The sequence below is a fragment of the Anaerosacchariphilus polymeriproducens genome (assembly GCF_003363435.1).
Lineage (GTDB): Bacteria > Bacillota > Clostridia > Lachnospirales > Lachnospiraceae > Anaerosacchariphilus > Anaerosacchariphilus polymeriproducens.
The window spans coordinates 1-57671 of record NZ_QRCT01000028.1; the positions used below are offsets into that span (position 1 = coordinate 1).

Here is a 57671-nt window from a genome sequence, read left to right on the forward strand (position 1 = left end):
TTTAATAGTTAGTCTTTCTTTATATATTATAATATTTAGACATTTTTACTAGAAAAAAATAACATTTTATATTATAACAAATAAAATTAAAATATACTAGAAAGATAATAGTAGATTTGATAGAATAGATTGTGTAGAAATAGGAAGGAGCAAAAAATGAAAAGAGTTAGCGTAATCTTAGCAGATGGATTTGAAGAAGTTGAGGGTCTTACCGTTGTAGATCTTTTGAGAAGAGCGGACATCCAAACGGATATGGTATCTATTACAAAAGAAAAGCAGATAGAAGGAGCTCATGGTATTCAGATTACAGCGGATACTTTATTTGAAAACGTAGATTTTAATGAAGTGGATATGCTGGTATTACCAGGGGGTATGCCGGGGACATTAAATCTGGAAGCGCATAAAGAATTAAATGAATTACTTATAAAATTTGCAGAAGAGAAAAAGAAACTTGCGGCTATTTGTGCAGCGCCCAGAGTATTAGGAGATTTGGGACTGCTGAATGGAAAACATGCGGTCTGCTATCCCGGGAATGAAGAGAGACTGGAAGGAGCCGCTGTATCACAAGAAAAAGTGGAGGTAGATGGCAATATTATTACTAGCCGCGGAGTTGGAACAGCGATTGAATTTGCACTTACAATCATTGAAGTTCTTAAGAATAAAGAGGAAGCGGCAAGAATCAAAGAAGCGATTCTTTACTAATACATTAAGATGAGGAGGGCTCGTTATGTGGACGAGAGTACAGTTGAAAGCAGAAGCGAAGACAAGGTTAGTAAATTTTTATTGGCCTGCAGTATTAATTAGTTTTATTGTTACACTATTTGCAGGTGGTGGCGGTGGTGGAAGTAATATTTTTAATTATAGAGAAAATCATAAAAAAATTACACAACCAGGTGAATGGAACGGTTATCTTTCAAGCATTGATTATACAATAATAATGTTGGGATTAGGAATTGCTGTAATGGTTTTTATTTTAGCAGGGCTATATATGACGTTTGTTGGAAATATATTGCAGATGAATGAAAACAGATTTTATTTATGCAGCCGTGATTACAAAGCTAGTCTTGGTGAAATTGTATATGGATTTACAAATGGTCATTACTTAAATTGTGTCAAAATTATGTTTTTAAGAGATTTAAAGATTTTTTTGTGGTCTTTATTGTTTATAATACCAGGAATTATAAAGTCTTATGAGTATTATATGATACCATCGCTGCTTGCAGAAAATCCCCAATTAAGTACTGAAAGGGCATTTGAATTGAGCAGGGAAATGATGCGGGGACAAAAGTGGAATACCTTTGTTTTAGGTTTATCATTTATTTTGTGGAATATATTAGGTTTCATTACATGTATTGGACATTATTTTATTAGACCATATATAAAAGCCACAGAAATGGAACTGTATACATTTCTAAAGAATGATATCAAGCAAAGAGGAATAACGAACGATTTTGAATTAAGTGGTTTCTATAAAGAATAAATGAGTAGAAAGACCGGCCTGCGATTTTACGGCTGGTTTTTTGCCTGTTAGGAGAATTATTTGTTAAAAGTCAGGATTTATAAGAGAATTCAAGTATTTTCAAGAAAAATACTAGCATTTTTAATTTGGTTGTGATATAATTCCTAAATGATTGCGTATAGTGCGAGATAAAACTTTTCACATATATATTTTAAGGAGGATTTTAGGTAATATGAGTTTACAGGTAGAAAATCTAGAAAAGAACATGGCTAAGCTTACAATCACAGTTTCGGCTGAAGAGTTAGAAAAGGCGATTCAAGGCGCATATATGAAACAAAAAGGCAAAATCAGTGTTCCAGGATTTAGAAAAGGCAAAGTACCACGTAATATGATCGAAAAAATGTATGGAGCAGGTATTTTCTATGAAGATGCTGCAAATGCTTTAATTCCAAATGCTTATGAAAAAGCAGTTGAAGAGAGTGGATTAGATATTGTATCACAACCCGATATCAATGTAACACAAATTGAAAAAGGAAAAGAATTTATTTTTACTGCAGAAGTAGCTGTGAAGCCGGAAGTCACATTGGGTGAATACAAAGGTATCAAAGTAGAAGCTGTTAATGTAGAAGTGACTGACGAAGAAGTAGAAGAATCCATTGGTCAGGAAAGAGAAAAAAATGCAAGAACAGTTACCGTAGAAGGAAGACCAATTCAAGATGGTGATACAGCTGTAATTGATTATGAAGGATTTGCAGATGGAAATGCATTTGAAGGAGGAAAAGGAGAAAATCATCCTTTAGTAATTGGCTCCCATTCCTTTATTGATACATTTGAAGAACAGCTGATTGGAAAAAGTGTTGGTGAAGATGTAGAAGTAAATGTTACCTTCCCGAAAGAATACCATTCAAAAGATCTAGCTGGTAAAGAAGCAACATTCAATGTTAAAATTAAAGAAATAAAAACAAAAGAATTACCGGAATTGGATGATGATTTTGCACAAGATGTATCAGAATTTGATACATTAGATGAATACAAAGCTGATATTAAGGCTAAAATCATTGCAAGAAAAGAAAGTGAAGCACAAGGCAAAAAAGAAGATGAAATAATTGAAAAGATTATTGAAGGATCCACAATGGACATACCGGATCCAATGATTGAAACACAGGTAAGCAGAATGGTTGATGACTTTGCTATGAGAATTCAACAGCAAGGAATTCCTATGGAACAGTATTTACAACTTACCGGTATGACTACGGATGCATTAAAAGAACAGATGAGACCGGATGCCTTAAAACGTATTCAAAGCAGATTAGTTCTTGAAGCAATTGTAAAGGCAGAAAATATTGAGGTTTCTGAAGATGCAGTAGAGGAAGAAATTGAAAATATGGCCAAAATGTATCAAATGGAGGCCGATAAATTAAAAGAGTACATGGGTGAAGCTGAAAAAGAGCAAATGAAGATGGATTTAGCAATCCGTGAAGCAGTAACTTTTGTTCGTGAAGCTGCAAAAGAAACAAAAGCAACCAAAAAAACAACAGCTAAGAAAACAACGAAAAAAGCAGCTGATAAGGAAGATACACCCAAAAAAACTACCGCTAAAAGAACAACCAAGAAAAAAGATGCAGAAGCAGAATAAATGTTTTGATAATAGAAATTAGCTTAAAAAGTTGGGAGGGTGTCATATGAGTTTAGTACCTTATGTCATAGAGCAAACGAGCAGAGGAGAGAGATCCTATGATATTTATTCTAGACTTTTAAAGGATAGAATTATATTTTTAGGGGAAGAAGTAAACGAGACAACAGCGAGTTTAATTGTGGCTCAATTGTTATTTCTAGAATCAGAAGATCCGGGAAAAGATATCAATTTATATATTAATAGTCCAGGTGGAGTAGTAACAGCAGGAATGGCTATTTATGATACCATGCAGTATATTAAATGTGATGTATCTACAATATGTATAGGCCTGGCAGCCAGTATGGGATCATTCTTATTGGCTGGAGGAACAAAAGGAAAGAGATATGCACTTCCGAATGCAGAAGTTATGATACACCAACCTTCCGGTGGTGCGAAAGGGCAAGCAACTGATATTAAAATTGTTGCAGAAAGTATTTTAAAGACAAAAGAAAAATTAAATAAAATTCTTGCAGCAAATACCGGACAGACAATAGAAGTAATTGAGCGTGACACAGAAAGAGATTATTATATGTCAGCTGATGAGGCTGTGGCTTATGGAATCGTTGATAGTGTTATAACAAGTAGATAATTGTTGAAAGTTGATAGGGGACAGAACAAATAAGGGCTGTCCCCAATTTTAAATAAGGAATAGAGGTGTGAAAATGCCAGGAAAAAATATAGATGACAGAATTAGTTGTTCATTTTGTGGTAAAACGCAGAGTCAGGTACGCAAATTGATTGCCGGACCTAATGGGGCATATATTTGTGATGAGTGTATCGATATTTGTGCTGAAATAATTGAAGAAGAATTTGAAGACGATTCCATGATAGCGGATGATATAAATTTATTAAAACCTGAAGAAATCAAAAAGTTTCTAGATGAATATGTAATTGGTCAAGATGAAGCGAAAAAGGTTTTATCCGTTGCGGTTTATAATCATTATAAAAAAATAATGGCAGAAAAATCTTTAGATGTTGAACTTCAAAAAAGTAATATATTAATGCTCGGACCAACTGGTTCAGGAAAAACATTACTTGCACAGACATTAGCAAGGTTACTAAATGTACCATTTGCGATTGCAGATGCAACAGCGTTGACAGAAGCTGGATATGTAGGAGAAGATGTTGAGAATATTTTACTAAAAATTATCCAGGCAGCAGATTATGACATAGAAAAAGCGCAATATGGAATTATATATATAGACGAAATAGATAAAATCACCAGAAAATCAGAAAATGCATCGATTACCAGAGACGTTTCCGGTGAAGGGGTACAACAGGCACTTTTGAAAATACTGGAAGGAACGGTAGCATCGGTACCGCCTCAAGGAGGAAGAAAACATCCTCACCAGGAATTAATTCAAATAGATACCACGAATATTTTATTTATTTGTGGAGGTGCATTTGATGGTTTAGATAAAATCATTGAAACCAGATTAGATCAAAAATCAATAGGTTTTAATGCAGAGATTTCTGATAAAAAGGATATAAATATAGGAGAAGTATTTGAACAGGCACTTCCTCAAGATTTTGTTAAATTTGGTTTGATTCCGGAATTTATTGGACGTGTTCCGGTAACAGTAGCTTTAAAAGCATTGGATGAAGCGGCTCTAGTTGAAATTTTAGAAAAGCCAAAAAATTCATTAATAAAACAATACAAAAAATTGTTTGAATTAGATAATGTAAAACTTTCATTTGAAAAAGAAGCAGTAGAAGCGATTGCCAAAAAGGCCTTAAAGCAAAAGACAGGTGCAAGAGGATTACGTTCAATCATGGAAAATACTGTAATGGACTTAATGTACTTTGTACCATCAAATGAAAAAATTGCAAAGTGCATCATTACAAAAGAAACAGTGGAGGGGATTTCTGAAGCCGAAATTGTTTATCGTGAAGAAAAACCGGAATCCCGTAAAAAGCCCATAACTCATAAAATTTTAAAGAAATCATCGAATGAAAGTGCGTAGATGTGGAGGAAGCTTCACATCTTCCTCTTTGCTATTTATGCGTACAGTCTAAGGAAAAGGAGATGATAAAATGAGGGATCTTATTCAGGTATTACCGACTGTTGCACTCAGAGGAATGACAATTCTTCCTAAAATGGTTGTTCATTTTGATGTCAGCAGAGAAAAATCAATAAAAGCCGTTGAAAATGCAATGATGAATGGTCAGGAGATTTTTTTGGTTACGCAAAAAAATTTTGAGGTGGAAGATCCATCATTAGAGGATGTCTATAAAATAGGTGTTTTGGCTAAAATTAAACAAGTGATAAAATTACCTAAAAATATTGCAAGGGTTTTAGTGGAAGGCATTGAAAGAGCTGAATTATCTCGTTTTGAGGACGATCAGGAGTTTTTAATGTCTGAGATAGTTCTTTTTGACCAAGATGCAAATGAAGAAATTCCAACTCCTAAAAAGGAAGCTATGTGCAGGTCATTAAAGGAAATTTTTACAAAATATTGTTTGGCTAATCAACGGGTGGGTAAAGATTTGTTGAGGCAGTTAGAGGATTTGGATGATTTTGTAGAAGTTCTGGATGAAATCAGTAATAGTACACCACTTCATTATGAAGAGAAGCAACAATTATTAGAAACTATAAACGTAGAAGAAAGATATGAATTATTATGTGTTCTTTTGAGTAATGAAATTGAGATACTAAAAATTAAAAATGAATTTCAAACCAAGGTGAAAGAACGTGTAGATAGAAATCAAAAAGAATATATTTTGCGTGAGCAAATCAAATTGATTCAAGAAGAATTAGGTGAGTCCAATCCTAGTTTAGAAGCCGAACAATATGTTGAGGCGCTTGAAAAATTAAAGGCAAATAAAGAAGTAAAAGATAAAATTAAAAAGGAAATTGAACGTTTTAAAAGCACTTCTGCAAATTCTTCTGAACATGCTGTAATTCGTGGATATATAGAGACACTTTTAGAGTTACCATGGGATAAGCTGTCTAAAGAGAATAAAGATATAAAAAACGCTCAAAAAATTCTGGACGAAGATCATTATGGATTAGAGAAAGTGAAAGAAAGAGTACTGGAATTTCTGGCTGTCAGGAATCTTACCAAAGGAGGAAATAGTCCTATTATATGTTTAGTTGGACCTCCGGGAACCGGTAAAACTTCAATCGCTCGTTCTGTAGCTAGGGCTTTAGAAAAGAAGTATGTAAGAATTAGTCTGGGTGGTGTCAGAGATGAGGCAGAAATTCGTGGACATCGCAAGACTTATGTAGGAGCAATGCCGGGAAGGCTTGCAAATGGATTACGCACTGCGGGTGTAAAGAATCCTTTGATACTATTAGATGAAATTGATAAAGTGAGCAGTGATTATAAAGGAGATACTTCTTCAGCTTTGTTGGAAGTATTAGATTCTGAGCAGAATTCTAAGTTCAGAGATCATTATATTGAACTGCCTTTGGATTTATCTGAAGTTTTATTTATAGCGACAGCAAATGAAGCACAGAAGATTCCAAGACCTTTATATGACCGTATGGAAATTATAGAGGTAACCAGTTATACAGAGAATGAGAAAGTTCATATTGCGAAAGAACACTTGCTTGTGAAACAGATTGAAAAACATGGTTTAACAGAGAAACAATTGACGATTAGTAAACATGCATTAGATTTAATAATCCGTGGTTATACAAAAGAAGCAGGAGTCCGTAATCTTGAACGAAAAATTGGGGAAATATGCAGAAAGGCTGCAAGAGAAATTATTGAAGATAATAAAAAAACTATTAAAATTACAGAAAGTAATTTGGTAAAATATTTGGGGAAATCCCGATACACTTATGATATGGCGAATGAAACAGATGAAGTAGGTATTGTTCGCGGACTTGCATGGACTAGTGTTGGTGGAGATACGTTACAGATAGAAGTGAATATTATGCCCGGAAAAGGCGAAGTTCAATTAACAGGTCAACTTGGAGATGTTATGAAAGAATCCGCTAGGACAGGCATTAGTTTTATTCGTTCAAAGAGTGAAGAATATAAAATTTCAAAAGAGTTTTTCAAGGAACATGATATCCATATACATATTCCGGAAGGGGCGGTTCCAAAAGATGGACCATCTGCCGGAATAACTATGGCTACCGCAATGATTTCAGCGATTACAAACAAAAAAGTAAGGGCTGATGTTGCAATGACAGGTGAAATTACTCTTAGAGGAAGAGTCCTTCCAATTGGAGGACTGAAAGAAAAAATTCTAGCTGCTAAGAATGCTGGTATCAAAACGGTTATCGTACCGGAAAAAAACAGAAGAGATGTTGTTGAAATTTCTAATGAGATTAAAAAAGGAGTCGATATCATCTATGCAGCCAGGATGCAGGAAGTGCTGGATACAGCTTTAGTAGAAGAATAGAAAAGAGGAGAGAAAAATGGTTATAAAAAATGTCAGTCTGGATATTGTTTGTGGAATTACAAGTGTTCTTCCCGAAAATGAAAGACCCGAGCTTGCATTTGCAGGAAAATCAAATGTAGGAAAATCCTCTTTAATTAATGCATTGATGAATCGAAAAGGATTGGCAAGAACATCATCACAGCCAGGGAAAACTCAAACCATTAATTTTTATAATATTAATGATGCTTTGTATTTAGTAGACTTGCCAGGATATGGGTATGCAAAAGTGGCAAAGTCAGAAAAAGAAAAATGGGGAAAACTTATAGAGCGTTATCTTCATGGTTCTAAACAGTTGAAAGCAGTATTCCTTTTGATAGACATTCGCCATAATCCCTCTGAAAATGATAAAATAATGTATAATTGGATTGTTCATAATGGATATAATCCTATTATTATAGCGACCAAGTTGGATAAGATAAAGCGTAGTCAAGTTCAAAAACATATTAAAATGATAAAAGAAGGATTACAAGTACTGGATGAAACTTTAGTTCTGCCTTTTTCAGCTCAAACGAAGCAGGGAAGGGAAGAAATATGGAATTTGATGGAGCGTTTAATGGAAGAATAAAGAATGAAATGGAAGTTGTTTTGTAACATCTTCCATTTTTCTTATTTTTTAATAAAAATTAACTAGGAAGAGATAGGAAAAAGCGTTATAATAAAATATGAATTAGATATCGTAGAAAGGAACATGTTAAAACAAAGAAAAAGCCTATGAAATATTTGAAAATTTTAATCAATATCTTATTGCCGATTCTAGTGATATTGGTATGTATTCTTATTATTCCAAAGTTAATTACATTATTTATGCCTTTTGTTATTGGGTGGATTATTTCACTTATCGCCAATCCACTGGTACGGTGGCTGGAGAGTAAGGTTAAAATAGTACGGAAACATAGTTCTGTCATTATAATTGTTCTGGTAATTGGATTTATTGTTTTCCTTGGTTATGCTACTGTCAGCAAAGTTATGTATGAAGGAGAAAAACTAATAGGGAACGCACCTCAAATTTATAGTGAGTTAGAAAAGCAGTTTTATGATACGGCAGACAACTTTGAGGGAGTATATCAAAAGCTTCCGAAAAATATGCAAAAACAAATTTCTGACTCGGGTAGAGAACTGAGTAATGAACTGGGTGATTTTGTAAAATCCTTAGGGGCTCCAACTGTTGAGGCTGCAGGTGATTTTGCCAGAAATATACCATCTACTTTGATTGCAATTATTGTAACATTTTTATCTTCTTATTTTTTTATTGCACAAAGAGAACAAATTTTGGGATTTTGGAGAAAGCATATGCCAAAATCATTTCAGGAAAAAATGTCAATTATTAATAACAGTTTGAAAGAAGTAGTTGGCGGCTATTTTAAGGCACAGTTGAAAATTATGGTGGTAGTTGCAATTATTTTGCTGGTTGGCCTATTAATTTTGAATGTGAATTATGTAGTTATTTTAGCCCTTTTAATTGCGTTTTTAGATATGCTTCCTTTTTTTGGGACAGGAACAGTTTTAGTGCCATGGGCAGTACTGGAGTTATTATCTTCTGATTATAAAATGGCAGTCGGATTACTAATTCTATATGGCGTTACTCAATTAGTCAGACAGCTGATACAGCCTAAAGTGTTGGGAGACTCTATTGGACTTAATCCAATGTTGGCTTTGATTTTTATATATGGCGGTTATAAATTTAGCGGTGTACTAGGGATGTTGCTGGCTGTACCCGCAGCTATGATTGTGATTCGGCTTTATGAAGCAGGGTTGTTTGATTTTACAATTCGAAATATTAAGGAACTGATTAGCGACTTAAATAAATTTAGAAAAATATAAATGGTAAAGGTTTCATATGAAGAACTATAAATTAATTATACAATATGAAGGGACGAAATATAGTGGGTGGCAGTCCCAGGGTAACACAACGAATACAATACAGGCCAAATTGGAAGGCGTTTTGTGTAAAATGCTGGGTCAGCCTGTGGAAATTCACGGATCCGGAAGGACGGACGCAGGGGTACATGCCAAAGGCCAGACAGCGAATTTTAAGGCAGATACAAAAAAGACCAAAGAAGAAATTCTTGAGTATCTGAATACTTATTTGCCACAGGATATTGGAGTAGTGCATATAGAAGAAGTGCCGCTGAATTTTCACAGCCGGTTACATGCAAAGAAGAAGACATACATGTATCGGATTTGGAATTCTGAAATCCCGAATGTCTTAGACCGCAGATTTTTATATCATTGTCCCCAAAAACTGGATATAGAAAAAATGAAGGAAGCATCTGCTTATTTGATTGGACAACATGATTTTAAAAGTTTTTGTGCGAATAAGAGGATGAAAAAATCTACAGATAGAATTATTTATAAAATCGATATTTTGAAAATAGGAGATGAGATACAATTTATTTTTTGCGGAAACGGTTTTTTATATAATATGATTCGGATTATGGTGGGGACTCTAGTAGAAGTTGGAGAGGGAAAACGAAAACCAAAAGAAATGCCAACGATTATGGAAGCGAAAAATCGTGAATTGGCAGCCGGAACCATGCCTGCGCAAGGTTTAACACTATTAAATGTACAATATTAGACAGAAAACGGAGGTACTAGAATGAAAAAAATGCTAGAATTAAGAAATCACATGCAGATTCCAACAATTGGATTCGGAACGTACAAATCAACACAAGCTCGTGATATTAAAGAATTTGAAGATGCAATTCGAGCGGGCAATCGTTATTTTGACACTGCTTCTTTTTATGGAAATGAAGAAAAATTAGGAAGTGTATTAAATGCTAGTAATCTGCCGAGAGAAAGCTTTCAGATCGCTTCAAAAGTCTGGAAGGAAGAAATGGGTTATGAGAACACTTTAAATGCATGTAAAGCGTCGTTAAAGCGTTTACAAATGAATTATATTGATGTATATTTGGTACATTGGCCTAAGGCGGATATACAGGATGAAAATTGGAAAGTAAAATTATTGGATACATGGAAAGCTATGGAAGAATGTTATGAAGCTGGTTTGGTTAAAGCAATTGGCGTTAGTAATTTCCTGCCGCATCATCTTGATGTGATTATGGAAAAAGCAAAAGTGCAGCCTATGATAAACCAATTAGAATTTCATCCTGGATACATACAAGCAGAAGCTGTATTATATAGCCAGAAAAATGATATTGTAGTTCAGGCTTGGAGCCCTTTGGGAAGAACAAAATTATTTGAAGACCCATTATTAGTAGAATTAGCAGAAAAATACCAAGTAAGTGTGGCACAAATCTGCCTGCGATTTGCGATACAGCAACAGGTAATGCCCCTTCCTAAGTCGTCCAATTATGAAAGAATGTTAAATAATTTAGATGTATTTCATTTTGAAATACAAGAAGAAGATATGGAACGGATACAAAAAATGCCTCAGACAGGCTGGTCAGGGGAGCATCCGGATCGAGAAAGGGTTAAATTTCTATAAAGGAGCACAAACATGTATAAAGAAATATCAAAGTTAGTGATTTACAGGAATTTAGAGCCACAAGGAATTTTAACGAATCTGGCTAAGATTTGTGAAAAGTTCGATCGTAAAGATTTTAATAGAGATACCTTAATCAACGATATTTATAAAGAGATTAATAAGCTTTTGGAGATTGCTACACAATATGGATTTGACTATAATCTGTGGCATTGCTATTTAGCCTATATTTTAGCTACGAATGAAAATCCATTTAGTATTACATCAGAGAAAGCAGGAGCAAAAGACGGGACGGTTAATAAATTTGCTTTGAATGATTTTGAAATTTTCAAACACCTTTTTGATTATGATTTTTCAAGGCTGGAGATGGATTTAGGAATCGATTGTTTTCGTACTATTTTAGACTATCATTCTATAGAAAAACATGAACAGCGTTATAATAAAAGTGTAAGTGATAAGGTAAAAGTTTTGAGCAGGGAAATAAACCAATCGAAGAATACCGAAGAGGTATTTAAAATTGTAACTGGGTTCTATCAAACCTATGGAGTAGGTAAATTTGGTTTAAATAAAGCGTTTCGTGTTCATCATTCTGATATGGGAGTTGAACTTTGTCCAATTAAAAATATTGATGATGTTAGATTAAATGATTTAATTGGATATGAAATTCAAAAGAAGAAGTTAATTGAAAATACAGAGGCGTTTGTCGCCGGTAGGAAGGCAAATAACTGCTTATTGTTCGGAGACAGTGGAACAGGTAAATCGACCAGTATCAAAGCGATTTTAAATGAGTATTATGAACAGGGCCTTAGAATGATTGAAATATACAAACATCAGTTCCAGGATTTGACCTCTGTCATTGCTCAAATTAAGAATCGCAATTACAAATTTATCATTTTCATGGATGATTTATCGTTTGAAGAGTTTGAAATTGAATATAAGTATTTAAAAGCTGTTATTGAAGGTGGATTAGAGACAAAACCGGACAATGTTCTGATATACGCGACTTCGAATAGAAGACATTTGATTCGAGAGACATGGTCTGACCGCTCTGATATATCGAAAGATGAACTACATCGTTCCGATACTGTGCAGGAAAAGCTTTCCTTAGTTTCCAGATTTGGTGTTACGATAAATTATTCCAAGCCTTCTCAAAAAGAATTTTTTGAAATTGTGAAAGGTTTGGCTCAGAAGAATCCGGAAATCACTCTATCGGATGAAAAGTTGTGTGAGGAAGCGAATAAATGGGAACTTAGTCATGGAGGTATCTCAGGAAGAACGGCACAGCAGTTTATACTAAATATAGCAGGAAAAAACTTATAAAGAGGAGGGCTTTATGACAAATGTAAATCAAGTACCAATGACATCTATTATTTTTATGGTTGTTTCAGCAATATTATGTTTTTTAACTCCAATTGTTTTGATGATTGTAGTGAGAATAAAGACGAAAGCTAAATTAATGCCAACTTTAGTTGGAGCCGGTATTTTTATTGTATTTGCTCTAATACTAGAGCAGATATGTCATTCTATATTCCTTGTTATTGATTCGCCATTAAGTCGATTTGTTAATAATAATGTCTGGATATATGCTCTTTATGCAGGTTTAGCAGCAGGTATATTTGAAGAGACAGGAAGATACGTTGCTTTTAAATTTTTATTAAAAAAGCACGATAAGAAAATAAATGCTATAACATATGGAATTGGACATGGTGGAATTGAGATGATTATACTCGGAGGGCTCTCTATGTTAAATGCACTAGCCACTTCCATTATGATTAATTCTCAAGGGATTGAAGGAATCTTAGCGCTTGTACCGGAAAGTGCAAAGGAAACAACAAAAACGGGTCTTGAGTCATTGATTACGTCTCAAAGTTATCTCTATCTAATCACTTTTGAAGAAAGAGTAGCTGCAGTTATTTTACATGTCTCTCTTTCTGTTTTAGTATTTGTAGCTGTAAAAAATTCGAGAAATAAATTTTTGTTCCCACTTGCAATTATTTTGCATGCATTGATAGACATTATTGCAGTTTTTGCACAAAAAGGGATTATTTCAAGTATATTAGTTATGGAAGTTATAATTGCTGTATTTGTTATTGCAGTCGCAATTTATGCTTCTAAGGTTTATAAAAAGGAATAGATGTTGTTATTATTCAAGCCCTAATAATGTAACTTGATTTACTGAAAGACTGTTACACTAGTTATCTAGTGTAATGGTTTTTTAAATATTGGGAGGATCATTTTCATGATAGAAGAGATACAGGCCAAAACATTAGTTCAGAAAGTGAAGTATGATAATAACAAATGGTTTGGGATAGATTATAATATAAATTTGTATAAAGGTTGTTCTCACGGATGTATTTATTGTGACAGTCGAAGTAACTGCTATCAGATTGAGGATTTTGACAGAGTACGAGTAAAAGAAAATACTTCTGAAATATTGAGGAGAGAATTAAAGTCTAAAAAGATGAAAGGTGTAATTGGAATCGGTGCCATGTCTGATACTTACAACCCATACGAAGCTAAGTTGAAAGTAACAAGAAGAGCACTTGAATTAATTGATGAGTTTGGTTTCGGGATATCTATTGATACCAAAAGTGCACTAGTAACCAGAGATATCGATATCATTCAGAGAATAGTAAATAGACATTCGGGTATTGTTAAACTTACAATTACTACAGCAGATGATTTATTATCAAAAATAATAGAGCCAAATGTAAATGCAAGTTCAAAAAGATTTGAGACAATTAAGGAATTAAGCCGAGAAGGGATCTTTTGCGGTGTTTTATTGGCACCGCTATTGCCCTTTATTACGGATACAGAAGAAAATATTAAAGAAATTGTAAGGTTAGCTTATGAAAATGGTGCAAAATTTGTTTATGGTATGTATGGGGTTACGCTTAGAGAAAATCAAAGAGAATATTTTTATGAACAGCTAAATAATAAATTTGAAGGACTTACTTCTAAATACAGGGAACAATACAAGGATGCGTATTTTTGTAATAGTTTAAAAAGTAGACATTTGCAGAAAATATTAGAAGATGAGTGTAAGCAATATGGTCTTTTCTATAAAATGGAAGACATAATAGAAAATTACAAGAAGAAAAGGGACTATCAGCAGATTAGTTTGTTTTAGATTTTGTTAATTAATTAAAAAAGTATAAAGTACTTGCATTACTGTGTATTATTTGTTATATATATTATAGAACAGTCATATGTCTATTAGGTTAGGAGGTAAGATTATGAATATTAACAAATTTACGCAAAAATCCATTGAAGCAGTGAATGGATGTGAAAAACTTGCTTATGAATATGGGAATCAAGAAATAGAACAAGAACACTTATTAGTCAGCTTATTGACACAGGAAGACAGTCTTATTATAAAACTAATTGAAAAAATGGAAATAGATAAAGACCATTTCAGAAATAAGGCCATAGAATATCTTAGTAAACGTACCAAAGTATCAGGAGGTCAGATCTTTGTTGGTCAGAATTTAAATAAGGTTCTAATCCATGCTGAGGATGAAGCAGAACAAATGGGTGATGAATATGTATCTGTGGAACACTTGTTTTTAGCATTATTAAAGTATTCAAATTCTGCAATGAAAGAAATCTGGAAAGAGTATGGTATAACGAGAGATCGTTTTTTGCAGGCTTTAGCTACAGTTCGTGGAAATCAGAGAGTAACCACCGATAATCCGGAGGCTACTTATGATACACTGTCGAAATATGGTTTTGATATGGTAGAACGGGCGAAAGAACAAAAATTAGATCCTGTCATCGGAAGGGATGCGGAGATTCGTAATGTTATACGCATTCTCTCAAGGAAGACAAAGAACAACCCTGTTCTAATCGGAGAACCAGGGGTAGGAAAAACAGCAGTAGTAGAGGGGCTGGCACAAAGAATTGTTCGTGGTGATGTCCCGGAAGGCTTGAAGGATAAGAAACTTTTTGCTCTAGATATGGGAGCATTGGTTGCAGGCGCAAAATATCGTGGTGAATTTGAAGAACGTTTAAAAGCTGTACTTGAAGAGGTCAAAAAGAGTGAAGGAAGGATTATTCTGTTTATTGATGAGCTTCATACGATAGTAGGTGCAGGTAAGACAGATGGTGCGATGGATGCAGGGAATATGTTGAAACCTATGCTTGCAAGAGGTGAACTACATTGTATTGGAGCGACTACACTAGATGAATATCGTCAGTACATTGAGAAAGATGCTGCTTTAGAACGACGTTTCCAACCTGTCATGGTAGATGAACCGACAGTAGAAGATACGATTTCAATCTTAAGGGGATTAAAGGAACGTTATGAAGTTTTCCATGGAGTGAAAATTATGGATGCTGCTTTGGTATCGGCAGCAGTACTTTCACATCGGTATATAGCAGATCGGTTTTTACCAGATAAGGCCATTGATTTAGTAGATGAGGCATGTGCTTTGATAAAAACGGAGTTAGATTCCATGCCTACAGAGTTAGATGAATTACAAAGACGAATTATGCAAATGGAAATTGAAGAAGCGGCGTTGAAAAAAGAGACGGATCGTCTGAGTAAAGAACGTTTGCAAAATCTGCAGAGAGAAATGGCTGAACTAAGAGACCAATTTATTGCTAGTAAGACACAATGGGATAATGAGAAGAAATCTGTTGAAAAACTCCAGAAATTAAGAGAGGAAATAGAATCTCTGAATAATGAAATCCAAAAGGCAAAGATGAATTATGATTTAGAGAAGGCAGCAGAATTACAATACGGTACGTTGCCAAAACTTGAAGAGGAGTTGCAAATTGAAGAAAGTAAAATTAAAAAACAGGATTTAAGTTTGGTTCATGAAAGTGTAACGGATGAAGAGATTGCAAAAATTATTTCCAGATGGACGGGAATTCCGGTTTCCAAACTTACTGAAAATGAAAGAACCAAGATTTTGCATTTGGATAAGGAACTTCATAATCGTGTCGTTGGACAGGAAGAAGGAGTATCCAAAGTTACAGAAGCGATCATTCGATCAAAAGCTGGGATTAAAGATCCATCAAAACCAATAGGGTCTTTCCTATTCTTAGGTCCTACAGGTGTAGGAAAAACAGAATTAGCCAAAGCGTTAGCAGCTAGTCTGTTTGATGATGAGCAGAACATGGTTCGTATTGATATGAGTGAATATATGGAAAAATTTTCTGTATCCAGATTAATTGGAGCACCTCCAGGATATGTAGGATATGAGGAAGGTGGTCAGCTTTCGGAAGCGGTAAGAAGAAAACCATATTCTGTAGTATTATTTGATGAAATAGAAAAAGCTCATCCTGACGTTTTTAATGTGTTATTGCAAGTATTGGATGATGGTAGAATTACAGATTCACAAGGACGAACCGTAGATTTCAAGAATACAATTTTAATTATGACATCTAATATAGGTTCTGAGTATCTTTTGGATGGAATTGATCAAAATGGTGAAATCAAAGAAGAAAATGAAAAACTGGTCATGAATCAATTACGTGGAAGTTTCAGACCTGAATTTTTGAATCGTTTAGATGAAATTATTATGTTTAAACCGTTGACAAAATCTAATATTGGTATGATAATTAATTTGTTGGTTCAAGAATTGAATCAACGCTTGCAAGACAGAGAAATTTGTGTTGAATTAACAGACAGAGCAAAAGAATTTATTGTTGAACATGGATATGATCCTATTTATGGAGCAAGACCATTGAAACGATATTTACAAAAGCATGTAGAAACATTATCAGCTAAGTTGATTTTACAAGGTGATGTAAGTATAGGTGAAAAAATAATGATTGACGAAAATGAAGGACAATTAATTGCTCGTGTAGAAAAATAGAAGAGAGGAATTGAAAATGTTACCCAAAGATCCGGCCGTTTTGTTAAGTTATGTAAACACGCAGTTGCGAGATCATTATGAGAACTTTGATGAATTCTGTAATTGTTTATGCGTGGAACCCGAAAGGATTATTAATACTCTTGAAACCATTGATTACGAGTATAATCCCAAATGTAATCAATTTGTATAAATACAAAAGGAAAATAAGAGAGGACAAAAGAATGAATCAAGAACGTAATAAAATACAAAAAAAGATATGGGCAATTGAAATTGGGCTAGTGTTGAGTATTGCGGCATATATCGCATTTACTTTAATATTTAAGATTTTTAATATTTTAGCTTTTCAAATTATTGTAGTTGTTTTTTTAGTATTGATCCAATTAATTGAAGCTTTCATAGAACCATATTGGATGGGGCATCTTAAGGAGTTAAGTTCGGACTCTGCAAAAAAATCTGCCTATATAAAAATGGTTCTGTTAGGAGTTTCTAGTGTAATTTGTTTATCTGTCTTTATGTTTATGATCGGTGAAAATGATCAATCGGGATATTCTTCAGTAGGGTTTTATTTTGCAATTGGAGCAATCTTGATCAATCGATTAAAACATAAAGAGAAAAGAAAGTTCTTGGGAATTGAGGAAGAGACAGAAGAAAAGATTGAAAAAAATTATGAACCTCAAAATGTGAATGAGGAAGAAAATTCAAAAAATTAGTTAGTTGGGGTGTCGTATAAAATTGTGCGGCACCCTTTTTATAGGAAAATGAGTTCCAGTTCCTATAAAATAAGTAATCGTAAAGTATCCTAGGGGTATATATTTTTTCTAATAATTGCATATATTTTTCATAAGTAAGGAAATGGAGAATGTTCAATAATGAGAAAATTGTGCATGTATTTATTTCTGCTAAACATTGCTTTGCTATTTGTATTACAGTTTTGGAATAGCAAACAAAAGGAAACACTAGGGAATGAAGTAGTGAAACCTAAAGTTGCATTGACTTTTGATGATGGACCACATCCATACTATACCGCACAATTGTTGGATGCTTTAAAAGAAAGAAATGTGAAAGCAACTTTTTTTGTTATAGGTAAACAGATAGATGGAAATGAAGAAATTATAAAAAGAATGTATAAAGAAGGTCATCTCATTGGAAATCATACATATAATCATGTTAAGTTAAAAGGGTTAAGTGATAAACAAGCCTGTGAAGAATTGTTAAAGACGTGTAAAGTTTTACATAGAATAACAGGTGAATATACAGAATATATCAGACCTCCGTTTGGAGAGTGGAATCATAAGCTGGATTGCAAGATTAATATGATTCCTGTTATGTGGGACGTAGATCCAAAGGATTGGAGAAGTTCTAATGTTTCAAAAGTAGTAAAACAAGTAGTGACTGAGGTGGAAGAAAATGATATTATATTATTACACGATTATTATAAAACAAGTGTGCAGGCAGCAATAGAAATTGTAGATCAGTTACAAGAAGATGGATATCAATTTGTTACGGTAGATCAATTAATTCTAGATTAAAATGGAAAGTGGAGAAGATTATGAATACAGGAATTTTAGAAATTGATATTCATACTATGAATCAGTTTCAAGCAAAAGTAATGATAGACAGTAGTTTGAAAAAGGTGAGAGCAGATATCTATCGGATTCGAATTGTACATGGATATCATGGTGGAACTGTATTAAGAGATATGGTTAGAAAAGTTTATAAGGGGCATCCAAAAGTAAAAAGAATAGAGGTTGGAATCAATCAAGGAGAAACAGATTTAATATTAAGAGAGTTGTTTTAATTGGAGGAATTATGGATTTATTTGATTATATGAGAGAAAGTACAAGAGAGAAAGAATCTCCTTTAGCATCTCGAATCCGTCCTACAAAGTTAGAGGAAGTAGTAGGACAGCAGCACATTATTGGGAAAGATAAGCTGCTATTTAGAGCTATTAAAGCAGACAAGCTTAGTTCGCTTATATTTTATGGTCCACCGGGAACAGGGAAGACGACCTTAGCTAAGGTAATTGCCAATACGACCAGTGGAGTATTTATGCAGATTAATGCAACGGTTGCCGGAAAAAAAGATATGGAAGCGGTTGTAGAAAAAGCGAAAGATAATCGTGGGATGTATGGAAAGAAGACCATCTTATTTGTAGATGAGATTCATCGTTTTAATAAAGGGCAACAGGATTATTTATTACCTTTTGTAGAAGATGGGACTTTGATTTTGATTGGAGCGACTACTGAGAATCCTTTTTTTGAAGTAAATAGTGCATTATTGTCCAGATCAAGTGTTTTTGAACTGAAAGCATTAGAGAAGGATGAGATTAAACAGCTTTTAAAAAGGGCTGTTTATGATAAAGAAAAAGGTATGGGTGCATATGAAGCCTGTATAGAAGAAGATGCATTAGACTTTTTGGCAGAAGTAGCCAATGGAGATGCACGTTCAGCTTTAAATGCAATTGAACTTGGAATTCTTACCACTCCAAGAAACGACGATGGGAAGATTTATATTACCATTGACGTAGCGTCTGAATGTATTCAAAAGAGGGTTATTAAATATGATAAAAATGGGGATCAGCATTATGATACCATTTCTGCATTCATTAAAAGTATGCGGGGTTCAGATCCGGATGCCGCCGTTTATTATCTGGCGCGTCTGCTATATGTAGGAGAAGATATTAAATTCATTGCGAGAAGGATTATGATATGTGCAGCAGAGGATGTTGGGAATGCTGATCCTCAGGCATTGGTAGTAGCGACAACAGCAGCTCAGGCGGTCGAGCGTCTAGGAATGCCGGAAGCCAGAATTGTTTTGGCTCAGGCGGTTACTTATATAGCAACCGCGCCTAAAAGTAATGCTTGTATTTTAGCCATTGATAAAGCGATGGATATTGTTAAGAGTACTCAAACTGCAGGTATTCCCGCACATTTAAAGGATGCACATTATAAAGGGGCAGCCAAATTGGGACATGGATCCGGATATCAATATGCGCATAATTATCCGAACCATTATGTGAAACAGCAGTATTTACCAACTGGTTTAGAGGAAGTACATTTTTACGAACCGACAGATTTGGGTTATGAAAAAACAATCAAAGATTATTTAAAATTTATAAAAGCAATAGAATAGGGTGAATGGGTAATACTATTATAAAGATTAGAGCAAAAACAATAGATTAAGAAAGGAATTCATATGAAAAGACTAAGTAAAACATTAAAAGGGATTTTATTTATATTTGCAGTAATTATTTTATTTACCGGCTGCGGGAAGGCTGATAAATCAGATAATAATTCAGAAGCAAAAATACAAGATGAGGTACAAACAAGAGAAGGGACACAAACAAAAGAAGATATACAAACGAAAGATGAAAAGAGTTCTAAGATTGAAGAAACAAAAGAAGCTTTGAATATAAAAGAAGCAGCAGCTAAAAAAGAGAAAGCTAAAAAAGAGGAAAATAAAAAAACGAAAGTTCAAAAGAAAGAAGCAGAAAAAAAGGCTTTGAAAGAAGTGAACGAAACAGTTTATGTAACTGCTTCCAGTGTGAATATGAGAGAGAGCAGTTCGGTAGAAGCAAAAGTAGTTCAAACTCTTACGAAAAGAACTAAGTTGCAAAGAATTGGATTTAGTAGTGAATGGAGCAAAGTAGTTCTGGATGGAAAGGAAGGTTATATTTCGTCTGAATTTTTAACGACGGAAGAACCAAAAGCAGCCGGAAGAGTTGTTGCAATTGATGCGGGACATCAACTTCACGGAAACAGTGAACAAGAACCGATTGGACCAGGCGCCTCAGCAACTAAGGCTAAAGTTACTTCTGGTACAAGCGGATGTGTTACCGGATTACCTGAATATAAATTGAATTTAACAGTTTCTTTGAAGTTAAAAGAGGAATTAATCAAACGTGGTTACGAAGTTGTTATGATAAGGGAAACTCATGAAGTAAATATGAGCAATCAAGAACGGGCAGCGGTTGCAAATGACAGTGGAGCTGAGATTTTTGTTAGGATTCATGCAAATTCTTCAAATAACAGCGGCGTTAGTGGAGCGCTGACCATATGTCCTACAGCTAACAATCCATATATCAGTAATCTTTATACGGAAAGTAAAGATTTATCCTCTTCTGTTATTAATAATATTGTATCATCAACAGGAGCAAATAATAAAGGGGTTCTTGAACTTGATAATATGAGTGGAATTAACTGGTGCAAAATACCGGTCACCATTGTAGAAATGGGATTTATGAGCAATCCATCTGAGGATCAATTACTTGCAGATGATTCTTATCAAAATAAGATGGTTCAGGGTATTTCTAATGGAATAGATGAATATTTTGAAAGTCATTAGAGAATGAAAGGCTGATTCTATGTATTTACATGGAATCAGCCTTTATCTTTGAATGCATATTTGGATAATCGATATAATAATTGGAAATTCCTATAAAAGGAGTTCTTCAATCGGTAATTTTTTTATAGGGCATGGTTCTTCATCCGGATAACCTAACGTAAGGAGACTTACAAATCGAATCGTTTCATCCCAATTAAATAATTCTCTAATTTTATTTTCATCAGCCATTTTCACCCAGCAAGTACCTAACCCAAGCTCTGCAGCTCTCAAAACAATATGTTCAATTGCGATTGCAGCATTAAAAGATACTTCTCCAATAAGATTTTCTAATTGGATATCCTTAAGAGAATCAGCTCTGTTTTGGATCAAGTTGTAGAATTTATCACCAAGGATATTCAATTTATGTAATTCTTTAATGCTGGACTGTGTTTGAGTGATATATTTTTTAATATCAGCGCAGCATATTATTATCACAGGAGCTTGAGAAACATGCTTTTGATGGAAGGAATATTGAGCTATTTTCTGTCTTGTTTCAAAATCTTTTACTATTTTAAAACGCCAGGGTTGTGAATTGCAAGCGGATGGAGCAAGTCTGGCACATTCGATTAAATCCATTAGTATCTCATCGGAAATTTCGTCCGGTTTATATTTTCTTATGCTTCGTCTTTGGGTTATACATTCTTTAACAGTCATTTTTTTGTATCCTCCTTTGATGTCTTGTTAATTAATGATAATAGATCTTTTAGCATATAATCGAAACCACTTTCATCTTTGCTGATTCTGTAATAAATAATGTAACCTTCATAAATAGCAAATGCTTTTTTGGCAGTTATATCAGCCACATTTTTGGATAAACCTGAAACTTGCAGAGAACTTGAAAATACATTTATTAATTTTCTCATACCTATTGCATAGGCATTTGTTAAGTCATCTTGAACAAAAGCAAGTTCTAATCCCAGTATTGCTATTGGGCAGCCGAAATATTTGCCTTCAGATACAGCTTTTTTTATATCAGTTATCATTCGGTTGATAAATATATTCCATGGCTTGGATGATAATGGTATGAGCCAATTTCTGAGAATTACATTTCCGTAATAATCTGCTACTTCAAGACCTAAGTCTTTTTTACTGGAAAAATAAAAGTAAAAAGAGCCCTTTGTTGTATTTGTTTGTTTTAAAATATCATTAATACCGGTTTTAGAATATCCATTTTTTAAAAATAATTCAGCAGCTGTTTCAATTAATAATAGTTTTGTTTGTTCGCCTTTACTTGGTTTCATGCTAATACTCCATTTATTAAATAATAAAGTAATAATAAACCGAATGGTCTATTTTGTCAATAAGAAATAAAAAAATGAATAAAATATATTGACAACAAATGCTAAGATGATTATACTAACATATGAACAGACGTACATATGTAATAAGATCGGAGGAATTATTATGTTAAAAGAAAAAGAGAGAGAGAACGTGTTGAAAGATAACAATTCTAAATCTTGTGGATGCGAATATACGCATAAAGAACATAAAGAAATAGACGAATGTAAAGACAGTTGTATCTATACACTGGAGAATTTAGGATGTGCTCACTGTGCAGCAAAAATGGAGAAAAAAATTCAAGAGCTTCCAAATGTCACAGAGGCAACTATTACTTTTTCTACAAAGCAATTGCGTTTAAAAGCTAAGGATAAGGAAGTCCTTTTGCCTGAAATACAAAAAATTTGTGAGTCAATTGAATCTGAAGTCAAGGTGGTTCCTAAGGAGAAAAGAAATAATAAGACGAAGGAAAAACTGGATCATTCACTTGAGATGAAAAAAGAATTTATAGAATTAATAATAGGAATTGGATTTTTTGCATTAGGTAAATTTTTGGAAGAAACAAAACCTGAATGGTCTTTATTGATGTTTGTAATTTCTTATCTGCTATTAGGAAGAAGCATTTTATTATCGGCAGTCAAGAATCTGATAAAAGGTCAGGTTTTAGATGAAAATTTTTTAATGAGTGTTGCAACTCTAGGAGCTTTTATAATAAAAGATTATCCGGAAGCTGTAGGAGTTATGCTTTTCTTTAGAGTTGGAGAATTTTTTGAACATAAAGCGGTTGAAAAAAGTCGTGGTCAAATCATGGATGCCATTGATATGAGACCGGAAGTTGTAAACTTAGTTAAGGACAAAGAAATTGAAATAATAGATGCACAAGAAGCGGAAGCAGGCCAGATTTTATTAGTTCGTCCTGGAGACCGTATCCCATTAGATGGTAATGTAGTAGAAGGAGAGAGCAGGATTGACACATCACCAGTAACTGGAGAGCCGGTACCTGTTAAAGTGCAGCCGGGAAGTCAGGTGATTTCAGGTTGTATCAATACTTCAGGAGTATTAAAGATAAAAGTTGAAAAAGTATTAGAGGAATCTATGGTTACTCGTATTTTGGATGCAGTGGAAAATGCAGCAGCCAGTAAACCTAGAATCGAACGTTTTATAACTAGGTTCTCAAGAGTCTATACTCCGATTGTTGTAAGTATTGCTGCAATTACAGCTATCGTACCTTCTTTAATAACTGGTAACTGGAATCACTGGGTCTATACAGGTTTAACATTTTTGGTAATTAGTTGTCCGTGTGCATTAGTTTTAAGTGTTCCTTTATCCTTCTTCTCTGGGATAGGAGCAGGGTCCAAGAAGGGAATATTGTTTAAGGCAGGATCGGCATTGGAAGCATTATATGAAGTGAAAGCGATTGTTATGGATAAAACAGGTACTCTGACAAAAGGTAATTTTATGGTACAGAAAATACATGCGGTAAATTACATGGAGCCAGATCAAATATTATCCATGGCTGCCAGTTGTGAACAATCTTCGACACATCCGATTGGGAATAGTATTCTTTTGGCAGCAGAAGAAAAATCGCTTAAAATTGAAAGTCCAAGTGCGATAAAGGAAATTGCTGGTCAGGGAATTAAAGCAGATGTAGCAAACGGACAGATTTTGTGTGGAAATAGAAAATTAATGGAAAATCATCAAGTGGCGATTTCAGGTTTGGAACAGAGTGGATCTGGGACTGAAGTATTCGTTGCTTTGAATGGAAAATTGGCAGGACAAATTCAAATTTCAGATACGATAAAAGAAGACGCAGCGATGGCAGTTTCAGGTATGAAAAAATTAGGGATCCGTACAGCCATGTTGACCGGGGATCAAAAAGAAAGTGCTCAGGCTGTGGCTCAGGAAATTGGAATTGAAGAAGTCTATTCTAAATTATTACCAGAAGATAAATTGAATCGTCTAAAGGAAATTAGAAAAAAACATGGATCAGTCATGTTTGTTGGAGATGGTATTAATGATGCACCTGTATTGGCCGGAGCAGACGTTGGTGCAGCTATGGGAGCTGGTGCAGATGCCGCAATTGTAGCAGCAGATGTAGTGTTCATGACATCCAATATGAGTGCAGTTCTTCAGTCGATTCAGATTGCAAAAGAAACAAATAAGATAGCTAAGCAGAATGTTATTTTTGCATTAGCAGTAAAAGCAGTTGTAATGATTCTAGGTTTGACCGGGTATGCTTCCATGTGGATGGCTGTATTTGCAGATTCCGGAGTTGCAATGCTATGTATTTTAAATTCAATTCGGATTCTATATAAGAAGAATCGCCAAATTTAAATTTTATCTATTCATTTGTGGAAAAAAATGATAAAATGAGTCATAAAAGAATTTGGAAGGAAGAGAACGATGGGGTATAAACAAGAAAAATTAGAGTATTTATATGCAGATGAAGATTTAGTAGAAAAAGTAAATGATAATATGCCCGATGATGAAGAAATATATTTTCTTGCGGAATTGTATAAAGTATTTGCGGATCCAACCAGAATCAAGATTATGTATGTATTGACAAAGGGGGAGATGTGTGTTAGAGACATTGCCCAAATACTTAATATGACACAGAGTTCGATATCCCATCAGCTGCGTGTTTTAAAACAAAGCAGATTGGTGAAATTTAAGCGGGAGGGAAAGGTTATTTTTTATTCCCTTGCGGATGAACATGTTTATACAATATTAAATCAAGGATTTGAGCACATTGCCGAGTAAATGGTAATGTGCTTGATCTTTAATTATGCATTAACTGCTTCATAATATATGCATAGATATTTTGACTTTCCTCGTTCCAATTATTGCAGATTGCTTCTGCCTGTTCTTTGGTAGGAACGGTAAGGGTTAAGTCGATTAAATTAGAATCTTTTTCTTTTACCTGACATCTTACAGCAAAATCTTGATTTGTAGTTTTGTAATAATCCGCTAGGATTGAGCCCTCATTTCTAAGCTGAAACTTGTTGTTTTTAAAGTATTCATGAATATCTTCTATGATAGCGTCTGATATTTTATTGCCAAAGAAGTTGAGAGTATTTTCACCTTCTTGAGTTAAATGATAATAAGAGCTGTTTCGTATTGTCTCAGCACGAATTAAATCAGAGTCTATCATTTCTGAAATTGCCTGTTGTATTGTAAAATAGGTGGTATACTCTTTTTCTAGAATAAAATCAGAAATTTGTGCATTATTTAGAGGAAAATCCACTTTGTTCAACATATATAAAATAATTAATTTGTATAAAATTATTGATTCTGACATCAGCTACCTCCGTGACAGTTTTCCCTGCCATGTATCATTTTCTTTTAGTTTTTTCTGAATGGTATTTAAAACGTATCGTTTACTTTTACTCCACAAAGGAGCTACCAAAAGTTCTTTGGGACCATCACCGGTTAAGCGATGGATAACAATATCTTGTGGTAAATATTCTAAACATTCGATTACCAAATCACAATATTCCTCTAGTTGAAAAACAGGAAAAGGATTATTTTTGTAATATTGCGCTAAATCTGTATCTGACAGAATATGCAGTAGTTGTAATTTTATGCCCATTATTCCTAAAGTACCTATATAAGAGACAGTTTTTAGGATATCGGATTTTGTTTCGTTTGGGAGTCCCAAAATAATATGGACTACAATTTTAATATTGCGTATTTGTAATTCTTTTACGGCTGATTCAAAACAAGAAAGTGAATAGCCTCTTCGGATGAATATGGCGGTGGACTCGTGAATGGTTTGCAGTCCCAATTCAATCCAAACAGGTTTTATCTGATTTAGTTCAGATAAAAGATCCAGAATTTCTAATGAAAGACAATCCGGTCGTGTTCCAATGGATAAAATGGATATATCAGGATGGGAAATCGCTTGTTTAAAGATATCTCTTAAGTACTCAACAGGCGCATAAGTATTGGTAAAGGCTTGAAAGTATGCAATATACTTTTTTCCGGTTTGTTTATTAGAGAGTAGAGACTTTCCGGCTTCAATTTGCTCCCAAATGCTTAATCCAGGGGAAGAAGCGAAATCTCCAGAACCGCCGTGACTGCAAAAGATGCAGCCGCGCTCGTCTAATGTTCCGTCACGATTGGGGCAAGTCATACCACCATTTAATGCTAGTTTATATATTTTTTCACCGTAATATTCTTTTAAATAGTAATCTAAAGAATAGTAACGTTTTTCATTCCAATGTGTCCTCATAAGATTATTTAATATGTGTTTTTATTGCCGTACTTACTGCATCAGCCACACGTGAATCGAATGCTTCCGGTATAATATAATTTTCAGATAATTTATCCTCCGGTATTAATTCGGCTATTGCCAATGCCGCAGCTAATTTCATTTCCTCTGTAATCTGTGAAGCTCTGCCTTCTAAAGCACCTTTGAAGATTCCTGGAAAAGCAATTACATTATTTACCTGATTAGGAAAGTCTGAGCGTCCGGTTCCTACAACTTTTGCGCCTGCTGCTTTTGCAATGTCAGGCATGATTTCCGGTATTGGATTTGCCATTGCAAATATGATACTGTCTTTATTCATAGTAGATACCATTTCTGAAGTTACAATATTGGGAGCAGAGACTCCTACAAAAATATCAGCACCGACAAAAGCATCTGCCAGACTGCCGGTTTGGCCTTTTAAGTTCGTGACTTCCATCATTTCTTTCTGCATCCAGTTCAAGTCCGGAGTATCTTTGGATAGAATACCGGGTCTATCACACATGATAACATCTTTAAAACCGTAGGATAATAAAATTTTTGTAATAGCAATACCTGCTGAACCCGCACCATTGACTACGATCTTACAAGAATCTATTTTTTTACCGGTTACTTTTAAACCATTAATAATACCGGCGAGTACAACAATAGCTGTACCATGCTGGTCATCATGAAAAACCGGGATATCTAATAGTTCATTAAGACGAGCTTCGATTTCAAAGCATCTTGGTGCAGAGATATCTTCTAAGTTGATCCCTCCGAAAGCAGGTGCTATATTGATTACAGTTTTAATAATTTCTTCTGTATCTTGGGTATCCAGACAGATAGGAAAGGCATTGACATTAGCAAACTCTTTGAACAATACAGCTTTTCCTTCCATAACAGGCATTGCAGCAAGAGCGCCTATGTTCCCCAGTCCTAATACAGCACTTCCATCAGAAACGACTGCCACCGTATTAGCTTTCATAGTATAACGATATGCTTCTTCTTTATTTTCAGCAATTACTTTACAAGGTTCAGCAACTCCTGGTGTGTATGCAAGAGCCAGGTCTTCGCGTGACTTCACTGAAGTTTTGGAAATGGTTTCAAGTTTTCCATTCCATTCTGCATGCAAAAGTAATGCCTTTTCGTTGGTTGTCATATTATCACCTATATTCTTTTATTTTCTATTCATAACAATAGAAAGCTCCTGAAGGGCTTTCTATCATTACAACAAAACAATCATAACATTTTCAAAATGTCAAATCAATAGGTAGGGAAAATTATTTATTTCCTTTAATAAAGTATAAAAATTTTATTTTGCCCATGACAAACGTACCCAAATGCGTTATAATGGTTTAAATATACATCAATGTCGTGTCTGACAAGAACTCCCTTATTAAGATGTAGTGATCAGAAAAGATAGATAGAAATAAATGCAAGGAGAAAAGTATGCGGGAAAAATACGAAACCTTATCATTGACAGTATTAAAAGAAATTGCAAAATCAAGAGGTATCAAAAATATTTCAACTATGAAGAAAAGTCAGGTGATTGAAGCTATGCTTGCAGAAGATGCAAAATTAAATACCGAAAATAAATCTGAAGCAAGTGAAGGTAAAAAAACACCTGCAAAAAGCAGATTAAAAGAAGACAAAAAAAATGAGCCCAAGGCAGAAAAAATGGTGGATACAAAAGAGGAGAAGAGATCAGATAGAACAGATGGAAATGAAGTAGAGCAATTGGATAGTGGAAGTATTGCCAATGGTATATTAGAAGTTCTCCCTGATGGTTATGGATTCATTCGCTGTGCGAATTATTTGCCAGGAGAAAATGATGTATACGTAAGTCCTTCTCAAATCCGAAAATTTAATTTGAAGACGGGTGATATTGTATGTGGAAATACCAGAGTAAAAACGACTGCTGAAAAATTCAGTGCATTATTATATGTGAAGTCTATCAACGATTTTCATCCAAATGAAGCATCCAGAAGATATAATTTCGAAGATATGACTCCCATTTTTCCGGATAAAAGAATTCGTCTCGAGACTCAGACGAACTCAACGGCCATGAGAATAGTAGATATGGTATCTCCAATAGGAAAAGGGCAGAGAGGTATGATTGTATCCCCACCAAAAGCAGGAAAGACAACTCTTTTAAAACAAGTTGCCAAATCTATCACAAAAAATAATCCGGAAATGCATATGATTATTTTATTAATTGATGAACGTCCCGAAGAAGTAACAGATATCAGAGAAGCGATAGAAGGGAAGAATGTAGAAGTTATTTATTCTACATTTGATGAACTGCCTGAACATCATAAAAGGGTATCAGAAATGGTAATTGAACGTGCGAAACGGTTAGTAGAGCACAAAAAAGATGTTACAATTTTATTAGATAGCATTACAAGATTGGCAAGAGCTTACAATTTAACAGTCCCACCAAGTGGAAGGACTTTATCAGGTGGTCTGGATCCTGCCGCTCTTCATATGCCAAAACGTTTTTTTGGTGCCGCAAGAAATATGCGTGAAGGGGGAAGCCTTACCATTCTGGCAACCGCTCTTGTAGATACCGGAAGTAAGATGGATGATGTTGTTTATGAAGAGTTTAAAGGGACCGGTAATATGGAACTGGTGCTGGATCGTAAACTTTCAGAAAAACGGGTTTTCCCGGCCATTGACATTACCAAATCTGGAACAAGGAGAGAGGATCTACTTTTGGACCAGGAAGAGCAGGAAGCTGTGTATATCATGCGTAAAGCTATTAATGGTATGAAAACAGATGAAGCAGTAGAAAGCATTTTAAATTTATTTGTCCGAACGAAAAATAATAAAGAATTTTCACAAATGGTAAAGAAAACAAAAATTATATAAGATTTTTAAAATGTCTTGCAAATACAGATAGCATATGATACAATAATTAAGCTGTTCGTAAAGAACTTAATAGAAAACGACGAACGTTTCCTATTATATAAGCAGAAAAATGAAGCAATTAATAAGACTTATATAAAGAGGTGAAAGATATGAAAGAAGGAATACATCCAGATTACCACCAGGCAACAGTGACTTGTAACTGTGGGAATACATTTAAAACAGGTTCAACAAAAGAATCTATTCACGTTGAAATTTGTTCCAAATGTCATCCATTCTATACAGGACAACAAAAAGCTGCTTCAGCTCGTGGACGTATTGATAAATTCAATAAGAAATATGGCATATAATAGAAGACAATAATATGAAAAATAGGGTTGAGGTTATTTAAATCTCAACTCTTATTTTTGTATATTACATTTACGATAACTAATATTATAATAACTGAGATTAATACTTGTGGATTCTGTGAGAAATAGGATATAATGATGAGTGTTATTAACGGCAATTGGAAGCATAAGAAGAATAGATAAGTTTGAAACTTGGAGGAATCGTATGAAATCAACCGGAGTTGGAGGGCAGGCTGTAATGGAAGGCGTAATGATGAAGAACAAAGAACATTATGCTGTTGCAGTGAGAAAGCCGAATAATGAAATTGAAATAAAAGTAGATGTATATAAAAATGCAATTGGTCTGGAAGCATTCACCAAGCTTCCATTTATCAGAGGGGTATTTAATTTTTTGGATTCTATGATATTAGGGTTAAAAACACTGACTTATTCAGCGTCTTTTTTTGAAGAAGAAGAGGAGCAAAAGCCGAGTATTACAGAAAAGGTAGTCAACAAAATTGTTAAAAAGGAAGCGGCAGAAAAAATAGTAATGGGATTGACAATTACGTTTTCTTTGGTAATGGCTGTACTTATTTTTATGCTTTTGCCTTATGGTATCACACAATTATTTAGTAAACAGATAGATTCATACTTGGTGTTATCCATAATAGAAGGCGTTATTCGTGTAGCAATATTTGTAGGCTACGTAGCACTTATTTCTTTAATGAAAGATATACAGAGAGTATTTATGTATCATGGAGCTGAACATAAGTGTATTAATTGTATTGAACATGGAATGGAGTTAAATGTAGAAAATGTAAGGAAAAGTTCCAGACAGCATAAGAGATGCGGTACTAGTTTTATGCTGATTGTAATGTTGATTAGTATTCTGTTTTTTATGTTTATCAGAGTAGATGCCCCATTATTGCGTCTGGTTTATAGAATCTTGTTACTACCTGTAATAGCAGGTGTTTCTTATGAATTTATACGTTTGGCAGGTCAAAGCGAGAATTATTTCGTAAAAGCCTTTAGTATGCCTGGAATTTGGCTTCAGAACTTAACTACCAGAGAGCCAGATGACAATATGATAGAAGTAGGGATTGCATCAGTTAATGCAGTTTATGATTGGAAAGAATATTTAAGAGAGAACTTTGATTGGAAAGAAAAGAAAGAATGACGTTACAGGAATTGTTACAGTATGGAAAGAACCAGCTTCAGGAAGCTGATATTTTAGAAAGCGAAATCGATGCATGGTATTTGTTAGAGTATATTATAAACATTGACCGCGCTCATTATTTGTTAAATCCTAATAAAAAAGTGGAAGAAGAACAAAGAATTCATTATATGGATTGTATACGCAGGCGTAAAATTCATATACCTTTGCAATATATTACAGGAGTTCAAGAATTTATGGGACTGCCTTTTCATGTAAATGAGAGTGTTCTGATCCCAAGACAAGATACGGAAATATTAGTAGAAACAGTGATCCCATATGTAAAAGATGATATGAGCGTATTAGATATGTGTACTGGATCAGGATGTATTTTAATTAGTCTGTTACATCATTTAAAAGAGAAAACAGATATGAAAATACAAGGAACAGGTGTGGATATATCAAATGATGCATTAATGACTGCAAAAAGAAATGCTGAAAAGTTAAAGGCAGACTGTCAATTTATTCAATCGGATCTATTTGATAAGGTAGGAGAGAAATATGATATAATAGTTTCGAATCCGCCTTATATTCCGACTAAAGTTGTTGAGGAATTGATGCCTGAAGTAAAGAAATTTGAACCTATGATAGCATTAGACGGAGATGAAGATGGCCTTTTCTTTTATAAGAAAATAGTAAGTCAGAGTCAATACTATTTACGAGGACAAGGTAGTCTTTTTTTTGAAATCGGCCATGATCAAGGAGATGCTGTTTCTATGCTTATGGAACAGGCTGGTTATTTTCAAATAAGAGTGATAAAAGACCTGGCAGGTTTGGATAGAGTAGTGTGTGGTAAAATTGAGTAGTAAAGGAAGAGGAGAAATAAAATGTTTGATAAACTAGAAGATTTACTGATTCGCTTTGAGGAAATTATGAGTGAATTAAATGAGCCAAATGTTGCGAATGATCAAGCTCGTTTTCGTAAACTCATGAAAGAACAAAGTGATTTGACTCCGATTGTTGAGGCATATAAAGAATATAAAAAATGTAAGCAGGATATTGAGGACAGTTTATTGATTTTGGATGAAGAAAGCGATGAAGAAATGCGGGAACTTGCCAAGGAAGAATTAAATGATGCCAAAGCAAGGACAGAAGAGCTAGAAAGAGAACTGAAAATATTATTGCTTCCAAAAGATCCGAATGATGAAAAAAACGTTATTGTAGAAATTCGAGCAGGAGCCGGCGGTGATGAGGCAGCATTATTTGCGGCAGAGATATATCGTGTTTATGTACGTTATGCTGAAAGACAGCGTTGGAAAGTTGACATGATGAGCGTGAATGAAAGTGGAATAGGTGGATTTAAAGAAGTCATCTTTATGATTAATGGCCAAGGTGCTTATTCGAAATTGAAATACGAAAGTGGCGTACATCGTGTGCAACGTGTTCCGGAAACAGAATCAGGCGGGCGTATTCATACGTCAACTATTACAGTTGCCATTATGCCCGAAGCAGAAGAGGTAGATGTTGAATTAGATATGAATGACTGCAAATTTGATGTGTTCCGGGCATCCGGAAATGGTGGACAATGTGTAAATACAACAGATTCAGCTGTTCGTCTAACTCATATTCCAACCGGAATTGTTATTTCATGTCAGGATGAAAAGTCTCAATTAAAAAATAAAGATAAAGCATTAAAAGTATTACGTTCTAAGTTATATGAATTGGAAGTTGCCAAAAAACATGATGCAGAGGCAGAAGCAAGAAAGAGTCAGGTAGGTACCGGAGATCGTTCTGAGAAGATACGTACTTACAATTTCCCGCAAGGAAGGGTTACAGATCATAGAATTAAATTAACGCTTCATAAATTGGATGCAGTAATGGACGGAGATATAGAAGAATTGATTGATAGCTTAATTGCAGCAGACCAAAGTGCAAAATTGGCAAAGATGGGCGAGAATTAGAAAAGGTGTTTGAAGAAATGGGCAAGAATAATATATAGAGTTAATAGAAATTTGTAACAATATAAAATAAAGTCTTGAGATTTTTAAGTTATTTGCTATAATATAATTATAAAAGGCAATCGCCAAAGAGTGGTTGACCAGAAATATTGAACAGTAAGAAACCTTCTCGCACCGGTCAAAGTACAGGGAAGGTTTTTTACTATCTTATTGACATATCAAATAAATGAATGTCAGTAGTGCTATGAGAAACATTCCAAAGGACATAAGATCTTTGAAATCAATTTATTATTCATAAGCATCACCTCCATTCTATGTAGAATGAAGGTAGACCAACCTGTAACACGATTGTCAGTAGCTAAATAGCTACTTGTAGATTATATCATAATAAAAAACAGAACACAAGTTCGGACATTATTTAAAAGCGAATATTTACGATATGTGAGGATGTAAAGGCCTAGGCGGTTGCTTAGGTCTTTTTTATAAATAGGAAAGTGAGGTTATTATGAAAGAGGAATTTAATTTAGAAAATTATCTTAGCAGTGGAGTTGAGAAAATTGTAAAAAATGCTTTGAAGGCAACATTAAGCAATCCCAAAGAGAGTCTTTTTATGGCAAAATATGCAATAGCAAGTAAACAAGCAAGAAGAATACGAGCCAAGGCGGAGGAACAGGGAGAACATATACCACCGTTTTTAATTGCAAGCATCACCAGTGAATGTAATTTACACTGTGCAGGCTGTTACGCAAGAGCGAATCATAGCTGCCATGATCAAATGGCAGAAAAGCAACTGAATCAAAAAGATTGGCAGCAGATTTTTGAGGAGGCTAAGAGTCTTGGAGTAGGATTTATACTGTTAGCTGGAGGAGAACCTCTTATTCGCACTGATATTATTAAAAATGCAGGTAAGATTCAGGAAATTTTATTTCCCATATTTACAAATGGAACAATGGTGAATAAAGAGTACATAAAATTATTTGATAAGTATCGTAATTTGGTCCCCATTCTAAGTATTGAGGGGAATGAGAATAAAACAGATGAAAGACGTGGAAGCGGTGTATATCAACAATTAGTGAATACTATGGAAGAGCTGAAAGAAAATAATATTATCTATGGAACGTCGGTAACGATAACGACACAGAACTTAGAAGAAGTAACTTCTAAGGAATTTTTGGATCAGCTATATGAAAGGGACTGCAAAGTAGTTATCTATGTTGAGTATGTTCCTGTTGACAAAACGTCAATAGAATTAGCACCTTTAGATAAACATAGGGAATATTTAAAACTTAAGTTAGAGAGTTTGCGTGAAGAGTATGAAACTATGTTATTTATTTCCTTTCCTGGAGATGAAAAGACATCGGGTGGCTGCCTTGCGGCGGGCAGAGGATTTTTTCATATTAATTCCCAAGGAGGGGTAGAACCCTGTCCATTCTCACCTTATTCTGATACAAATTTAAAAGAAATTTCTTTAAGAGAGGCTATGAAATCACCATTATTTCAAAGGTTAAAAGAAAATGACGTTCTGATGGAAGAACATGCAGGTGGATGTGTACTTTTTGAAAAAGAGGAATTAGTCAGAGATTTCTTAACTAATAAATAGAGATCCATGCAGTAGGCGCACAGATCTCATTTGCTGTCAGCAAACTAAATCTGGCGCGCATGGCTGTACTTTTCTCAAAATAAAGAGGCCATAAAGCAGAAGAGGGAGTGCTAAAATTAAGGAGCTTAGAGCTTCTTCCGGCGTGTTATTGACAGTCATAACTTTACCAAAACTACTGTTCACAGTAATAGCACTTAAATCACTGCAAATATCAAATAGTGCATGTAAGAGAATGGCCGGCCAAATGGAATGATTACGCAGGATGCAAGAGGCAAAAAATACTCCAAACGCGATGGCATATAAAATCTGTGTTATGGTCGGTAAAAGCAAAGCACGTCCGGTCATGAAGTTTATTATATGGGAGGTTCCAAATAAAAGACTTGATAAAATGACAGATAAATAAATCCCTTTTTTGGTAGATCCCCACTTTTGAATCAATAGAGTCATTATCAGACCACGGAAAAGTATTTCCTCATAAAATCCGGTTGAAAGAAACACAAGTAAGTACAGTAGAATAATAAGTGGCTTTGAAGTATCAATTTTAGAAGAGCTTTTAAGAAACTCCCAAATAACATAGATGCATAGTAAAATCAAAGGCCAGCAAAGCCATAATTGCTTCCATTCCTTAGGTTTGGTAAAGCCGGAAATAGAAATCCAGCCTAAATACTTTAATAAAATAACAAATACGATACTGCTGAAACCTTGTAAAAAGATTCCTGATATATAAGAGGCACTTTGAGCATCAGTAAACCGGGTTAAAAATCTGTCCAATTGAATTTCTGTAAAAACAAAAAAAATAAAGATAATAATTAAGGAAAATAAAATAGGATGTTTTGATATCGTTGTTTTGATGTTATTGTTCATAATGTCACCTCTTTTTCTTTAGTAACGTTCAAATTTGTACTTAAATAAATGGGAACTGCACAGTAATCCTGCAATTATAAGAAAGATGGGAAGCAAAATACTGTATAGTGTTGTAAAAGCTGTAAAATTATCTTTCATTTCTATCAGAATTTGCCCATAGGGGGCTGTTGTTATGTTCCATGCACCCATAGTTGCAAGGAATATAAAAGTAAGTATTAAAATTAAAGCTGGTATCATGATACAAAGAAATACAGTAGTGATTTTTGAATTTTTTCTCGTATAGTGAAAACTCTTAGCCAAAATATATGAAAACATAATAATGACATAAAATACTAAGGAACAAATTAAATACATAAGAAAAGAATCTATATTTTGAAACAGCACAATTCTTTTCATACCGAAAGTCCCTAACAGATACCAGAGTGTTTTAGTTAAAATTAGGCTGAATAGATTTAAACTCATGACTAAAGCTAATTTACCAATAAATATTTTGATAGGTTTTATACAAAGAGAAAATTCAAGGAGTGCGGATTCACAGCGCATCCAATTTACTGTTTCAGTGACTGATAAAACAAGTGTATAAAAACAAAAGAATATACTATAAATAGCACCTATGCCATTAATAAAGAAACAAAGCAGATTATCTTTATTCGGTGTCACCAGTAAAATGATGAGAGTGATGATATAGCTGGTAATAAGAAATTGATATTTTTTGAATAAATTTATATAGTTCCATTTTAATAGATTAAGCATTCTCAAAAACCTCCATATAATATTCTTCTAAGGATTTTCCACATTCTTCTCTGATATGTTCAGCACTATCCAGTAAAATTAAATTTCCGTTATGTAGAAATAATACATCGTCTAGAAGTGTTTCCACATCATAAAGTTGATGAGTAGAAATAAGAATCGTACATTCACCATTTGCCGTTGAGAAAATGGTCTTAATTAATTTTTTTCTGGTCAAAGGATCTATACCACCAATCGGTTCATCTAATAAATACAAATTAGTATTTCTGGCAAAAGTCAACATGAGAAGCAGACGTTCTTTACCGCCTTTGGAAAGACTGCTTATGTTTTCTTCTTTATTTATATTAAGAATTACACATAATTCATCGGCACGTTTTATATCAAAATCAGAAAACATGTCGTTATAATATTGAATTGCGTCATTTATTTTCATCCAAGGAAACAAGTGATTGTTCTCGGGCATATAGGATATGTGTTGTTTGGTTTCGTATCCTAGTGGCAAACCACAGATTTCCACATGACCGGAATCTTTATGATATATATTCATCAGGATTTTAAGAAGTGTGGTTTTACCTGCACCATTTGGTCCTAATAATCCAACAATTCTTCCTTTTTCAATTTCAAAACTAAGATTGTTTAAAATTTGTTTCTTATTTATTTTTTTGTTTAAACCTTTTACAGAAACTATTTTGTTCATTTCTTCAACTCCTTTTTCAGTATTTCATACATCTCATTTTCACTGTATCCTAATTCTTTCATTTCAGAAACAAAAGTTTTAACCAATGAACCTGACATTTTTTCTTTTAAAGCATTGAGTACAGCTTCATCATTTGTCACAAAACTTCCAACTCCCCGTTGGGTAAAAATAACGCCCTCACGTTCCAATTCAGAACAGGCTCTCTGCATAGTGTTCAAATTTACTTCGAATTGTTCTGCAAGGACTCTTACTGAGCTAATTCTTTCGCCTTTGGGAAGCACCTCTGTCACGATATCCTTTTTGATTCTATCCATAATTTGTAAATAAATAGGTACAGTTGTATTATATTTCATTGCAATCACCTCACCAGTACTAGTGTTATATGTATATAATACACTAATACACGGGAAAGTCAATAGTAAATTTTGTATGTACTTTACATTGAATTGTATATATATTATAATACGATATATACATAATGGTCGAAAAATAAGGCCAGAGGAGGAAAGAGTCTATGAAAAGAAGGAAAATAATAGCAAAGTGGAACAATTCTATTAAAGTGAAAATATTTATTATTGTTTTCTTAGTGGTAATTACAAATGTTATCATTGGTTCCATTGGATTAATGAATCTGAAAAAAGTACAAAAATCATTAGAAGAGAGTCTGGAGATACGAGCAGCGAATCTTAATCTGCTTCGGACAGCAGATGTTGATTTGTACCAAATGTATGTGGCTGAAAAGGAGTTATGCATTTTTGAACCAGATTCAGAAGAGTTTCAGGAACAGTTAGAGGAGTTTAACAAACAAAGAGGGGACGTTCTGAAGAAATTTTCAGAATATAAGGGGAATATATTGAAACTTCCTGATGAAGAAAGTTTAGTCCAGAATTTCGAAAAATTAATGGAAGAGTATGTAAGTCTTTCTAGTCAAATTGTTGAAAATTTATCATCAACTAATACAGTGATCCGGGAGAAGGGGATATCACAATCTCAGGAAGAAGGTTTTGAAAAATTTGAAGCGGTAGAAGATTCCTTAGATGAGGTAGGTGATCTGTATTATGATGATAATGAAAAAATGCTTAGTCAAGTAAAGAAAGACTATAATAAATTAATCGTGTTTACAATGATTCTTATTATGGTATGTTTGATCATCAGTACCGTATGGGGATATATTGTGATTCGCTCAATAAGCCGTCAAATCAAGCATTTAAAAGGTAATGTACGCAAAATGAAAGACGGTGATTTAACCGTTAAAATTCCTAAATTGACGAACGATGAACTTGGAGAATTATCAGGTGATTTTAATGTAATGGTAGAACAAATAAAAGAATTGATTTCAATCGTACAAGATTCTGTAGAAGATATGAATCAATCATCAGTCGAATTAGCGACCGTTTCTGAGGAAACAACGGAATCATCAGAAGAAATTAGAAAGGCTATTTTGGAAATTTCCGAAGGGGCTGCTAAGCAGGCAGTGCTGGTTGAAGAAACGAATCAGAAAACACTACAACTTTCAAAAGTAATAGAAACGGTAAATGAAAAGAATAAACATATGGATTCTTTATCTTCACAAGCTGAAAGTGTACTCAGCGGTGGAGTAGAAAATGTAAGAACATTACAAAATCATACCGATAAATATGTTGTTGTAAATCAACAAATTGTGGATAAAGTCAATGTTCTTGTAGAAAGTATGAAAAGTATTACACATATTGTGGAAACATTAAATAACATATCAAGTCAGACAAACTTACTAGCGCTTAATGCTGGTATAGAAGCAGCAAGAGCGGGCGAGTATGGTCGCGGGTTCGTAGTAGTGGCTCTAGAAATAAGAAAATTAGCGTCTCAATCTACAGAAGCTTCCAATGAAATTAAAGATACTATTTTACATTTGGAGAATGAAGTGAGTCAGACGTTTGAATTGATGAACCAAACGGATCAGGTTGCAAAAGAACAATGCAACATTGTTGACGATACGCAGTCCTCATTTGCTATTATTAGTGAAACAATTCATGATATATTAAAGTCAATACAGGAAATTAATCAAGATATTATGCAAGCAAATGAGCTTAAGGTTGAAGTTGTAAATGCTATACAGGATATTTCACAAGTAGCAAATAATGCAGCTACCTCGACCCGCTATATTAATTCTTCTGTAGACGGACAATCGGCAGCATTATTGAATCTGCAAAAATCAACGGAACTTTTAAAACAATTAAGTGAAAAAGTAAATGTAATGATTCGTCGTTTTAATATTCAAGAAAATGAGTAATCATAACATTATGCTTTGACTATAATTTGAAAAATAACTACTAGATATCTTAGTATCTATGTAGTTATTTTTTATATTGCTAAAGTTGTATTTATTTCGTAGCTTATGTTCTCTTATGAAAGAAACTTATCCATGATTCTTTCTATTGCAAAAAGTATAAAAACGATAATTGCTGCAATATATAATGGAATTGTCAGTATTACATTTTTAAAAATAAATGGTAAAAATGATATTATAAATACCATAATCCAAATGAACAAAAATTCGAGAATACTTTTTGATATTTTTTTCGGAGCAAAGGCCTGTTTGCAAAGAAAATGTATATAAACTTCCGCAAATAGTATAGTAAGAATCCCGCTTATAATTTTTCCAACAGTAAGATTAAATTCATATGGTTCCCTAGTTATTAAACTAATAATTATAAAATCAGATACAACTGATATGATACCAATAACCCACATTATTAAAACAATTTCTGATATTAATTGAAATATCTTTTCACTGTATGTTTTTTGTGGAAAGCTATTGATTATTTCATCACATATTTCTTTATAATTTTCTCCGATTACCTTCTGAATATCATCGCCTCGTTTTTGTCCTTCAATAATCATATCTATTAGGTCGGCTCTAACCATTTCTTGATTATACCTAGACAAATCAGAACCGCGAAGATATAAAATAATATTAGTCAGTATATCCTCATTTTCTTTGTTGATTTCTTTTTCTCTGGTCTTATTCTCTTTAATTAGATATTTTGTTTTTTTATTCATAGTATTTGCCCTCCTTTATCGTTTTCAAAAAGTTGATTAATTGCATAAAATAGTTCTTTGCAATTATCTTTAAATGAGTTAAGTTCAATTTCTCCTTTTGCAGTAAGATTAAAATATTTCCGATTAGGACCATTTTCGGATGCTTTCATCACGGAGGAAATAAGTCCATTTTTTTGAAGTCTTAATAATAATGGATAAATAGTCCCTTCCGATATTTCACCAAAACCATATAAGTTTAATTTACGTGAAATTTCATATCCGTAGGTTTCTTCCATACTAATGACCTGAAGGATACATCCTTCCAGCATTCCTTTTAGCATTTGCGATGTTATCAATCTTTTCCCTCCTTAGATATTATGTATTGCAAGGTACCAGTATATTGTATTACAAGGTAAGGAAGATGTCAATAAATATTTAGGTAATGAAGATGTCAATAAATATTTTTGACTTCACTAAAATAGTGTGATAATATAAATATGTTTATTAAAAATAAGTAAAGCTATTTAGGAGGAGAAAAGAATGGCAGCTTATGAAGATGATTATATTAAAAAATTGATTGCTGCAATGGGCGACACATTAGCAGGTGCATTGATAGGAAAAAATGGTGATATGGATTCAGAGAATAAAGAGATTGATATTGTTTTATCTGAAGAAGATTTGGTTCATTTTAGAATCCAGAAATTTCTTAGGGATAGAGAAGTAAATATGGCAGAGAATATTTTATTAGAGGCGATAGAGAAAAAACAATCTCCAAAATATTTACAGATTGCGAAAGAGTTTTATGATCAAATTAATAAATATACGGAAAAACAATTAGAAGAGTGTAATTTTTCAAGACAAGAAATCATAGAAGATTTGGAACATATTCAAAAACTTTATAATTGTAATGCTTGATAGAAGCTGTGAGACGAAGGTCTTACGGCTTTTTTTTAATTCCGAACTAAATAAATAGCAGAATATTTCATTATATAAATTAAGTTGTAAAATTGTGACAAAACAGGAAACATATATTAAATGCATCATCATATAAAAATATTGCCTTAAGTTATCAGAAAACACTTTTAAAATACAAGTAATTATGTTAAAATATAAAAGCTGATAGTACAAGTTTTAATAGATTAAAGTGCAAAAGGGAGATGAGTTATGAAATCATTAAAAATTAGGCTTATTATTGTTTTCACAATAGTTATTTTAACGATTACAAGTGTTTTAGGTATTGTTTGTATCTATGTTGTTAATAAAAATTTGTTAGCAGGTACGAATAAGGATTTAGAACTGTTGGCACAAATGGAATCAAATTATGTAAAAGCTCGATTGGATGAGCAAATTAGCTATATGATGAGTCTGGCACAAAACTCAAACGTTTCAGATATGACAATTCCAGATAAGTCGAAACTTGATTTTTTTAAAGCAGAAGCTGAGAGAGCTGGTTATATTGAGTTTTCGATTCTAAATACAAACGGAAAGGGTAAAATCTTTAATGATACCAGAGATAATATTGATTTAAGTAATGAAGCATATGTTAAGGAAGCATTAAATGGAAAATCAGGCATATCAGATCTTGCAGTCGATAGTGAAACAGGAAAAGCAGTGTTGTCATTTGCGGTACCTGTTTATTCAGAAGGAAAATTGATAGGAGTACTTTGTGGAAGCAGGGATGGAAGTTTATTAAATGAAATTGCAAATGAATTTAAATATGGAGACAGTGGATATGGATACATTTTAGATAACGCCGGAACGATAATTGGACATAAAAAACAGGATCTGGTATTAAAAAAATTCAATTTAATTGAAGCTGGAAAAGATAATCCAGACTATAAAGCTTTGGCAAAGTTAACAGCTGAACATATGATTTTAGGAGAAGAAGGAATTGGAACCTATTTATTTGAAGGTACAAACCGTATCGTAGGATTTACACCGATTCCAAACAGTTCATGGATTATGGTAGTGGGAATAGAAGAGTCAGAAGTACTTGCAAGTATAAAAAGCATAAGAAACATTTTAGTCAATATGATTATTGGGGCACTGATATTAGGAGCTGTTATTACTTTTTTTGTAAGTGGCAATATTGTAAAACCCCTTATATATGTTACAAAAAGAATACACAAATTGTCTGATTTGGATTTTATAATGGAACAGGATAAACAAGCAAAAATATACAGTTCAAGAAAAGATGAGATAGGCAAAATGATATTGTCGTTGCAGACGATGCAGGAGAATGTAAGAGAATTCATTGTAAAAACAACGGATTCTGCACAACAGGTGGCTGCATCTGCACAAGAATTAACAGCAACGGCAGATCAGACAACAATGGAGACAGAGTTAGTCGCAAAAACGATTGGAGAAATAGCACTCGGAGCAGGTGAACAAGCGAAAGATACGGAAATTACAGCATATAATGTGAAAGAAATGGGAGAATTATTAGAGCAGGATTCATTCTATTTAAGAGATTTGAATCAAGCAGCAATGCAGATTGATAAAGAGAAAGAAGAGGGATTTAAAATTTTAAATATGCTTGTTGAGAAATCCAGACAAAATGATGCAGCATCTCAGTCGGTATATGAAGTAATTCTGAGTAACAATGCAAGTGCTGAAAAGATTGAGAATGCAAGTGCAATGATCAAAAGTATAGCGGAACAGACCAATCTGCTTGCTTTAAATGCTGCAATAGAAGCAGCAAGAGCAGGGGAGGCCGGTCGTGGATTTGCAGTTGTTGCGGATGAAATAAGGAAATTGGCAGAACAATCAAATGATTTTACAAATGATATTGAAATTGTTATTGATGAATTGAAATTAAAATCTTTAAGTGCGGTTGATACGATTAAAGAAGTTAATCAAATAGTAAAATCCCAAACAGAAAGTGTAAAAGAAACAGAAAGTAAATTCAATGGTATTGCACAAGCGATTGACTTAATGCAAGAGATCATCGAAAAGTTAAATAAATCGGCAGAACTAATGACGCAGAATAAAAATAAAATTATTGATTTAACACAAAATCTTTCAGCAATTTCTCAAGAAAATGCAGCGGGGACGGAAGAAGTTTCTGCGTCTATGGAAGAACAGACGGCAACTATGGATGAAATTGCAAATTTTGCAGAAGGTCTATCATCGATAGCACAAGAATTACAGATGATCATTTTACAATTTAAGATTTAGAACTGCAAAGTGTAAACTTTTTTGCATACAGGGTTGACAATTTATGGAAAGAGGGATATAGTAAATTCATAAAAAAAATAGTATAAGGAGAGTATAATTATGCAAGAAAGAAAAATTACACCTAAGGATTTAGCCCTGTGTGCGCTTTTTATTGCCCTAATTGTAATTGGGACTTTTCTTAAAATCCCAGTACCTGTAGTGCCGTTTACACTTCAATTTCTGTTTACGATGATGGCAGGACTTTTATTGGGGGGGAGATTGGGAGCATTCAGTGTATTTGGTTATATTGTACTAGGATTGATCGGTATGCCGGTATTTACGGAGGGAGGTGGAATTTGGTATATTTTCAAACCAAGTTTCGGCTATATTATCGGATTTTGCATTGCAGCCTATGTTACAGGAATGGTTGCCAATAAAGTGATGAATCCATCTATGAAACGTATCCTTTCTGCTAATTTTATTGGATTGGGGATTGTTTACGCTTGTGGATTGAGTTATTGTTATGTAATCAGTAATTTTGTGATTCACTCACCGATAGGATTATCGAAATTATTCTTATATTGTTTTTGGTTAGTGATTCCAGGAGATATTTTTTTATGTATATTAAGTGCTTTACTGGCATATAAGTTGATTCCTTTATTGAATAAAATGAAACATAATGAAAGATATCAGTCCTTCATATAATTATTGCTAAGTAGTAGTACATAGTAATACTATAACAATAATTAATATTAGCTATTGACATAAATCGGTTTTTTATATATATTTTTATTGTTGTGTTTCGATACTAAAATTTGAAATACAACGAATAAAAATGATGTGAACCGAGAAAGATAAAGATGAATTTAGGTTACAGAAAGAGGAGAATATGAAAAAACTAAAATTATTGTTATTGTTGACAGCTATGGGTGCTGCTCTGGCAAGCGGATGCTCAGCCAAAAAAAGTGTGAAAAACTCTGAGGAATTGTTGACAAAAATGCAAGAAACATCTAAAAATTATAAGTCAGCAGAGATGGACATTAAAATGTCTATTTCCAGTGAAGGAGGAGAAAAAGCTGCGGGCGCAACAGAATTCTCTATAGATATCGATGGAACTTCTTCTGTTATTTTAAAACCTCAGACAGTGAAAATGGAAGGAACCATGAAGATGAAAGCTGCCGGACAGGAGCATGAAACACCACTGAAGGTATATACCGAGAAAGAAGACAATGGGAAATATACGACTTATACCTATGATAAGAATGCAGGATGGTATAAGATGACTACTGATATGGCGGAATATGATTATAGTTCAATGATTGATTATAAAGCATTGAAAGATTTAAGTTCAGATTTTAAAATATCAAAAGATTCAGTAAAAAAAGATAATACGGAATGTTATGAATTAACAGGCAAGTTAACAGGTGATACATTGAAATCACTTTATTCTAATTATAAGAGTTTGGGAATTACAGATAATAATCTAGAAGATTACTCTATTGATTTAACTATTCTGATAGACAAAGATAATTTCAAAACTAAGTCTATGAATTTAAAATTGGGTACAACAGAGAAATCTGAAATAAAGTTATCATGTAATGTGGATATAAATTTCAAAAGCTACGATAGTGTGAAAAGTATCGAAGTTCCAGAAGAAGCTAAAAAAGCTCAAGACATGTCATCATTAATTAAATAGAAAAAAATCAGGGTATCTGTTAGTTAACAAAATACCCTGATTTTTTTTGTGGGAATTTATTCACATGGTAGAACTAGCTGTTTAGCATTTTGGTATTCATTGATCCATGTTGCACTTAACCCGCCTTCTTTGACAAGAGCAACACCATTTGTTAATACCCCAATTCTGTTACCGGATAATGCAAGCTGATTGACATCATGGTATTCATCGGTCCATGTTGCGCTTAACCCGCCTTCTTTAACAAGAGCAACACTATTTGTTAATACTCCAATTCTGTTGCCGGATAAGACAAGTTGATTGACATCATGGTATTCGTCTATCCAAGTTGCACTTAACCCGCCTTCTTTGACAAAAGCGATACCAGAGCTTGTAAGTACCCCAATTCTATTACTTGATAAGGAAAGTTGAGAGACACCATGGTATTCATCGGTCCATTCTGCACTCAATCCACCTTCTTTGACAAGAGCGATACCAGAGTCAGTGACAACTCCAATCCTATTTAAGGATAAATCAAGTTGTTTTACATTGTGATATTCATCTACCCAAGATGCATTTAAATCACCTTCCTTAACAAGAGCAACCCCTTCGTTAGTTAGTACTCCAATTCTGTTACCAGACAAGACAAGTTGTTTTACATTATGATACTCAGTTACCCATGTTGCACTCAACCCGCCTTCTTTGACAAGAGCGATACCAGAGTTTGTAAGAACTCCAATTCTGTTACCGGATAAGACAAGTTGTTTCACGTTATGGTACTCATCCGTCCAATTTGCGCTTAACCCGCCCTCTTTAACAAGAGCAATACCATTGCTAGTCAGTACACCGATTCTTTTATCAGTTGCAGCAAAAACAGATATCAATGACATACTGAATAGGGCAATCATAGTTGCAAGACTAATTAAAATTTTTTGTCCATTCTGTTTCATAACGAAACCTCCTTAATATTTTTTTGTGTATGGAATCTGAAAATTATAATAATGAAAAAGGATGGAATAATTTGTCAAATAGTGTAAACTTAAAAAAATTTAATAATAAAAAAGGGACATTTACGAATCAATGTATGGGATAAACTTGCCCCTTATCTTATGACAAGTTATAATAGAATATAGAATAACAAAAGGAGAAAAGATATGTCATTACAATTAATTTTAGGAAATTCAGGAGCAGGTAAATCTCATCTTTTATTTCAGGAAATAATAGAAAAAGCGATAGACAATCCTGATATTAATTATATCGTAATTGTACCTGAACAGTTTACAATGGCAACGCAGAAGGAATTGGTTTCTCTGCATCCAAATCATTCAATTATTAATATCGATGTTCTTAGTTTCCAACGCTTGGCATATCGGATTTTTGAAGAGGTCGGAAGGAAAGAAGGAATTGTTTTAGAGGATACAGGAAAAAATTTGGTACTTCGTAAAATTGCCTTTCATAAGCAAGAGCAGCTTCAAATTTTGAAAGGTAATATAAATAAACTTGGATATATTAGTGAAGTAAAATCTATGATTTCTGAATTGTCTCAATATGACATATCTCCGGGGAAATTAGAAGAATTGATAAAGGTGGAGAAAGTGAATTTACCTTTCTCTTTAAAGAGCAAACTTAATGATGTTTTAACTTTGTATGAAGGCTTTCAAGAATTTATCGAGGGTAAATATATTACAGCAGAAGAAATTTTAGAGGTATTAAGTCAGGTGATTGGAGAGTCGGACATTGTTAAGAATTCAGTAATTGCGTTAGATGGATTTACCGGTTTTACTCCGATTCAAAACAAACTTATTGAAAGGTTTCTTTCGTTAGCTAAGATGCTGTTGGTCACGATTACTATAGATGCCAGAGAGAATCCTTATTTTCAGGATGAAGATTTTAGGTTGTTTCATCTTAGTAAACGAACTATCTTTGAATTAAAAGAAATGGCGAAGTCAACTGGTGTAGAACAAAAGAAAGATATTATACTTGGAAAAGATACGATACATCGCTTTATAAAAGCACCTGCATTGGCATGGCTGGAACAAAATTTATTTCGATATGAAAAAAATACATATTTAAATGAACAAGATGAAATCAGTATCCATATTACACAGAATCCACAAGAAGAAGTTCGTTTTATTGGGAAAGAGATTAAGCGTTTGGTCCGAGAAGAGGGATATCGTTATAAAGATATTGCAGTTGTTACAGGAGATATTGGACTGTTCAGTAATTATGTAGAAACCATTTTTCAACAATACGAGATTCCTTGTTTCTTAGACTATAAAAAGAGTGTACTTTTTAATCCATTTATTGAATATATTCGTTCGGCGCTTCAAGTGTTGGAACAAAATTTTTCATATGAAAGTATCTTCCGTTATTTGAAGAGCGACTTGGCAGAAGTGAAAATGGAAGAAATTGATAGGTTGGAAAATTATATTTTGGCAACCGGAATAAGAGGGCAGAAAGCATGGAATCGTAAGTGGGTCCGGCTTATTAGGGGATATACAGAAACTGAACTAGCGAAACTGAATCAAATTAGAGAGATAATAAATAATCAATTTCAAGTATTAGTCGAAACATTTCAGAAAAAAAGTGTCACTGTTCAAGAGCAGACGGTTGCATTATATCATTTTATTCTTGAAAGAGAAATACAAAAGCAGTTAAAGGAAAAGGAAGAATTCTTCAAAATTCAAGGTGACAATGCAAGGGCGAAAGAATATGGACAGATTTACAAGGCTGTTATGGAACTTTTAGAAAAACTAGTGGAGCTTTTAGGAGAGGAGCAGGTATCACTAAAAGAATTTCAGGAAATATTAGATGCAGGTTTTGCAGAGGTTAAAATTGGAATTATTCCGCCGGGTTATGACAGGGTTATGATTGGGGATATCGAGAGGACGAGACTGAATCATATTCGGGTATTGTTTTTTATAGGTGTCAATGATGGGATTATTCCGGGCTCTAATCAGGGAGGAGGGATCATCTCTCAACTTGAGCGGGAGCATCTGGCTCAGAATAAGGTACGCTTGGCACCAACAGCCAGAGAAAGGGTCTATACCCAAAGGTTTTATCTTTATATGAATATGACAAAACCGGAAGAAAAATTATATCTGACTTGCAGTAAATTAAATGGAGAAGGCAAAAGTGTACGAAAGTCTTATTTAATTGGAACTTTATTAAAAATGTTCCCTAATATGATGGTTCAGGAAGAAGAAAAAAAGAAATCTGTTTTAGAAGAAATTGTAACACCCAGAAGTAGTATTGATTTCTTGATACAATCTCTTCGGGAATTTAAGGAATACAAAACAGGGGAAGAGAGTTTGACTCTATTTGCATGGTATCAACAGCAGCCGGAATGGAAAGATAAGATGCAGCAGCTCTTAGAAGCAGTTTTTTATCAAAGAAAAGAAGATAAAATTAGTCAATCTGTAGCTGCTGAATTATATGGAAGAGTACTGGAAAGCAGCGTAACAAGGCTAGAACAATATGCATCTTGTGCATTCTCACATTTTTTGACATATGGATTACGGCTTAAAGAACGATTGGAGTATCAATTTGCAGCAGTAGATATGGGGAATATTTTCCATGAATCTTTAGAAATTTATTCGAAAAAAATAGTGAAAGGTCCCTATACCTGGTTTGATATTCCTAAAGAGGAACAATTAAACTATATTAATGATAGTGTAGACGAAGCAGTATTGGCAAATGAATCCAATATTCTTTTTAGTAACGCCCGAAATGAGTATACGATTACAAGAATCAAACGTATTTTGGAACGTAGCGTTTGGGCTTTGGGAGAGCAGATAAAGCATGGCAGTTTTCAACCCAGTAATTATGAAATTTCATTTTCAAGTGTTGAGAATCTAAAATCATTAAATATCTCATTGACAGAACAGGAAAAAATAAGATTAAGAGGGCGGATTGATCGGATGGATACTTATGAGGATGAGGATCATGTCTATGTAAAAGTTATTGATTACAAATCCGGAAACACAAAGTTTGATTTATTAGCTTTATATTATGGACTGCAGCTGCAATTAGTACTATATCTGAATGCTGCCGTTGAACTAAAACAGAAAGAAAATCCCCAAAAAGAAGTATTGCCTGCAGGAATTTTTTATTATAATTTAAAGGATCCAATTTTAGAGAAAGAAGGAGTGCAGGAGGAAGAAAAAATTAATCAAAGGATTTTAGAAGAACTATGTGTGAATGGATTGGTCAATGATGACTCTGAAGTGATTGAGCATCTGGATCATCATTTTTTTGATAAATCATCGGTTATTCCGGTAAAAAAGAATAAAGATGGTAGTTTGAGCAAAATGTCAAAGATAGCTTCCAGACAACAATTTCAAATATTATCGGATTATGTGGATAAAAAAATTAAAGAGCTGGGGCAAGAAATATTACAGGGTAATGCGGCTTGTAATCCTTATCAGATAAAACAAAAAGATAGTTGTACCTATTGCAATTATAGCGCAATTTGTGGACAAGACACAAAGATGGTGAATGAGCATTTAAGAAGACTGAAAGAGTTAACGGTGGAAGAAATCTGGAAGAAAATGAAGGAGGGGGTGTAATCATGGCAGTATCGTGGACAAAAGAACAAGAAAAAGTTATAAGCTTAAGAGACCGGAATATTTTAGTATCGGCGGCAGCAGGATCAGGAAAAACAGCTGTTTTAGTTGAACGGATTATTTCCATGATTACTAGTGCCGAAAATCCAATTGATATTGATCGGCTGTTGATTGTAACTTTTACAAATGCAGCAGCAGCGGAAATGAAAGAACGTATAGGAAAAGCGATAGAAAAGAAGCTTGAAGCGGAACCGGATAATGCCCATTGCCAAAGGCAGTTGACCTTAATTCATAATGCACAGATTACGACAATACATAGTTTCTGCTTATTTGTGATTCGAAACCATTTTCATAAAATAGATTTGTCTCCTGATTTTCGAATGGGAGATGAAGGTGAATTAAAACTTATTAAATCGGATGTTTTAGATTCATTACTAGAGGATTCCTATTTAGAGAAAAGGGAAGAGTTCTTAAATTTTATTGAAGCTTATGGCGGTGAAAAAAGCGATGCGGGAATTAAGGACTTGATTCTTCAGCTTTTTGAATTTTCTGTTAGTTATCCTTGGCCACTTGAATGGTTGGAAAGCTGTAAGAAAGAATATCAAACTGAGACCTTTGAACAAATGGAAGAAAGTCCATGGATGAATCACATGCTGGATCATGTAAGAAGAGAATGCGAATCAATGAAGCAATTATTGATGGAAGCATTGGACATTATTACAGATGATGATGGGCCATACATGTATAAAGAGGCTCTAAGTGGGGATTTGGAGCAATTAGAAAGTGTATTAGAAAGTAATACTTATGAGGAATATGATAGAAGGATTAAAAATATTAGTTTTCTACGATTATCTACCAAAAAAGATGATTCAGTCGATGAACTGAAAAAACAAATGGTAAAAGATTTAAGAGATCAATTCAAAAATCTGCTAAAAAATTTAAGAAGCCAATATTTTTTCCAGAGTCCAGAAGAAATTTTGAAAGATATGCAGGGAAGCAGAGCGGCTGTGGAGGAACTCGTATATCTTACTATTACATTTTCTAAAAGGTTTGCAGTTGTTAAAGAAGAAAAAAATTTATTGGATTTTAATGATTTAGAGCACTTTGCATTAAATATACTGATTGATAAAAATACAAAAAAACCTACAGAAATTGCAACAGAATTTTCAGAATATTTTCATGAAATCCTGATTGACGAATATCAGGATAGTAATTATGTTCAAGAATTGTTGTTGTCGACTATAACAAAGGAATCGTTAGGGAAAAAGAATTTATTTATGGTTGGGGATGTGAAACAGAGCATCTATCGTTTTCGTCTGGCAAGACCGGAGTTGTTTTTGAGTAAGTTCAATCGTTATTCATTCGAGGAAAGTTTAGAACAAAGAATTGATTTAGATAAAAATTTTCGAAGTCGTTCTCAAGTGTTAGAAGGCATTAATTTTATTTTTTATCAGATCATGTCAAAGGCGGTTGGTAATATAGACTATAATGAAAGAACAGCTTTGTATCCGGGTTCAGAATTCCCACCAAATAGCGAAAAAGAAGCAAATGATACGCAGGTTATTCTTGTAGGTTTATCCAAAGAAGACGAAAAAGAAATAAAAGAGGAAGGCATTACGTTAAAAGAAATAGAAGCAAGAGCAATTGCGGCTAAGATTAGGGAATTGGTCCATCCAATTACCGGAATGGATATATTGGAGGAATCGGGAAATTCGTTTAGAAAAGCCAGGTACCATGATATCGTCATTTTACTTAGGACGATTTCCGGCTGGGCAGATACGTTTGTAGAGGTTCTTGCAAGAGAGGGTATTCCAGCTCATACTACTTCTGGGACAGGTTACTTTTCTGCATTGGAAATACAGGTTATTTTAAATCTATTAAAAATAATTGATAATCCAAGACAGGAAATTCCTATGACTGCGGTATTATCTTCACCTATTGTTGGATTAAATGCCCAAGAATTAGCACAAATAAAAATTGCTTATAGAGAAGAACCTATATATGAAGCATTTTTTCGCATATGCGAAGAAGATGGTGAGTTGAAAGAAAGACTTTATCCTTTCTATGAAATGTTAAAGGAGTTCCGCACGATGCTTTCCTATACTCCAATTCATGATCTTTTGTGCTATATATTAGAAAAGACCGGTTATAAAGATTTCGTCAGTGCAATGCCGGGTGGTCAGCAAAGAAAAGCCAATGTTGAGATGCTGATTGAGAAAGCAATTGCTTTTGAAAATACCAGTTATAAAGGGTTATTTCATTTCGTACGTTATATAGAACAGCTTCAAAAGTATGATGTTGACTTTGGAGAAGCAAGCATTTTAGACGAAAATGAAGATACTGTACGAATCATGAGCATTCATAAAAGTAAAGGTTTGGAATTTCCTATTGTTTTTGCAGCTGGGATGGGAAAAAGATTTAATGAACAAGATGCAAAAAAGAAGGTGATTTTACATCCTGACTTGGGTATTGGAATCGATTATATTGATACCGTGCTTAGGATAAAAAGTCCAACACTTTTAAAGAAAGTGCTGGCACGTCAGACCGTATTGGAGAATTTGGGAGAGGAATTGAGGATTCTTTATGTAGCATTAACCAGAGCAAAAGAGAAACTGATACTTACCGGAGGCGTTTCAGATTATGAGAATTTAATCAGAACAGCTTATTTCCATACGAAACAAAAAGAGATTTCGTTATCATTCTCTGTCATTTCAAAGGCAAAATGTTATTTTGATTGGATTGTTCCGGCGTTAATCCGTCACAGGGGATTCAAACAAATTTTAAGTGATTTGGAATATGAAATTCCAGTGGAACATCCATTGTTTCATTATCCCTGTGAATTTCAAGTTAAAATAGTAAATTTAGAGGAAGTTTTCCGTGAAGAGATCTCACTTCAATTGGAAACAAAGGCATCAAAAGAAATGTTTTTGGAAAAAATACAATTTCCTGACACAAATATATTAGAACAGGTAAAAAGCAGACTGCATTATTGTTATCCTTATGATAAAGAAACGGAAATTCAGTCTAAAATATCGGTTTCAGAATTAAAGAAAAGATATCAGGAAGATGAAGTAATGGATCAGGTACAAAAGTTAGAAACTTTATTGTTAGACGAACAGTGGGAAGAAGAATTTGTTGTAGGTTCTGAATTAGAACCGATTATTCCAAAGTTTATGAAGAGAGAAGAAACAATATCAGGAGCTGCAAGAGGTACCGCTTATCATAAAGTAATGGAAAGCCTAAATTTCTCTGATATATCTGATCTTAATAGTATAAAAAAACAAATGGAACAATTACTATCATTAGGCAAAATTGATCAAGAAACTATCGGGATGGTTAATCCATTTCGTGTATATGAATTTTTTCAATCTAATTTAGGGAAACGAATGCAGTCTGCAGATAAACGGGGGAAGCTGAGAAAAGAACAGCCTTTTGTTATGGGATTGAAAGCTTGTGAAATTTATCCGGGAATCGATAGTGATGAGTTGATTTTAGTTCAGGGAATTATTGATGCATATTTTGAAGAAGACGGTAAACTAATATTGATGGATTATAAAACCGATTATGTAACAAAAAAAGAGGAATTGATTCAAAAATATAAAATACAAATTGACCTATATAAAAAGGCGTTGAATCGAGCAGATAAAAAACAAGTGGAGGAGAGTATTATTTATTCTTTCGCTCTACAGGAGGAAATATCTTTATGAGAATAATTTTAGCTTCAGCTTCACCGAGAAGAAAAGAACTTTTAGAACAAATAAATATGAAATTCGAGATTATGGTAAGCAATGTAGATGAAGTGATTACACAGTCAGAGCCTTCTAAAGCAGTACAGGAACTTGCATGCCAAAAAGCAGAAGACGTGGCAAAGTCATTAGAAGAAAAAGTGCTTGTAATTGGTGCTGATACCATTGTAGTTCATCAAGGTGTGATCATGGGAAAACCAAGAGATAAAGAAGATGCTTTTGAAATGTTGAATCAATTGCAGGGCAAGTCGCATACTGTTTATACAGGAGTTTCAGTTTGGGAGAACAAGAAGGGTTCCTGGGAACATTTTGAATTTTTTGAAGGGACGGAAGTTTCGTTTTATCCCATGAAAAACCAAGAAATCGAATATTATATACAAACAAACGAACCAATGGACAAGGCTGGGGCCTATGGAATTCAAGGTGCGGGAGCCGCATATATCAAAAAAATAGAAGGTGATTATAATGCGGTTGTCGGGCTTCCAATAGGAAGGTTATATCAGGAATTCATAAATAGGGGGATTGCTATTTTTGAAGATTCATAATATGATATGTAAGATAAGGGAGAAAAAGGACGAAAGATGTATAAAGCATATATTTTTGATTTGGATGGAACTTTAGCAGATACAATTAAATCAATTGCGTATACGGCCAATAGAACGTTAGAATATTTCGGTTATCAACCACATAAGGAATCGGACTATAATTACTTTGTCGGAGATGGTGCACCAGTCTTGATAGAACGCGCCTTAAAGGCGGCAGGCGATACGGATTGTAAAGATTATGAAAAAGTACTGAAAAAATTCAGAGAATTTTTCCGTAAAGATTCGTTATACCAAGTGAAGGCGTATTCGGGAATTCCTGAGGCTTTAGAGGTAATTAAAAATCGGGGTTATAAAATTGCAGTATTATCTAATAAACCGCATGATAATACAATAGATGTAGTTAAATTTCTATTTGGGAATGATTACTTCGATTATGTAAAAGGACATACACAAGATGTTCCGAAAAAACCAAATCCTCAAGGAGCACTGCTTATTGCCGAGGAGCTTGGAATCAAACCAGAAGAATGTATCTATGTAGGAGATACGAATACAGATATGCAGACGGGAAATAGTGCTCAAATGTATACAGTTGGAGTATTATGGGGATTCCGTGACAGGAAGGAATTGGAAGATAATTTTGCGAAGTGTATCATTACTGAACCAGAGGAACTATTAACATTACAGATATTAGATAAAAATGAGTCAGAGGGAGAGAAATGATAAAATTAATTGCAAGTGACATAGATGGAACGTTGTTGGAGAAATCAGGAGATTCAATTAGTGAGAGCATGATAGAAATTGTTAAAGTACTAATTGATAAAGGAATCATATTTGTAGCTGCCAGTGGAAGGCAGTATGATAATCTAAGGCGCTTATTTTCTCCAATAAAGGATCAAATCGGATATATAGCAGAGAATGGTTCGCAGATTTATTATAAAGAACATTCCATTATGCAGGAGCCTATAGCTCCGGAGGTAGTGAGAGGGATTTTAGAGGATGTATATGAGAAAGATGAATGCGAAGTAGTGATGACAGGAAAAAAAGGGACTTATATACAGCCTAAGGGAGAATTTTTCAGACACTATATGGAAGAAGTACTGAAATACGATCTTCAGATAGTGGATGATATTTTAGCTGTTGAAGATGAAATTCTTAAAATATCGATTCAAGATAAAAATGGAATTGATGAAGCCGCTGTATATTTTAAAGAAAAATGGGGAAAAACATTGTCAGTTGTTACTTCGGGTATTATTTGGATGGATTTGCTCGCTTTTGGGGTTAATAAAGGGAGTGCAATGAGGGCTTTGCAAGAAAAACTTGATATTAAATCAGAAGAATGTATTGCATTTGGTGATAATTATAATGATGTTGAAATGTTTGAATCAGTTGGGACTAGTTATGCAATGAGTAATGCTGAAGAAGATATACGTAATATGTGTAACAAGACAACCAATAGTGTAGAGAATACATTATTAAGTATTTTAGAGGATTTATAATAGCAGGAGGGTATTTATATGTATGAGTATGATAATGAGTGTTTAGAAACTTTTTTAAGATTACAATCAAAGTTATTTGATGAAAATGTTGCGAATACATTAGAAGAGGCAGAAGCGTTTTTAGAAGACTGTCTGGCTGTTGTATGTGATTCTATTCAGGATGTAAAAGCATATTTTGAAGATAGTGGAATGGATGTAGAAGGAATGTCTTTAGAAGAATTGGAAGAGGCAGCAGAAGTATTTCCATTGCCAGGAGGAAGATATTTGGTTGTAGAAGCGTAGAGAAAGGAGCTGCAAAATATATGAAGAGAAAAAACTATGATGTTATTATTATTGGTGCAGGCCCATCAGGTATATTTTGTGCATATGAACTAATCAGAAAAAAATCGGATATTAAAATTCTAATGTTGGAAAAGGGCAGAAGAATTGAAGAACGTCAATGTCCGAAAAGAATTACACAAAAGTGTGTTGGATGTCAGCCATGTTCGATTACTACCGGATTTGCAGGAGCAGGGGCGTTTTCAGATGGAAAATTGTCACTGTCACCGGATGTGGGAGGGAACTTACCTGATATTTTGGGATATGAAGAGTCATTAGAGCTGATTAATGTATCGGACCAAATATATTTGGATTTTGGTGCAGACGAAAAAGTATATGGTGTTGATAAACAGGATGAAATTCGTGAGATAAGACGAAAAGCAATTAATGCAAATCTGAAATTAATCGAGTGTCCTATACGCCATCTTGGAACCGAAGAAGGCTATAAGATATATAGCAAACTTCAACAACATTTGTTAGATAAAGGTGTTGAGATTCAATTTAGGACTATGGTAAAGGAACTGTTATCTGAAGAGAATACAGTCAAAGGTGTTGTGACAGATAGTGACGAGACTTATTATGCAGACGAAATAGTAGCTGCAGTCGGTCGTGAAGGGGCGGATTGGTTCAGTCATATTTGTCAGGATAATAAAATTGAAACAAAAGTCGGAACGGTGGATATTGGAGTCCGTGTAGAAGTCAGAGATGAGATAATGGATTTTTTGAATAAAAATCTATATGAAGCCAAATTAGTATATCATACACCAACATTTGATGACAAAGTAAGGACTTTCTGCACCAATCCTTCCGGTGAAGTTGCAACAGAATATTATGAAAATGGTCTGGCGGTCGTAAATGGTCATGCATATAAGGCAGATGAATATAAAACAAATAACACGAACTTTGCATTATTAGTTTCAAAAAACTTCACCAAACCATTTCGAACACCAATTGAATATGGGAAACAAATTGCACAGTTAAGCAATATGTTATGTGACGGTAGGATTTTAGTTCAAACCTTTGGTGATTTCCGTAGGGGAAGAAGAACAACGGAAGAAAGGTTATGTAGAAATAATTTGATCCCAACTTTAAAAGATGCGGTTCCTGGAGATCTTTCGCTGGTATTTCCTCATAGAATTATGGTGGATATTGAAGAGATGATTATGGCTCTTGATAAAGTAACGCCCGGAATTGCAAGTGATGAAACACTTTTATATGGAGTAGAGGTGAAATTTTACTCTAATAAAGTTGTAATCAATAAAGATTTTGAAACAAGTATGAAAGGATTAAGAGCAATTGGGGATGGCGCATCTGTTACAAGAGGTCTACAACAAGCTTCGGCTAATGGAATAAGTGTAGCAAGAAGTATTTTGGGAGAGTAAAAAGGAGTTAACAAATGAGAAAAACAGGTAAGTATTTTTTGCGATTACTTATTCTGGTTATGTTAATTATTATAGTAAGTTTAATTGGCTGCAGTATAGGGAAAACAAAATTTGTATTTACAACTGGATTGGGAAAAGATGATGTTTTTAAAATCGGTAATAAAGTATGTACTTACTCGGAAGCAATGGTTTTATTAACAAATGCCAAGAATCATTATGATTCCATGTTTGAAACTGATTTATGGCATGAAGAGTTTAAAGGCCGTACATTAGAAGATTATGTAAAGGAAGAAACGATTAACAAATTATCTCGGATTAAATGTATGGACTTGCTGGCGGAAAAAAAGAAAATAAGTTTGGACCAGACAGAGCTTAAAAGAGCAGAAAAAGCAGCGGAATTTTATTATAAATCTTTACAGAAAGAAGAAATTGCTTACATGAATGTTAATGAGAAGACATTGGTCGATTTATATAAGCAATATGCATTAGCAGTAAAAGCGTATAATAAAATAACAGAAGACGTTCAACAAGAGGTCAGTGATGATGAAGCTCGTATTGTTACGGTTCAGCAGGTTTTTGTAAAAGCTACGGATAAGAATAAAGAAACAGCCAGATCGGAAGCAGAGAATATTTTAGAAAGAGCTAAAAGTGGAGAAGATTTCAATGTGCTGATGGATTTGAATCCAAAGGGGATACAGGGGAACCTTACTTTTGGCAGAGGTGACATGCCTGATACATATGTAAAAGAAGCTTTTGAATTGGAAGATGGACAGATTAGTGATGTAATCGAAACAGAAGATGGTTATTTTGTGATCAAATGCGTTTGTCATTTAGAGAGGACTCTTACAGATGCCAATAAGGCAAAGATTTCTAAG

The 57671-nt window shown here is 33.9% G+C and carries 53 protein-coding genes (1 of these 53 running past the window's edge); 41 read left to right on the forward strand and 12 right to left on the reverse strand.

What is annotated here, in order from left to right; genetic code table 11:
- The first annotated feature begins 156 nt into the window (after positions 1 to 156).
- The 20 genes from DWV06_RS09720 (at position 157) to DWV06_RS09815 (ending at position 21137) form a co-directional block, all read left to right on the forward strand.
- Complete coding sequence (locus tag DWV06_RS09720; protein WP_115481993.1) at positions 157 to 702, forward strand: DJ-1 family glyoxalase III; 546 nt, start codon at positions 157 to 159, stop codon at positions 700 to 702.
- A gap of 25 nt (positions 703 to 727) precedes the next feature.
- Positions 728 to 1480, forward strand: a complete 753-nt coding sequence (locus tag DWV06_RS09725; protein ID WP_115481994.1) for a DUF975 family protein — start codon at positions 728 to 730, stop codon at positions 1478 to 1480.
- A 211-nt stretch (positions 1481 to 1691) separates the two neighbouring features.
- Entirely contained in the window at positions 1692 to 3095 is a 1404-nt protein-coding gene (gene tig, locus DWV06_RS09730) for a trigger factor (RefSeq protein WP_115481995.1), read from the forward strand.
- A gap of 46 nt (positions 3096 to 3141) precedes the next feature.
- Positions 3142 to 3723 carry an ATP-dependent Clp endopeptidase proteolytic subunit ClpP gene (gene clpP, locus DWV06_RS09735; RefSeq protein ID WP_115481996.1) on the forward strand — a complete coding sequence of 194 codons (582 nt, stop codon included), beginning with the start codon at positions 3142 to 3144 and terminating at the stop codon, positions 3721 to 3723.
- A gap of 73 nt (positions 3724 to 3796) precedes the next feature.
- The gene (gene clpX / locus DWV06_RS09740; protein WP_115481997.1) at positions 3797 to 5098 is read left to right on the forward strand and encodes an ATP-dependent Clp protease ATP-binding subunit ClpX; all 1302 of its coding nucleotides are present in this window, start codon (positions 3797 to 3799) and stop codon (positions 5096 to 5098) included.
- 70 nt (positions 5099 to 5168) lie between these two features.
- A complete protein-coding gene (lon, locus tag DWV06_RS09745) occupies positions 5169 to 7490 on the forward strand; it encodes an endopeptidase La (protein WP_115481998.1) in 2322 nt (773 codons plus the stop codon).
- A gap of 16 nt (positions 7491 to 7506) precedes the next feature.
- Entirely contained in the window at positions 7507 to 8094 is a 588-nt protein-coding gene (yihA, locus tag DWV06_RS09750) for a ribosome biogenesis GTP-binding protein YihA/YsxC (protein ID WP_115481999.1), read from the forward strand.
- 146 nt (positions 8095 to 8240) lie between these two features.
- Positions 8241 to 9350: a sporulation integral membrane protein YtvI gene (ytvI, locus tag DWV06_RS09755; protein ID WP_115482000.1), complete on the forward strand. Its 1110-nt coding sequence runs from the start codon at positions 8241 to 8243 to the stop codon at positions 9348 to 9350.
- A gap of 16 nt (positions 9351 to 9366) precedes the next feature.
- Positions 9367 to 10104 (forward strand): tRNA pseudouridine(38-40) synthase TruA, encoded by a 738-nt coding sequence (truA, locus tag DWV06_RS09760; RefSeq protein ID WP_115482001.1) that lies wholly within the window; start codon positions 9367 to 9369, stop codon positions 10102 to 10104.
- 21 nt (positions 10105 to 10125) lie between these two features.
- A complete protein-coding gene (locus tag DWV06_RS09765) occupies positions 10126 to 10974 on the forward strand; it encodes an aldo/keto reductase (protein ID WP_115482002.1) in 849 nt (282 codons plus the stop codon).
- Positions 10975 to 10986: 12 nt separating this feature from the next.
- Positions 10987 to 12291, forward strand: a complete 1305-nt coding sequence (locus DWV06_RS09770; protein ID WP_115482003.1) for an ATP-binding protein — start codon at positions 10987 to 10989, stop codon at positions 12289 to 12291.
- A gap of 13 nt (positions 12292 to 12304) precedes the next feature.
- Entirely contained in the window at positions 12305 to 13105 is an 801-nt protein-coding gene (locus DWV06_RS09775) for a YhfC family intramembrane metalloprotease (RefSeq protein ID WP_115482004.1), read from the forward strand.
- Between the two features lie 105 nt (positions 13106 to 13210).
- A complete protein-coding gene (locus DWV06_RS09780) occupies positions 13211 to 14101 on the forward strand; it encodes an SPL family radical SAM protein (protein WP_115482005.1) in 891 nt (296 codons plus the stop codon).
- Positions 14102 to 14207: 106 nt separating this feature from the next.
- Positions 14208 to 16793, forward strand: a complete 2586-nt coding sequence (clpB, locus tag DWV06_RS09785) for an ATP-dependent chaperone ClpB (protein WP_115482006.1) — start codon at positions 14208 to 14210, stop codon at positions 16791 to 16793.
- A 10-nt stretch (positions 16794 to 16803) separates the two neighbouring features.
- Positions 16804 to 16983: a DUF4250 domain-containing protein gene (locus tag DWV06_RS09790; RefSeq protein ID WP_193726013.1), complete on the forward strand. Its 180-nt coding sequence runs from the start codon at positions 16804 to 16806 to the stop codon at positions 16981 to 16983.
- A gap of 31 nt (positions 16984 to 17014) precedes the next feature.
- On the forward strand, positions 17015 to 17503 hold the full coding sequence (locus tag DWV06_RS09795) for a hypothetical protein (protein ID WP_115482008.1): 489 nt from the start codon (positions 17015 to 17017) through the stop codon (positions 17501 to 17503).
- Positions 17504 to 17662: 159 nt separating this feature from the next.
- Entirely contained in the window at positions 17663 to 18322 is a 660-nt protein-coding gene (locus DWV06_RS09800; RefSeq protein WP_235828936.1) for a polysaccharide deacetylase family protein, read from the forward strand.
- A gap of 20 nt (positions 18323 to 18342) precedes the next feature.
- Positions 18343 to 18591 (forward strand): Smr/MutS family protein, encoded by a 249-nt coding sequence (locus DWV06_RS09805; protein ID WP_115482009.1) that lies wholly within the window; start codon positions 18343 to 18345, stop codon positions 18589 to 18591.
- Positions 18592 to 18602: 11 nt separating this feature from the next.
- Positions 18603 to 19925, forward strand: coding sequence for a replication-associated recombination protein A (locus DWV06_RS09810; protein ID WP_115482010.1), 1323 nt, complete (start codon positions 18603 to 18605; stop codon positions 19923 to 19925).
- Positions 19926 to 19988: 63 nt separating this feature from the next.
- Positions 19989 to 21137, forward strand: a complete 1149-nt coding sequence (locus tag DWV06_RS09815) for an N-acetylmuramoyl-L-alanine amidase (protein WP_115482011.1) — start codon at positions 19989 to 19991, stop codon at positions 21135 to 21137.
- 90 nt (positions 21138 to 21227) lie between these two features.
- Here DWV06_RS09815 and DWV06_RS09820 read toward each other — a convergent pair whose 3' ends face one another.
- Together DWV06_RS09820 and DWV06_RS09825 are read right to left on the reverse strand one after the other, a co-directional pair.
- The gene (locus DWV06_RS09820; protein ID WP_115482012.1) at positions 21228 to 21830 is read right to left on the reverse strand and encodes a nitroreductase family protein; all 603 of its coding nucleotides are present in this window, start codon (positions 21828 to 21830) and stop codon (positions 21228 to 21230) included.
- Positions 21827 to 22417 carry a TetR/AcrR family transcriptional regulator gene (locus tag DWV06_RS09825; RefSeq protein ID WP_115482013.1) on the reverse strand — a complete coding sequence of 197 codons (591 nt, stop codon included), beginning with the start codon at positions 22415 to 22417 and terminating at the stop codon, positions 21827 to 21829. The genes DWV06_RS09820 and DWV06_RS09825 overlap by 4 nt, the downstream gene beginning before the upstream one ends.
- Before the next feature lie 163 nt (positions 22418 to 22580).
- Here DWV06_RS09825 and DWV06_RS09830 point away from each other — a divergent pair, with 163 nt between their 5' ends.
- Together DWV06_RS09830 and DWV06_RS09835 are read left to right on the forward strand one after the other, a co-directional pair.
- Positions 22581 to 24788 (forward strand): heavy metal translocating P-type ATPase, encoded by a 2208-nt coding sequence (locus DWV06_RS09830; protein WP_115482014.1) that lies wholly within the window; start codon positions 22581 to 22583, stop codon positions 24786 to 24788.
- Positions 24789 to 24857: 69 nt separating this feature from the next.
- Positions 24858 to 25214 (forward strand): ArsR/SmtB family transcription factor, encoded by a 357-nt coding sequence (locus DWV06_RS09835; protein WP_115482015.1) that lies wholly within the window; start codon positions 24858 to 24860, stop codon positions 25212 to 25214.
- A gap of 19 nt (positions 25215 to 25233) precedes the next feature.
- On the opposite strand, the gene DWV06_RS09840 is transcribed toward DWV06_RS09835, so the two are convergent.
- The 3 genes from DWV06_RS09840 to DWV06_RS09850 are packed head-to-tail and all read right to left on the reverse strand — an operon-like array spanning position 25234 to position 27841.
- Entirely contained in the window at positions 25234 to 25752 is a 519-nt protein-coding gene (locus DWV06_RS09840; RefSeq protein ID WP_331463311.1) for a DUF4364 family protein, read from the reverse strand.
- A 3-nt stretch (positions 25753 to 25755) separates the two neighbouring features.
- Positions 25756 to 26685 (reverse strand): TIGR01212 family radical SAM protein, encoded by a 930-nt coding sequence (locus DWV06_RS09845; protein ID WP_115482017.1) that lies wholly within the window; start codon positions 26683 to 26685, stop codon positions 25756 to 25758.
- Positions 26686 to 26689: 4 nt separating this feature from the next.
- Positions 26690 to 27841, reverse strand: a complete 1152-nt coding sequence (locus tag DWV06_RS09850) for an NAD(P)-dependent malic enzyme (RefSeq protein ID WP_115482018.1) — start codon at positions 27839 to 27841, stop codon at positions 26690 to 26692.
- A gap of 290 nt (positions 27842 to 28131) precedes the next feature.
- Here DWV06_RS09850 and rho point away from each other — a divergent pair, with 290 nt between their 5' ends.
- The 6 genes from rho to DWV06_RS09880 all read left to right on the forward strand — a co-directional run bounded on the left by rho (position 28132) and on the right by DWV06_RS09880 (position 34587).
- A complete protein-coding gene (gene rho, locus DWV06_RS09855) occupies positions 28132 to 29550 on the forward strand; it encodes a transcription termination factor Rho (protein ID WP_115482019.1) in 1419 nt (472 codons plus the stop codon).
- A gap of 149 nt (positions 29551 to 29699) precedes the next feature.
- Positions 29700 to 29897: a 50S ribosomal protein L31 gene (gene rpmE, locus DWV06_RS09860; RefSeq protein WP_115482020.1), complete on the forward strand. Its 198-nt coding sequence runs from the start codon at positions 29700 to 29702 to the stop codon at positions 29895 to 29897.
- 205 nt (positions 29898 to 30102) lie between these two features.
- On the forward strand, positions 30103 to 31053 hold the full coding sequence (locus DWV06_RS09865; protein ID WP_115482021.1) for a DUF1385 domain-containing protein: 951 nt from the start codon (positions 30103 to 30105) through the stop codon (positions 31051 to 31053).
- The gene (gene prmC, locus DWV06_RS09870) at positions 31050 to 31895 is read left to right on the forward strand and encodes a peptide chain release factor N(5)-glutamine methyltransferase (RefSeq protein ID WP_115482077.1); all 846 of its coding nucleotides are present in this window, start codon (positions 31050 to 31052) and stop codon (positions 31893 to 31895) included. Before DWV06_RS09865 ends, prmC begins: the two co-directional genes overlap by 4 nt.
- Before the next feature lie 21 nt (positions 31896 to 31916).
- Positions 31917 to 32990 carry a peptide chain release factor 1 gene (prfA, locus tag DWV06_RS09875; RefSeq protein ID WP_115482022.1) on the forward strand — a complete coding sequence of 358 codons (1074 nt, stop codon included), beginning with the start codon at positions 31917 to 31919 and terminating at the stop codon, positions 32988 to 32990.
- 502 nt (positions 32991 to 33492) lie between these two features.
- Positions 33493 to 34587: a radical SAM protein gene (locus DWV06_RS09880; RefSeq protein WP_115482023.1), complete on the forward strand. Its 1095-nt coding sequence runs from the start codon at positions 33493 to 33495 to the stop codon at positions 34585 to 34587.
- Positions 34588 to 34623: 36 nt separating this feature from the next.
- Here DWV06_RS09880 and DWV06_RS09885 read toward each other — a convergent pair whose 3' ends face one another.
- The 4 genes from DWV06_RS09885 to DWV06_RS09900 are packed head-to-tail and all read right to left on the reverse strand — an operon-like array spanning position 34624 to position 37251.
- On the reverse strand, positions 34624 to 35451 hold the full coding sequence (locus DWV06_RS09885) for a CPBP family intramembrane glutamic endopeptidase (RefSeq protein ID WP_115482024.1): 828 nt from the start codon (positions 35449 to 35451) through the stop codon (positions 34624 to 34626).
- An 18-nt stretch (positions 35452 to 35469) separates the two neighbouring features.
- Positions 35470 to 36204 carry a hypothetical protein gene (locus DWV06_RS09890; protein ID WP_115482025.1) on the reverse strand — a complete coding sequence of 245 codons (735 nt, stop codon included), beginning with the start codon at positions 36202 to 36204 and terminating at the stop codon, positions 35470 to 35472.
- Entirely contained in the window at positions 36197 to 36898 is a 702-nt protein-coding gene (locus DWV06_RS09895; protein WP_115482026.1) for an ABC transporter ATP-binding protein, read from the reverse strand. Before DWV06_RS09895 ends, DWV06_RS09890 begins: the two co-directional genes overlap by 8 nt.
- Positions 36895 to 37251 (reverse strand): GntR family transcriptional regulator, encoded by a 357-nt coding sequence (locus tag DWV06_RS09900; RefSeq protein WP_115482027.1) that lies wholly within the window; start codon positions 37249 to 37251, stop codon positions 36895 to 36897. The genes DWV06_RS09895 and DWV06_RS09900 overlap by 4 nt, the downstream gene beginning before the upstream one ends.
- 161 nt (positions 37252 to 37412) lie before the next feature.
- On the opposite strand from DWV06_RS09900, the gene DWV06_RS09905 reads away from it, so the two are divergent.
- The gene (locus DWV06_RS09905; RefSeq protein WP_115482028.1) at positions 37413 to 39167 is read left to right on the forward strand and encodes a methyl-accepting chemotaxis protein; all 1755 of its coding nucleotides are present in this window, start codon (positions 37413 to 37415) and stop codon (positions 39165 to 39167) included.
- A gap of 113 nt (positions 39168 to 39280) precedes the next feature.
- On the opposite strand, the gene DWV06_RS09910 is transcribed toward DWV06_RS09905, so the two are convergent.
- Positions 39281 to 39937 carry a DUF1129 domain-containing protein gene (locus DWV06_RS09910; protein ID WP_115482029.1) on the reverse strand — a complete coding sequence of 219 codons (657 nt, stop codon included), beginning with the start codon at positions 39935 to 39937 and terminating at the stop codon, positions 39281 to 39283.
- Positions 39934 to 40272: a PadR family transcriptional regulator gene (locus DWV06_RS09915; protein ID WP_115482030.1), complete on the reverse strand. Its 339-nt coding sequence runs from the start codon at positions 40270 to 40272 to the stop codon at positions 39934 to 39936. The genes DWV06_RS09910 and DWV06_RS09915 overlap by 4 nt, the downstream gene beginning before the upstream one ends.
- A 184-nt stretch (positions 40273 to 40456) precedes the next feature.
- On the opposite strand from DWV06_RS09915, the gene DWV06_RS09920 reads away from it, so the two are divergent.
- The 4 genes from DWV06_RS09920 (at position 40457) to DWV06_RS09935 (ending at position 44768) form a co-directional block, all read left to right on the forward strand.
- A complete protein-coding gene (locus DWV06_RS09920; RefSeq protein ID WP_115482031.1) occupies positions 40457 to 40831 on the forward strand; it encodes a DUF6483 family protein in 375 nt (124 codons plus the stop codon).
- A 249-nt stretch (positions 40832 to 41080) separates the two neighbouring features.
- Positions 41081 to 43093, forward strand: a complete 2013-nt coding sequence (locus tag DWV06_RS09925; protein WP_115482032.1) for a methyl-accepting chemotaxis protein — start codon at positions 41081 to 41083, stop codon at positions 43091 to 43093.
- Between the two features lie 99 nt (positions 43094 to 43192).
- Positions 43193 to 43777 (forward strand): biotin transporter BioY, encoded by a 585-nt coding sequence (locus tag DWV06_RS09930; RefSeq protein ID WP_115482033.1) that lies wholly within the window; start codon positions 43193 to 43195, stop codon positions 43775 to 43777.
- 184 nt (positions 43778 to 43961) lie between these two features.
- Positions 43962 to 44768 carry a DUF6612 family protein gene (locus tag DWV06_RS09935; RefSeq protein ID WP_115482034.1) on the forward strand — a complete coding sequence of 269 codons (807 nt, stop codon included), beginning with the start codon at positions 43962 to 43964 and terminating at the stop codon, positions 44766 to 44768.
- 56 nt (positions 44769 to 44824) lie between these two features.
- Here DWV06_RS09935 and DWV06_RS09940 read toward each other — a convergent pair whose 3' ends face one another.
- Positions 44825 to 45514: a leucine-rich repeat domain-containing protein gene (locus DWV06_RS09940; protein ID WP_147289851.1), complete on the reverse strand. Its 690-nt coding sequence runs from the start codon at positions 45512 to 45514 to the stop codon at positions 44825 to 44827.
- Between the two features lie 384 nt (positions 45515 to 45898).
- On the opposite strand from DWV06_RS09940, the gene addB reads away from it, so the two are divergent.
- The 8 genes in view from addB to DWV06_RS09980 are tightly spaced (at most 36 nt apart) and all read left to right on the forward strand, a layout consistent with a single transcriptional unit that may run on beyond the window.
- Positions 45899 to 49312, forward strand: a complete 3414-nt coding sequence (gene addB / locus DWV06_RS09945) for a helicase-exonuclease AddAB subunit AddB (protein WP_115482036.1) — start codon at positions 45899 to 45901, stop codon at positions 49310 to 49312.
- Positions 49313 to 49314: 2 nt separating this feature from the next.
- Positions 49315 to 53016: a helicase-exonuclease AddAB subunit AddA gene (gene addA / locus DWV06_RS09950; protein WP_115482037.1), complete on the forward strand. Its 3702-nt coding sequence runs from the start codon at positions 49315 to 49317 to the stop codon at positions 53014 to 53016.
- Positions 53013 to 53600: a Maf family protein gene (locus DWV06_RS09955; protein WP_115482038.1), complete on the forward strand. Its 588-nt coding sequence runs from the start codon at positions 53013 to 53015 to the stop codon at positions 53598 to 53600. The genes addA and DWV06_RS09955 overlap by 4 nt, the downstream gene beginning before the upstream one ends.
- 36 nt (positions 53601 to 53636) lie before the next feature.
- A complete protein-coding gene (locus tag DWV06_RS09960; protein ID WP_115482039.1) occupies positions 53637 to 54320 on the forward strand; it encodes an HAD family hydrolase in 684 nt (227 codons plus the stop codon).
- A complete protein-coding gene (locus DWV06_RS09965; RefSeq protein ID WP_115482040.1) occupies positions 54317 to 55096 on the forward strand; it encodes an HAD family hydrolase in 780 nt (259 codons plus the stop codon). Before DWV06_RS09960 ends, DWV06_RS09965 begins: the two co-directional genes overlap by 4 nt.
- A gap of 18 nt (positions 55097 to 55114) precedes the next feature.
- Positions 55115 to 55378, forward strand: a complete 264-nt coding sequence (locus DWV06_RS09970; protein WP_115482041.1) for a glyoxalase — start codon at positions 55115 to 55117, stop codon at positions 55376 to 55378.
- Between the two features lie 20 nt (positions 55379 to 55398).
- Entirely contained in the window at positions 55399 to 56796 is a 1398-nt protein-coding gene (locus DWV06_RS09975) for an NAD(P)/FAD-dependent oxidoreductase (protein WP_115482042.1), read from the forward strand.
- 14 nt (positions 56797 to 56810) lie between these two features.
- A protein-coding gene (locus DWV06_RS09980) for a peptidylprolyl isomerase (RefSeq protein ID WP_115482043.1) crosses the window boundary here: on the forward strand, positions 56811 to 57671 show its 5' portion. It continues 165 nt past the right edge of the window; 861 of the gene's 1026 nt are visible here — the first part of the coding sequence; the start codon lies at positions 56811 to 56813; its stop codon lies off the right edge, out of view.

Coding starts and splice junctions, on each gene's coding strand:
- DWV06_RS09765 (WP_115482002.1), top strand. CDS start 10,126: ATGAAAAAAATGCTAGAATTAAGAAATCACATGCAGATTCCAACAATT.
- DWV06_RS09895 (WP_115482026.1), bottom strand. CDS start 36,898: ATGAACAAAATAGTTTCTGTAAAAGGTTTAAACAAAAAAATAAATAAG.
- DWV06_RS09720 (WP_115481993.1), top strand. CDS start 157: ATGAAAAGAGTTAGCGTAATCTTAGCAGATGGATTTGAAGAAGTTGAG.
- DWV06_RS09805 (WP_115482009.1), top strand. CDS start 18,343: ATGAATACAGGAATTTTAGAAATTGATATTCATACTATGAATCAGTTT.
- DWV06_RS09885 (WP_115482024.1), bottom strand. CDS start 35,451: ATGAACAATAACATCAAAACAACGATATCAAAACATCCTATTTTATTT.
- DWV06_RS09845 (WP_115482017.1), bottom strand. CDS start 26,685: ATGAGGACACATTGGAATGAAAAACGTTACTATTCTTTAGATTACTAT.
- truA (WP_115482001.1), top strand. CDS start 9,367: ATGAAGAACTATAAATTAATTATACAATATGAAGGGACGAAATATAGT.
- DWV06_RS09905 (WP_115482028.1), top strand. CDS start 37,413: ATGAAAAGAAGGAAAATAATAGCAAAGTGGAACAATTCTATTAAAGTG.
- DWV06_RS09725 (WP_115481994.1), top strand. CDS start 728: ATGTGGACGAGAGTACAGTTGAAAGCAGAAGCGAAGACAAGGTTAGTA.
- DWV06_RS09890 (WP_115482025.1), bottom strand. CDS start 36,204: ATGCTTAATCTATTAAAATGGAACTATATAAATTTATTCAAAAAATAT.
- DWV06_RS09955 (WP_115482038.1), top strand. CDS start 53,013: ATGAGAATAATTTTAGCTTCAGCTTCACCGAGAAGAAAAGAACTTTTA.
- DWV06_RS09815 (WP_115482011.1), top strand. CDS start 19,989: ATGAAAAGACTAAGTAAAACATTAAAAGGGATTTTATTTATATTTGCA.
- DWV06_RS09975 (WP_115482042.1), top strand. CDS start 55,399: ATGAAGAGAAAAAACTATGATGTTATTATTATTGGTGCAGGCCCATCA.
- tig (WP_115481995.1), top strand. CDS start 1,692: ATGAGTTTACAGGTAGAAAATCTAGAAAAGAACATGGCTAAGCTTACA.
- DWV06_RS09920 (WP_115482031.1), top strand. CDS start 40,457: ATGGCAGCTTATGAAGATGATTATATTAAAAAATTGATTGCTGCAATG.
- DWV06_RS09770 (WP_115482003.1), top strand. CDS start 10,987: ATGTATAAAGAAATATCAAAGTTAGTGATTTACAGGAATTTAGAGCCA.
- DWV06_RS09960 (WP_115482039.1), top strand. CDS start 53,637: ATGTATAAAGCATATATTTTTGATTTGGATGGAACTTTAGCAGATACA.
- DWV06_RS09910 (WP_115482029.1), bottom strand. CDS start 39,937: ATGAATAAAAAAACAAAATATCTAATTAAAGAGAATAAGACCAGAGAA.
- DWV06_RS09825 (WP_115482013.1), bottom strand. CDS start 22,417: ATGAAACCAAGTAAAGGCGAACAAACAAAACTATTATTAATTGAAACA.
- DWV06_RS09810 (WP_115482010.1), top strand. CDS start 18,603: ATGGATTTATTTGATTATATGAGAGAAAGTACAAGAGAGAAAGAATCT.
- DWV06_RS09800 (WP_235828936.1), top strand. CDS start 17,663: ATGAGAAAATTGTGCATGTATTTATTTCTGCTAAACATTGCTTTGCTA.
- prfA (WP_115482022.1), top strand. CDS start 31,917: ATGTTTGATAAACTAGAAGATTTACTGATTCGCTTTGAGGAAATTATG.
- addA (WP_115482037.1), top strand. CDS start 49,315: ATGGCAGTATCGTGGACAAAAGAACAAGAAAAAGTTATAAGCTTAAGA.
- DWV06_RS09900 (WP_115482027.1), bottom strand. CDS start 37,251: ATGAAATATAATACAACTGTACCTATTTATTTACAAATTATGGATAGA.
- DWV06_RS09925 (WP_115482032.1), top strand. CDS start 41,081: ATGAAATCATTAAAAATTAGGCTTATTATTGTTTTCACAATAGTTATT.
- lon (WP_115481998.1), top strand. CDS start 5,169: ATGAGGGATCTTATTCAGGTATTACCGACTGTTGCACTCAGAGGAATG.
- DWV06_RS09840 (WP_331463311.1), bottom strand. CDS start 25,752: ATGTCAGAATCAATAATTTTATACAAATTAATTATTTTATATATGTTG.
- clpP (WP_115481996.1), top strand. CDS start 3,142: ATGAGTTTAGTACCTTATGTCATAGAGCAAACGAGCAGAGGAGAGAGA.
- DWV06_RS09865 (WP_115482021.1), top strand. CDS start 30,103: ATGAAATCAACCGGAGTTGGAGGGCAGGCTGTAATGGAAGGCGTAATG.
- DWV06_RS09935 (WP_115482034.1), top strand. CDS start 43,962: ATGAAAAAACTAAAATTATTGTTATTGTTGACAGCTATGGGTGCTGCT.
- clpX (WP_115481997.1), top strand. CDS start 3,797: ATGCCAGGAAAAAATATAGATGACAGAATTAGTTGTTCATTTTGTGGT.
- clpB (WP_115482006.1), top strand. CDS start 14,208: ATGAATATTAACAAATTTACGCAAAAATCCATTGAAGCAGTGAATGGA.
- prmC (WP_115482077.1), top strand. CDS start 31,050: ATGACGTTACAGGAATTGTTACAGTATGGAAAGAACCAGCTTCAGGAA.
- ytvI (WP_115482000.1), top strand. CDS start 8,241: ATGAAATATTTGAAAATTTTAATCAATATCTTATTGCCGATTCTAGTG.
- addB (WP_115482036.1), top strand. CDS start 45,899: ATGTCATTACAATTAATTTTAGGAAATTCAGGAGCAGGTAAATCTCAT.
- DWV06_RS09850 (WP_115482018.1), bottom strand. CDS start 27,841: ATGACAACCAACGAAAAGGCATTACTTTTGCATGCAGAATGGAATGGA.
- DWV06_RS09780 (WP_115482005.1), top strand. CDS start 13,211: ATGATAGAAGAGATACAGGCCAAAACATTAGTTCAGAAAGTGAAGTAT.
- DWV06_RS09970 (WP_115482041.1), top strand. CDS start 55,115: ATGTATGAGTATGATAATGAGTGTTTAGAAACTTTTTTAAGATTACAA.
- DWV06_RS09965 (WP_115482040.1), top strand. CDS start 54,317: ATGATAAAATTAATTGCAAGTGACATAGATGGAACGTTGTTGGAGAAA.
- DWV06_RS09830 (WP_115482014.1), top strand. CDS start 22,581: ATGTTAAAAGAAAAAGAGAGAGAGAACGTGTTGAAAGATAACAATTCT.
- DWV06_RS09820 (WP_115482012.1), bottom strand. CDS start 21,830: ATGACTGTTAAAGAATGTATAACCCAAAGACGAAGCATAAGAAAATAT.
- DWV06_RS09880 (WP_115482023.1), top strand. CDS start 33,493: ATGAAAGAGGAATTTAATTTAGAAAATTATCTTAGCAGTGGAGTTGAG.
- DWV06_RS09775 (WP_115482004.1), top strand. CDS start 12,305: ATGACAAATGTAAATCAAGTACCAATGACATCTATTATTTTTATGGTT.
- yihA (WP_115481999.1), top strand. CDS start 7,507: ATGGTTATAAAAAATGTCAGTCTGGATATTGTTTGTGGAATTACAAGT.
- DWV06_RS09835 (WP_115482015.1), top strand. CDS start 24,858: ATGGGGTATAAACAAGAAAAATTAGAGTATTTATATGCAGATGAAGAT.
- rpmE (WP_115482020.1), top strand. CDS start 29,700: ATGAAAGAAGGAATACATCCAGATTACCACCAGGCAACAGTGACTTGT.
- rho (WP_115482019.1), top strand. CDS start 28,132: ATGCGGGAAAAATACGAAACCTTATCATTGACAGTATTAAAAGAAATT.
- DWV06_RS09795 (WP_115482008.1), top strand. CDS start 17,015: ATGAATCAAGAACGTAATAAAATACAAAAAAAGATATGGGCAATTGAA.
- DWV06_RS09930 (WP_115482033.1), top strand. CDS start 43,193: ATGCAAGAAAGAAAAATTACACCTAAGGATTTAGCCCTGTGTGCGCTT.